This is a genomic window from Micromonospora sp. NPDC050276, assembly GCF_044459545.1.
Classification (GTDB): domain Bacteria; phylum Actinomycetota; class Actinomycetes; order Mycobacteriales; family Micromonosporaceae; genus Micromonospora.
Window position 1 is genome coordinate 1 of the sequence record NZ_JBITJA010000011.1, and the last position, 55811, is coordinate 55811.

Annotated in this window: 52 protein-coding genes, 2 tRNA genes, 2 rRNA genes and 1 other RNA gene (1 of these 57 running past the window's edge); 38 read left to right on the forward strand and 19 right to left on the reverse strand. The window is 70.9% G+C overall.

All coding sequences use genetic code 11. The features are described 5' to 3' along the window. The 3 genes from ACIBF8_RS23160 to ACIBF8_RS23170 form a co-directional block, all read left to right on the forward strand. Window positions 1–199, forward strand: a 23S ribosomal RNA gene (locus tag ACIBF8_RS23160); the annotation flags it as partial. Between the two features lie 82 nt (window positions 200–281). Then, a 5S ribosomal RNA gene (rrf, locus tag ACIBF8_RS23165) occupies window positions 282–398 on the forward strand. A 231-nt stretch (window positions 399–629) separates the two neighbouring features. Beyond that, window positions 630–1004 (forward strand): hypothetical protein, encoded by a 375-nt coding sequence (locus ACIBF8_RS23170; RefSeq protein WP_396785547.1) that lies wholly within the window; start codon window positions 630–632, stop codon window positions 1002–1004. Window positions 1005–1041: 37 nt separating this feature from the next. Here the strand turns inward: ACIBF8_RS23170 and ACIBF8_RS23175 are convergent, their stop codons facing one another. Beyond that, the gene (locus ACIBF8_RS23175; RefSeq protein ID WP_396785548.1) at window positions 1042–2862 is read right to left on the reverse strand and encodes a VanW family protein; all 1821 of its coding nucleotides are present in this window, start codon (window positions 2860–2862) and stop codon (window positions 1042–1044) included. Between the two features lie 182 nt (window positions 2863–3044). Between ACIBF8_RS23175 and nudC the strand changes: the two genes are divergently transcribed. Beyond that, a complete protein-coding gene (nudC, locus tag ACIBF8_RS23180; protein WP_396785549.1) occupies window positions 3045–3962 on the forward strand; it encodes an NAD(+) diphosphatase in 918 nt (305 codons plus the stop codon). On the opposite strand, the gene ACIBF8_RS23185 is transcribed toward nudC, so the two are convergent. Together ACIBF8_RS23185 and ACIBF8_RS23190 are read right to left on the reverse strand one after the other, a co-directional pair. Continuing rightward, window positions 3959–5215: a lipopolysaccharide biosynthesis protein gene (locus tag ACIBF8_RS23185; protein ID WP_396785550.1), complete on the reverse strand. Its 1257-nt coding sequence runs from the start codon at window positions 5213–5215 to the stop codon at window positions 3959–3961. The genes nudC and ACIBF8_RS23185 overlap by 4 nt on opposite strands. Continuing rightward, window positions 5212–9597: an alpha-(1->3)-arabinofuranosyltransferase gene (locus ACIBF8_RS23190; protein ID WP_396785551.1), complete on the reverse strand. Its 4386-nt coding sequence runs from the start codon at window positions 9595–9597 to the stop codon at window positions 5212–5214. Before ACIBF8_RS23190 ends, ACIBF8_RS23185 begins: the two co-directional genes overlap by 4 nt. A 167-nt stretch (window positions 9598–9764) precedes the next feature. Here ACIBF8_RS23190 and ACIBF8_RS23195 point away from each other — a divergent pair, with 167 nt between their 5' ends. From ACIBF8_RS23195 to ACIBF8_RS23205, 3 genes are read left to right on the forward strand one after another with little or no spacing between them, the layout of a single operon-like run. Continuing rightward, window positions 9765–11642 (forward strand): hypothetical protein, encoded by a 1878-nt coding sequence (locus ACIBF8_RS23195; RefSeq protein ID WP_396785808.1) that lies wholly within the window; start codon window positions 9765–9767, stop codon window positions 11640–11642. Then, entirely contained in the window at window positions 11643–13388 is a 1746-nt protein-coding gene (locus tag ACIBF8_RS23200; RefSeq protein ID WP_396785552.1) for a hypothetical protein, read from the forward strand. Window positions 13389–13423: 35 nt separating this feature from the next. Continuing rightward, entirely contained in the window at window positions 13424–13618 is a 195-nt protein-coding gene (locus tag ACIBF8_RS23205) for a hypothetical protein (protein WP_396785553.1), read from the forward strand. Here the strand turns inward: ACIBF8_RS23205 and ACIBF8_RS23210 are convergent. Together ACIBF8_RS23210 and ACIBF8_RS23215 are read right to left on the reverse strand one after the other, a co-directional pair. Further along, the gene (locus tag ACIBF8_RS23210) at window positions 13603–14781 is read right to left on the reverse strand and encodes a glycosyltransferase family 4 protein (protein ID WP_396785554.1); all 1179 of its coding nucleotides are present in this window, start codon (window positions 14779–14781) and stop codon (window positions 13603–13605) included. The two genes, ACIBF8_RS23205 and ACIBF8_RS23210, sit on opposite strands and share 16 nt — an antisense overlap. 109 nt (window positions 14782–14890) lie before the next feature. Continuing rightward, complete coding sequence (locus tag ACIBF8_RS23215; protein ID WP_396785555.1) at window positions 14891–16153, reverse strand: acyltransferase family protein; 1263 nt, start codon at window positions 16151–16153, stop codon at window positions 14891–14893. 111 nt (window positions 16154–16264) lie between these two features. Between ACIBF8_RS23215 and ACIBF8_RS23220 the strand changes: the two genes are divergently transcribed. The 3 genes from ACIBF8_RS23220 to ACIBF8_RS23230 all read left to right on the forward strand — a co-directional run bounded on the left by ACIBF8_RS23220 (window position 16265) and on the right by ACIBF8_RS23230 (window position 20084). Further along, window positions 16265–17464, forward strand: coding sequence for a DUF3068 domain-containing protein (locus ACIBF8_RS23220; RefSeq protein WP_396785556.1), 1200 nt, complete (start codon window positions 16265–16267; stop codon window positions 17462–17464). Between the two features lie 393 nt (window positions 17465–17857). Then, window positions 17858–18481, forward strand: a complete 624-nt coding sequence (locus tag ACIBF8_RS23225; RefSeq protein WP_396785557.1) for a DUF6230 family protein — start codon at window positions 17858–17860, stop codon at window positions 18479–18481. A 76-nt stretch (window positions 18482–18557) separates the two neighbouring features. Beyond that, window positions 18558–20084: a DUF6114 domain-containing protein gene (locus ACIBF8_RS23230; protein WP_396785559.1), complete on the forward strand. Its 1527-nt coding sequence runs from the start codon at window positions 18558–18560 to the stop codon at window positions 20082–20084. Between the two features lie 60 nt (window positions 20085–20144). On the opposite strand, the gene ACIBF8_RS23235 is transcribed toward ACIBF8_RS23230, so the two are convergent. Beyond that, entirely contained in the window at window positions 20145–21815 is a 1671-nt protein-coding gene (locus tag ACIBF8_RS23235) for a DUF885 domain-containing protein (protein ID WP_396785560.1), read from the reverse strand. Window positions 21816–21945: 130 nt separating this feature from the next. On the opposite strand from ACIBF8_RS23235, the gene ACIBF8_RS23240 reads away from it, so the two are divergent. Then, window positions 21946–22926: a DMT family transporter gene (locus ACIBF8_RS23240; RefSeq protein ID WP_396785562.1), complete on the forward strand. Its 981-nt coding sequence runs from the start codon at window positions 21946–21948 to the stop codon at window positions 22924–22926. Window positions 22927–23139: 213 nt separating this feature from the next. On the opposite strand, the gene ACIBF8_RS23245 is transcribed toward ACIBF8_RS23240, so the two are convergent. Both ACIBF8_RS23245 and ACIBF8_RS23250 read right to left on the reverse strand, forming a co-directional pair. Next, a complete protein-coding gene (locus tag ACIBF8_RS23245) occupies window positions 23140–24213 on the reverse strand; it encodes a PHP domain-containing protein (protein ID WP_396785563.1) in 1074 nt (357 codons plus the stop codon). Between the two features lies 1 nt (window position 24214). Further along, window positions 24215–24979, reverse strand: coding sequence for a M23 family metallopeptidase (locus ACIBF8_RS23250; protein ID WP_396785565.1), 765 nt, complete (start codon window positions 24977–24979; stop codon window positions 24215–24217). Window positions 24980–25044: 65 nt separating this feature from the next. On the opposite strand from ACIBF8_RS23250, the gene ACIBF8_RS23255 reads away from it, so the two are divergent. From ACIBF8_RS23255 to ACIBF8_RS23270, 4 genes are all read left to right on the forward strand, one after another. Then, complete coding sequence (locus tag ACIBF8_RS23255; protein ID WP_396785566.1) at window positions 25045–25434, forward strand: hypothetical protein; 390 nt, start codon at window positions 25045–25047, stop codon at window positions 25432–25434. A 111-nt stretch (window positions 25435–25545) separates the two neighbouring features. Continuing rightward, complete coding sequence (locus tag ACIBF8_RS23260) at window positions 25546–25713, forward strand: hypothetical protein (RefSeq protein WP_396785568.1); 168 nt, start codon at window positions 25546–25548, stop codon at window positions 25711–25713. 117 nt (window positions 25714–25830) lie between these two features. Then, entirely contained in the window at window positions 25831–26358 is a 528-nt protein-coding gene (locus ACIBF8_RS23265) for a tRNA adenosine deaminase-associated protein (protein ID WP_396785569.1), read from the forward strand. Window positions 26359–26503: 145 nt separating this feature from the next. Continuing rightward, a complete protein-coding gene (locus ACIBF8_RS23270) occupies window positions 26504–26950 on the forward strand; it encodes a nucleoside deaminase (RefSeq protein ID WP_396785809.1) in 447 nt (148 codons plus the stop codon). Window positions 26951–27008: 58 nt separating this feature from the next. Here ACIBF8_RS23270 and ACIBF8_RS23275 read toward each other — a convergent pair whose 3' ends face one another. Next, complete coding sequence (locus tag ACIBF8_RS23275) at window positions 27009–28163, reverse strand: sensor histidine kinase (RefSeq protein WP_396785571.1); 1155 nt, start codon at window positions 28161–28163, stop codon at window positions 27009–27011. Beyond that, window positions 28160–28816: a response regulator transcription factor gene (locus ACIBF8_RS23280; protein WP_396785573.1), complete on the reverse strand. Its 657-nt coding sequence runs from the start codon at window positions 28814–28816 to the stop codon at window positions 28160–28162. Before ACIBF8_RS23280 ends, ACIBF8_RS23275 begins: the two co-directional genes overlap by 4 nt. A 140-nt stretch (window positions 28817–28956) precedes the next feature. On the opposite strand from ACIBF8_RS23280, the gene ACIBF8_RS23285 reads away from it, so the two are divergent. From ACIBF8_RS23285 to ACIBF8_RS23300, 4 genes are read left to right on the forward strand one after another with little or no spacing between them, the layout of a single operon-like run. Continuing rightward, window positions 28957–29469, forward strand: a complete 513-nt coding sequence (locus ACIBF8_RS23285; RefSeq protein ID WP_396785574.1) for a hypothetical protein — start codon at window positions 28957–28959, stop codon at window positions 29467–29469. Then, window positions 29466–30557 (forward strand): peptidoglycan-binding protein, encoded by a 1092-nt coding sequence (locus ACIBF8_RS23290; RefSeq protein WP_396785575.1) that lies wholly within the window; start codon window positions 29466–29468, stop codon window positions 30555–30557. Before ACIBF8_RS23285 ends, ACIBF8_RS23290 begins: the two co-directional genes overlap by 4 nt. Window positions 30558–30565: 8 nt before the next feature. Next, window positions 30566–31249 (forward strand): ABC transporter ATP-binding protein, encoded by a 684-nt coding sequence (locus ACIBF8_RS23295; RefSeq protein ID WP_396785810.1) that lies wholly within the window; start codon window positions 30566–30568, stop codon window positions 31247–31249. Then, a complete protein-coding gene (locus tag ACIBF8_RS23300) occupies window positions 31249–32448 on the forward strand; it encodes an ABC transporter permease (RefSeq protein ID WP_396785577.1) in 1200 nt (399 codons plus the stop codon). The genes ACIBF8_RS23295 and ACIBF8_RS23300 overlap by 1 nt, the downstream gene beginning before the upstream one ends. A gap of 94 nt (window positions 32449–32542) precedes the next feature. On the opposite strand, the gene deoD is transcribed toward ACIBF8_RS23300, so the two are convergent. Beyond that, window positions 32543–33250, reverse strand: coding sequence for a purine-nucleoside phosphorylase (deoD, locus tag ACIBF8_RS23305; protein ID WP_074315244.1), 708 nt, complete (start codon window positions 33248–33250; stop codon window positions 32543–32545). A 75-nt stretch (window positions 33251–33325) separates the two neighbouring features. On the opposite strand from deoD, the gene ACIBF8_RS23310 reads away from it, so the two are divergent. After that, a tRNA-Ser gene (locus ACIBF8_RS23310) sits at window positions 33326–33412 on the forward strand. A 104-nt stretch (window positions 33413–33516) separates the two neighbouring features. Here the strand turns inward: ACIBF8_RS23310 and ACIBF8_RS23315 are convergent. After that, window positions 33517–34092, reverse strand: coding sequence for a TetR/AcrR family transcriptional regulator (locus ACIBF8_RS23315; RefSeq protein WP_396785578.1), 576 nt, complete (start codon window positions 34090–34092; stop codon window positions 33517–33519). Between the two features lie 84 nt (window positions 34093–34176). On the opposite strand from ACIBF8_RS23315, the gene ACIBF8_RS23320 reads away from it, so the two are divergent. Beyond that, a complete protein-coding gene (locus ACIBF8_RS23320) occupies window positions 34177–34359 on the forward strand; it encodes an NAD(P)H-binding protein (protein WP_396785579.1) in 183 nt (60 codons plus the stop codon). Window positions 34360–34406: 47 nt separating this feature from the next. After that, entirely contained in the window at window positions 34407–35201 is a 795-nt protein-coding gene (locus ACIBF8_RS23325) for an SGNH/GDSL hydrolase family protein (RefSeq protein ID WP_396785580.1), read from the forward strand. 145 nt (window positions 35202–35346) lie between these two features. On the opposite strand, the gene ACIBF8_RS23330 is transcribed toward ACIBF8_RS23325, so the two are convergent. From ACIBF8_RS23330 to ACIBF8_RS23345, 4 genes are all read right to left on the reverse strand, one after another. Beyond that, a complete protein-coding gene (locus ACIBF8_RS23330; protein WP_396785582.1) occupies window positions 35347–35841 on the reverse strand; it encodes a hypothetical protein in 495 nt (164 codons plus the stop codon). 92 nt (window positions 35842–35933) lie between these two features. After that, window positions 35934–36488: a hypothetical protein gene (locus ACIBF8_RS23335; RefSeq protein ID WP_396785583.1), complete on the reverse strand. Its 555-nt coding sequence runs from the start codon at window positions 36486–36488 to the stop codon at window positions 35934–35936. A 122-nt stretch (window positions 36489–36610) separates the two neighbouring features. After that, window positions 36611–36802, reverse strand: coding sequence for a DUF397 domain-containing protein (locus ACIBF8_RS23340; protein WP_396785584.1), 192 nt, complete (start codon window positions 36800–36802; stop codon window positions 36611–36613). Next, window positions 36793–37560: a Scr1 family TA system antitoxin-like transcriptional regulator gene (locus ACIBF8_RS23345; protein ID WP_396785586.1), complete on the reverse strand. Its 768-nt coding sequence runs from the start codon at window positions 37558–37560 to the stop codon at window positions 36793–36795. Before ACIBF8_RS23345 ends, ACIBF8_RS23340 begins: the two co-directional genes overlap by 10 nt. Window positions 37561–37757: 197 nt before the next feature. Between ACIBF8_RS23345 and ACIBF8_RS23350 the strand changes: the two genes are divergently transcribed. Further along, on the forward strand, window positions 37758–38000 hold the full coding sequence (locus ACIBF8_RS23350) for a flavin reductase (RefSeq protein WP_396785588.1): 243 nt from the start codon (window positions 37758–37760) through the stop codon (window positions 37998–38000). Between the two features lie 47 nt (window positions 38001–38047). On the opposite strand, the gene ACIBF8_RS23355 is transcribed toward ACIBF8_RS23350, so the two are convergent. Next, complete coding sequence (locus ACIBF8_RS23355; RefSeq protein ID WP_396785589.1) at window positions 38048–38335, reverse strand: hypothetical protein; 288 nt, start codon at window positions 38333–38335, stop codon at window positions 38048–38050. Window positions 38336–38752: 417 nt separating this feature from the next. Here ACIBF8_RS23355 and ACIBF8_RS23360 point away from each other — a divergent pair, with 417 nt between their 5' ends. Genes ACIBF8_RS23360 through ACIBF8_RS23380 form a run of 5 tightly spaced genes read left to right on the forward strand, consistent with a single transcriptional unit; the run spans window position 38753 to window position 41590 of the window. Continuing rightward, a complete protein-coding gene (locus ACIBF8_RS23360) occupies window positions 38753–39190 on the forward strand; it encodes a YbaB/EbfC family nucleoid-associated protein (RefSeq protein ID WP_396785591.1) in 438 nt (145 codons plus the stop codon). Window positions 39191–39194: 4 nt separating this feature from the next. Continuing rightward, the gene (locus ACIBF8_RS23365; RefSeq protein WP_396785592.1) at window positions 39195–39521 is read left to right on the forward strand and encodes a type VII secretion target; all 327 of its coding nucleotides are present in this window, start codon (window positions 39195–39197) and stop codon (window positions 39519–39521) included. Beyond that, on the forward strand, window positions 39518–40219 hold the full coding sequence (locus tag ACIBF8_RS23370; protein ID WP_396785593.1) for a WXG100 family type VII secretion target: 702 nt from the start codon (window positions 39518–39520) through the stop codon (window positions 40217–40219). Before ACIBF8_RS23365 ends, ACIBF8_RS23370 begins: the two co-directional genes overlap by 4 nt. A gap of 10 nt (window positions 40220–40229) precedes the next feature. Next, window positions 40230–40931 (forward strand): hypothetical protein, encoded by a 702-nt coding sequence (locus tag ACIBF8_RS23375; RefSeq protein ID WP_396785594.1) that lies wholly within the window; start codon window positions 40230–40232, stop codon window positions 40929–40931. Next, the gene (locus tag ACIBF8_RS23380; RefSeq protein ID WP_396785595.1) at window positions 40928–41590 is read left to right on the forward strand and encodes a pentapeptide repeat-containing protein; all 663 of its coding nucleotides are present in this window, start codon (window positions 40928–40930) and stop codon (window positions 41588–41590) included. Before ACIBF8_RS23375 ends, ACIBF8_RS23380 begins: the two co-directional genes overlap by 4 nt. A gap of 71 nt (window positions 41591–41661) precedes the next feature. Here the strand turns inward: ACIBF8_RS23380 and ACIBF8_RS23385 are convergent. Then, window positions 41662–41746: transfer RNA gene (locus ACIBF8_RS23385), tRNA-Ser, on the reverse strand. 82 nt (window positions 41747–41828) lie between these two features. Between ACIBF8_RS23385 and ffs the strand changes: the two genes are divergently transcribed. Next, window positions 41829–41918: signal recognition particle sRNA small type (ffs, locus tag ACIBF8_RS23390), an RNA gene on the forward strand. A gap of 182 nt (window positions 41919–42100) precedes the next feature. After that, window positions 42101–45031 carry a DNA polymerase III subunit gamma and tau gene (locus ACIBF8_RS23395; RefSeq protein ID WP_396785596.1) on the forward strand — a complete coding sequence of 977 codons (2931 nt, stop codon included), beginning with the start codon at window positions 42101–42103 and terminating at the stop codon, window positions 45029–45031. Between the two features lie 72 nt (window positions 45032–45103). Here ACIBF8_RS23395 and ACIBF8_RS23400 read toward each other — a convergent pair whose 3' ends face one another. Continuing rightward, on the reverse strand, window positions 45104–45775 hold the full coding sequence (locus ACIBF8_RS23400; protein WP_396785598.1) for a DUF998 domain-containing protein: 672 nt from the start codon (window positions 45773–45775) through the stop codon (window positions 45104–45106). A gap of 203 nt (window positions 45776–45978) precedes the next feature. Between ACIBF8_RS23400 and ACIBF8_RS23405 the strand changes: the two genes are divergently transcribed. The 8 genes from ACIBF8_RS23405 to ACIBF8_RS23440 form a co-directional block, all read left to right on the forward strand. After that, window positions 45979–46287 (forward strand): YbaB/EbfC family nucleoid-associated protein, encoded by a 309-nt coding sequence (locus tag ACIBF8_RS23405; RefSeq protein ID WP_238433593.1) that lies wholly within the window; start codon window positions 45979–45981, stop codon window positions 46285–46287. Window positions 46288–46295: 8 nt separating this feature from the next. Continuing rightward, window positions 46296–46889, forward strand: a complete 594-nt coding sequence (gene recR, locus ACIBF8_RS23410; protein WP_030328135.1) for a recombination mediator RecR — start codon at window positions 46296–46298, stop codon at window positions 46887–46889. Between the two features lie 106 nt (window positions 46890–46995). Further along, window positions 46996–51039 (forward strand): SGNH/GDSL hydrolase family protein, encoded by a 4044-nt coding sequence (locus ACIBF8_RS23415; protein WP_396785600.1) that lies wholly within the window; start codon window positions 46996–46998, stop codon window positions 51037–51039. Window positions 51040–51100: 61 nt separating this feature from the next. Next, a complete protein-coding gene (locus tag ACIBF8_RS23420; protein WP_396785602.1) occupies window positions 51101–51559 on the forward strand; it encodes a hypothetical protein in 459 nt (152 codons plus the stop codon). A 228-nt stretch (window positions 51560–51787) separates the two neighbouring features. Then, on the forward strand, window positions 51788–53461 hold the full coding sequence (locus ACIBF8_RS23425; RefSeq protein ID WP_396785604.1) for an ABC transporter substrate-binding protein: 1674 nt from the start codon (window positions 51788–51790) through the stop codon (window positions 53459–53461). Between the two features lie 97 nt (window positions 53462–53558). After that, complete coding sequence (locus ACIBF8_RS23430; RefSeq protein ID WP_396785606.1) at window positions 53559–54566, forward strand: ABC transporter permease; 1008 nt, start codon at window positions 53559–53561, stop codon at window positions 54564–54566. 65 nt (window positions 54567–54631) lie between these two features. Further along, the gene (locus ACIBF8_RS23435; RefSeq protein ID WP_396785811.1) at window positions 54632–55591 is read left to right on the forward strand and encodes an ABC transporter permease; all 960 of its coding nucleotides are present in this window, start codon (window positions 54632–54634) and stop codon (window positions 55589–55591) included. A 55-nt stretch (window positions 55592–55646) separates the two neighbouring features. Continuing rightward, window positions 55647–55811: the 5' portion of an ABC transporter ATP-binding protein gene (locus tag ACIBF8_RS23440; RefSeq protein WP_363612336.1), read on the forward strand. Its footprint extends 822 nt past the window's final position; only the first 165 of its 987 coding nucleotides appear in the window; the start codon lies at window positions 55647–55649; the stop codon falls past the right edge of the window.

Sequence of the window (55811 nt, forward strand, 5' to 3'; positions counted from 1 at the left end):
CAAGGGCACGGCTGGTTAGCTACGTTCGGAAGGGATAACCGCTGAAAGCATCTAAGCGGGAAGCCTGCTTCAAGATGAGGTATCCCACCCACCTTGGTGGGGTAAGGCCCCCAGCTAGACGACTGGGTTGATAGGCCGGAAATGTAAGCCCGGTAACGGGTTCAGTTGACCGGTACTAATAGGCCGAGGACTTGACTACTAAGCTGCTACGCGTCCACTGTGCAACTCTCGATGAACGAACAACAGACCACGTGTGGTGTTGTTTGATATGTCGATAGAGTTACGGCGGTCATGGCGGAGGGGAAACGCCCGGTTACATTCCGAACCCGGAAGCTAAGCCCTCCAGCGCCGATGGTACTGCACTCGTGAGGGTGTGGGAGAGTAGGACGCCGCCGGACAATCTTTCAGAAAGGGCCACCCCCAGCGCGGGGTGGCCCTTTCTGCATGCCCCAATACATACTGCGGTTGATCGGCTCGGTGTTCCGGAATGTTGGGGTGTTCGGGGGCGGTGGATGCACCGGGTTCCCTGACACCGAGTCGATCAAGGCGATAAGGACGGTCGCGGAGCGCGCCAGCTCGGTGCGGTGCGGTTCAGTCCTGGGCCTGGTGCCCGCGGCTACGCTGAGCGCGTGGGCGGCGTGCTGATATTTCTGGTGTTCGCGTGCTGCGTGGCGGCGGTCCTGGGAACCCTCTGGTGGCTAGCGGTCCGGGTCCGCCGTCGTGGCATCGGTGGCGAGGTCATGGGTCCGTTCGAGGAGATGTGGCACCCCGCGGCACACCGGTTCCGAGCCGAGGTCCGGGTGCAGGAGGCGCGCACGGTGCCGACGCCACCGCAGGGCGGCAAGCGCGCCAACGTGCCGCGCGCCAACGTGCCGCACGCCAACGTGCCGCGCGCCAACGTGCCGCACGCCAACGTGCCGCACGCCAACGTGCCGCACGCCAACGTGCCGCACGCCAGCGAGCCGCACGCCAGCGCCGCCGACGTGGCCGCAGAGCGGAAGTGAACCGCAGAGCGGAAGTGACCGCCGGGCGATTGGTACCTCAGGACGTCTTGGGCCCGCAGACGTAGCGGGGTTCCGCGTCGTAGCGCCAGGTGAACTTCTCCCGCTTGACCACCACGCCGCCCTTCTTGATGACCCGGAAGGCGTCCTGGGTGAAGCCGTTGATGCCGTTCGTCTCGATGCACGACGGGCCGGGCTCCAGATGGATCTGCTTCGGCGACGTGATGTTGCGGCGCGGCCCGTACTCGGTCTTCACGCTGTCGTAGATCTTCGTGCTCCAGATCGACACGGTGATCGTGCTGGAGGTGTACGACGTGTCGATGAGTACGCCGTACTCGGTGTTGTTGCGGAACTTGAAGTCCAGACTCGGCCAGAAGATGGTCGACTCGATGACCGCCGGGTACCGATCGAACCAGTACGAGTGCGGCTTGTGCTCGACGTCCTCCAGGCCGGCGTAGTAGGTCGCGTTGAACAACGTGGTGGTGAACTGCGAGGTGCCGCCGCCGACGCCCGGCACCAGCTTGCCGTCGAGGATGACCGGCGCGTCCCGGTAGCCCTGGGCGTAGCCGCGCTCGCCGGTGTGACCGTTGAGCGAGAACGTCTTTCCGGGCAGGACGACGGTGCCGTCCACCTTTCTCGCGATGGTCGCGATGTTCTGGCTGCGTGACGAGGCCATGCCCCCGGTGAACCGGGTGGTGAAGGTGGACACCCGCTCCTTGATGCCCAGGCCGGCGAGTTTTTCGCCGGTCAGCTCCGGCGCCGCCGGCTTCAACTCGCCGGTCACCTCGCGGCCGTCCGCCTTCGGCAGCACGGCCAGGAGGTCCCGGCTCAGGGCTGCCGTGTCCAGCTGCTGCCCGGACCGACCCTCGGTGGCCACGGGACGGCCACCGGAGATGGTCATCGTGGCGTCCTTCGGCGGCACCTCGATGGCAGCCAGCTTGTCGCCGAGCGCCGCCCGGAGCCGCTTGACGTCCACCGACGGGGTGAGCTTGCCGGTCTTGTCGGCGTTGAAGCGCAGGCCCTTCGCGATGGCGGCGGGTGGGATCGTCACCGAGCCCTTGTCGGTGCGCAGGGTGACCGGTGCGGCGACCGCCGGCTTCGCCAGCTCGTTGACCAGGCGGGCCAACTCCTCCGGAGTGGTCGCCGGGTGGCGCTCCACCAGGGGCACGGTGATCGGGGCGCCGGCCAGCCAACCGGCGCGGACCACCTCGGCGGAACGCTGCGGATCCAGGGCCAACCCGGGCTTGGGCTGCACGACCTTGGGGGTGGTGCCCTGATAGGTGATCGCCGGCATCGTCATCCCCTGAGCCTGGTCGCCGAGCACCTTACGGAGCGCGTCGTCCAACCGGCCCACGTCGACGGTCACCACCGGCTCCACCGTGCGGGAGCCGACCAGCCGGCTGACCGGGTGCGCCTCCGCCTCAGCCGCTGCCGCCACGGTCGCCGGCACGTCGACGGCGAGCCCCACGTCGGCCGGGTTGATCTCGGCGGACCGCCCATCGACGGTCACCTTCAGCGGTGTGGCGAGCGTTGCCGCCCGCCGGTCCAGCTCCGCCCGCAGTTCGCGGTCGGCGTCCGCGCGGCTGCGGCCACCCAACTCGGTGCCGAGCACGCTGGTGCCACGGGGAACATCACCGGCGTACGCCCAGGCGCCGGCACCCGCCACCGCGGCGAGGACGCCGCCGGTGACGCCGGCGGCGAGCAGCATCCGCATCCGACGCTGGCGGCGCGGGCCGCCGTCCGGCTCACCAGCGGCGGCTGTCGTGACCGGCTCAGATCCGTCGTCCGGCCAGGTGACCGCGGTGACCTGCACGGTGGGCCGGTCATCGGCGGGTGGACTCTTTTCGCCGTACAGCGTCACTGCAACCTCGATCGCCAGGGTGCCGCAGGAGGTCCTCCCTCCCGGAGGCACCTACGGTAACGAATGCCCGGTCGTCCTCGTGGGCTGCGCCCACCAGGCGCTGCTACCGCGTGTCGTCCGGCGTGTCGTACCAGTCCGGGGGCGGTGCCGGCGGCGGATCACGGACGTGGCACGGTGGCCGGGTGGACACTGCGGAACGGGTGTTGGCGTACGGGGGCGGTTGGCTGGACCGGGCGGGCACGTTGCGCACCGATCCGACGCGGTTGAGCGCGCTGATCACCGAGCCGACCACGGTGGTACTGCCGATGTGGCGGGACCGTTGTCTCGTCGACGGGAACGGGCCGGTTCGGCTCAGCGCGGAGCGCGCGGCTCTCGTCCGCTCCGCCGCTGGTGAGACCGTCTTCCTGGGGCTCGACGGGGACGTCGCCGTGTTCGCCGCGGACCTGTCCGCGCTCCCCGAGCGGTCCGCCGTCGAGATGGCCGGTGCGACGCGCTCCGTCGACGTGCGGGCACTGGTCGGGCGGCTGGAGCCCGGCGACGCGGCCGTCCAGGCGTACGCCAGGGGTTTGTTGCACTGGCACCGGCAGCAGCAATTCTGTGGGACCTGCGGTGCGCCGGCCGTCGCCGGCGGCGGCGGGCACCTGCGGACCTGTGCCGGTGGGGAGTGCGGACGCCTGCTGTTCCCCCGGATCGAGCCGGCGATCATCGTGTTGGTCGAGGCGCCCGGTCGACCGGGGCGCTGTCTGCTGGCCCGGCACGCGGGTGCGGCCGAGGACGCGTACTCGACGCTGGCCGGCTTCGTCGAGGTCGGCGAGAGCCTGGAGGACGCGGTCCGTCGGGAGATGGCCGAGGAGGCCGGCGTGACCGTCACCGACGTGACCTACCAGGGGTCGCAGGCGTGGCCGTTCCCCGCTGGCCTGATGGTGGGGTTCCGCGCGACCGCCACGTCCGACGAGGTACGCGTCGACGGCGAGGAGCTGTTGGAGGCGCGCTGGTTCACCCGGGCGGAGCTGCGGGAACGGGCGGCCTCGGGTCGTCCGCTCGGTCGGGTGGACGCGATCGACCACCGCCTCCTGAACGACTGGCTCGCGGAGAGCTAGGGCTCGACCACCGGTGCCCGAGCTGGCCGACGGGCCGCCACGGCCATCATCGCGGTGGTGACGATGGCCGTGCCCAGGGCCGCGAGGAGCAGCCCGGGAACGGTACGGGGACGTAGGGTCGCGGTGGCCGCCACCAGGCCCGCCAGGCCCACCCACAAAGGTGCTGCCGCCCACCGTGCACCGACCGCGAGACGGTCGTTGAGCAGCACGAACGTCACCGCGTAGAGCGCACCGACCGCTGCGAAGAGGGGCGCGTACCGGCCGAGGTGGGCGTAGTCGGGCCCACCGGCAAAACGGAAGGCGAGCCCTCCGGCGAGCGCCGAGGCGAGGACCAGCACCACGCCACATCCGCCCGTCACCGCGAGCGCGACCGTTCGGCTGCGCCGGTCACCGCGAGCCAGCCGCGGTAGGGCGAGGACGGCGGCGACCTGCGGCGCCCAGAGCGCGCCCTTGCCCAGGACAGTGCCGACCGAGTACGCGCCGGAATCCGACGGCGACAGCAGTTGCCGGGCCAACAGCAGATCGGCGTAGGAGACGACCAGCATCGCCAGAGTCGCACCGCAGCCGGCAACGACCTGCGCGGCGGTCAGCCGTGATGCGGTGGACCGTCGTCCGGGCTGGCGGGCGAGTCGGGCCAGCACCGCCGGGGCGAGCGCGGCGGTCAAGGCGCCAACCGCCAGCGCACCGGTCGGTCCGGCGCCGAGCAGCAGCCCGACGATCACACCGCCGTACCGGCCGGCGGCGAGCAGGGCCATCCCGATGGCGAGTCGCACGAAACGCTGACCGCCCTGCAACTCTCCGAGGGACCGGGAGGAGAGCACGATCGCCGCAGTGGTGACCGCCAGCAGCGCGGGCATCTCCACCGGGAGATCCAGGGCGGTGACCAGCAGTGGCGTCGCCGCGATGAGGGTTCCCGCGGACACCACGGCGGTGACTGCGGTGAGCCGGCGAGTATCGGAAGAGCCGTGCCGGGCGTGGTGCACGGCGACGGCCAGCTGCAGACCGAGCCCAGGGACACCGACGATGGCCACCAGACCGAGGGCGGCGGCGAGCGCGCTGAGGTCAGCCGGGTCGAGCCGCCGGGCGGCCAGCACCGGGACCAGGTAGGCCAGGCCGTTGACGAGGACGCCGGCCAGGGTGACGCTGACCCCCGCGGCACCGAGACCGTTGTTCCGTCGGCCCGTCCCCGCCGTCTCGGCCGCTCGAGCCGTCGGCTCTGTCGCCGTCGGACGGACGGGTTTCCGAAGCCTCACGTGATCTCCGAGAAGGTCGGAAGTTCCCCGTCGGCTAGCCCCGCCGTCGGATCCGGCCTCGCCGGCCCGGCCCCGTCCGGTTCGGCCTGCTCGGCGGTGTTCGGCTCGGCGGCGTCCGGCTTCGGTTCCTCCGCCACCAGCGCAGCCGCCGGACCGGCCGCGGTCGGCGTGGCCCGGCGTACCGGCCGTCGTCGGGCGGCGGTGGTGAGCCAGAGGGCACCCAGGGCGACGACGATCGTGAGTTGCACAAGGGCGTCGGTGTTCCGCCGCGCCGAGTCGAGGTAGAGCCACCCGGCGAGCAGGACGAGCGCGCCCGGGAGCCACGTCTCGACGGTCCGGCTGATCGTCCTGGCCCGACGTGGGTCGGCCGGCCAGGGTAGGCGGCGTGGGCCGGGTACCGCCAGCATGAACCCCGCCGCGACCAGCAGAGCGCCGATGAGGCCGCTCCACAGCACCAGCGCGGCGGCCCCGACAGCCAGCAGCGGCAACGAGCGGGTGACCCGGCGTCGGCCGCCCGGTACGGCGGCAGCCGGGGTTCGCCCGGTGGGCTGTCGGACGGGCAGCACCGCGAGCAGGACCACAACCGCGAGCAGGACGCCGCCGAGGAGCAGCCCCACCCGGTACGGCGTGTCCGGGGTGAACCGCAACAGCACCTCTCCGGAGGCGCCGGCGGGCAGGATCCAGCCCTGCTGCCACCCGTCCACCACCAGTGGCTTGAGTGTCTTCCCGCCGAGGGTCGCCTGCCAACCGGTGTTGGTGTTCTCCCGCACGGCGAGCACCCGGTCGACGGGGTGACTGGCCACCCGTACCCGGCGCTCGGTAGCTGCCCAGGATTCGATCTCGGTGGCGCTGGCGGTCGCCGAGGCCGGCGCGGGCGTCCGCGGCACCAGGGCGACCCTGGTGGGCGAGGCCAGCTGGCTCGGTGTGGCGACGATGCGGTGCTCACCGCTGCCGAGGTCAAGCTGTCGGGGCGTGTCCCGGCCGCACATCGTCACCGGCATCTCGCGCATTTCCAGCAGGTCGCGGAGGGTGCCGCGGAGCGAGGTGGTCACTCGCGACGCGCCGATCTGCAGCGTCGGACCCGATCCGCACGCCAGCGACAGAGGGGTGTCGAGGTTCGGTGCGACGGTGGGCGCTCCGGGTAGCACTGTCACCTCGCCGACCGCGACGGGCAACTGCTCCGGCAACCGCAGCCTGTACGGGTCGGTGCTGGTGGCGGACGGCTTGTCAAGGAACTGGATGGTGATCTCGTCGGTCCGCATCGGCGGGTCCAGGCGGAGCAGCCCGTCGTCGCCGAGCAGGCTGCTGCGGAAGCCGTCGTCGCCGACCACCCGCACACTGCCCAGACGGGTGGCGGCTGTCTTGTCGTCGACCGAGAAGCGGAGGCCGGTGATGGTCTGCCGCTTGAGCCACTTGAGCCGCAGGATCGGTGCCTCGTCGTCGTTCGCCGGCGACCAGCTGGTCGCCGGGTCCCCGTCGAGCGCCGCGCCGGCCCGTCCGGTCGGATCGGGCACGGCCGTCGAGGAGGCGCTGATCTGCGCCGCGAGGCGCAGCGGCTGCGCGTTGGTCACCAACTTGTCGAGGGTGTTGTCCAGGTCAGGGCCGGCTGTCGGCCGCGCCCACAGCTTGGCGTCGTACCCGCCGGCCGTCGGCAGGGTCAGGGTCCGGTCGATGGTGGACGCGTCCTCGGAGCCACGGATGGCATCGGTGGAGCAGCGTGGGTGGCCGTCGACGGAGAAGCAGGCCGGCGTGGTGGGTGCCGCCGACACGACGACGGTCGCCGGCCGGTCGGTGACCGGTGCGGCGGGAAGGACCAGGGTGCGGCTGGTCTGGATGCCCGGAATCTTGATCTCGGCGATGCCGACCGAGCCGTTTCCGAACGGGCGGAGGTCGTACGCGCCGTCGACCGAGACCCGGACCTCGCGGGTGGCGTGCACGCCGGGCAGCTCGAACACCATGTGATCGGTGAACTGTTCGACGGTGCTGCTCTCGTACCCGGCGCTGACTGTCACCGTCGTGGGCAGGGCATCGGCCTTCAGGTCGAACCACACCTCGACCCGGGTGACAGTCGTCGGGTTGGCGAGGCCCACCTCGATCCACTGACGGTCGCTGGGTGAGTACGGCGCGGACTGCCAGGAGGTCGCCGGATTGCCGTCCATCGCCGCGTACGGCTGGTGCTCGGGCCGGGCGCCGCCGGGCGAGTCTACCTGCGAGCGGGCGGTGGAGGTGCGGATCGCGCTGATGCCCTCGAAGCGGGCGACGGTGGACCGCTGTGCGCCCCACTCGGGCAGGTAGTCGTGGGCGGGCGCCGCGACCTCGAAGGTGTCGTCGGCGGTCAGTGTCTGGGAGGTGTTGTCGCGCAGTCCGCCGAACGACACGTCGCGCCGGCGGAGCCCGTCGGTCATCGCCACCGGGCCGACGACGTCGGCAGCCGACGCGTCGCCGGCCAGGACGGTGGGTGCCGAGCCGAGCTGCCCTGCCGCGGCGAGGTCGAGGAGTGATTCCGGGCCACCCACCACGGTGGTCACGTCGGCTCTGTCGTAGGCGACCACCGGCTCGACGGGCCGGTCGACCCGGTAGACCTCCAGCGCCCGGACGGGCACGTCGAGCCCATGGTCGCGGAACCCGTCGGGGGACGAGGGCCCGCCACGCAGCGGGCCGAAGGAGGTGACACGGATCAGTCCGGGTGAGCGCTCCAGCGCCTGACGGACCACCGCTGGGCGGGCCGTGTCGGAGCGGCCGTGGTCGAGGTCGGCGCGGAACAGGACGTGGCTGATCCCGGACCGGGCCAGCAGGTCCGCCAGGCCGGTCGACCCGGAGCCGGTGGCGAGCGTCGACTCGATCACGTTCAGCAGCCGGATCGTGGTCGGTGGGGTGAAGGGGATGGCGTTGCGTACCGCCCACCGGCTGTTGAGCAGCGGCTGGGTGATCTCGTCGGTGGTGTTGCCCCAGTCGTACGACGGGAAGCGCGCCCCGGGTACCACGAGCACCCGGCCGCGCCCCGTGTTGGCGTCGAGCCAGTCGGCGGCTTCGTGCCAGTAGCCGGGCACCTCCTTGACGCTGCCCGGGGTGGCGAGTCCGCCCGCGAGCGCGGGCGTGGCGACCACCGTGACGGCGACGATGGCGGTGCCGGCGGTCAGCCAGGCGCGGGCGACGGTTCGCGGACGGTGCCGCTCCGGCGCGGCGCGTGCCGCCCGGACGGCCAGCCCGATCAGGTGCGCCATGCCCAGGCACAGGGGTAGGCGGAGCAGGACGTCGAACTTGTGCACGTTGCGCAGGGGGGCGCCGACGCCGTCGAGGAACTCCCGCTGTGGCCCGGCGAGGATGTTCGGCAGGTCGCTGACGTGCCCGAGACCGACGAGCGCGACGCCGAGCACCAGACCGGTGATGAGGAACCGGCGGTGCGGCATCCCGCGTCGGGACAGCCCGAGCACACCGAGGGCGGCGACCGCGAGGGTGGCGGCGACCAGTACCGCCTCGTTGGCGAGTCGCGCACCGGACGGGATGGTCGGTCCGAACGGGGAGGCCAGGTAGGCGACCCAGTAGGAGGCGCCGCGCAGCGTGGTCACCGCGTCGGTGACGCTCGTGGTGTTGCGGGCGGTCTCGATGTAGTCCAGGAAGGGGGGGCTGTACCGGCCGAGGACCAGCAACGGAACCAACCACCACGCGGTGGCCAGGGCCACCGCGCCACACCAGGCGGCGATGGCGGTGACCCGGTGGCGTACGGGCTGGACGGTGGCGAGCCAGAGCAGGGCCAGTGGCACCACCGCGAACACGGCGGTGGCGTTGACCCCGCCGGCGCAGGCGACGGCGAGGGCCGACGCGGCGACGGCGCGTCGCAGTCGCGTGCCGGCGGTGAGACCGACGAGCGGAATGAGCACCCAGGGGGCCACGGCGCTGGGCCATGCCTCCACCGACGACCAGCCGAGCTGGGTGAGGATGCGGGGTGACAGCGCGAAGGCGACGCCGGCGATCATGCGCCCGGCGGGCGTTCCGATGCCGAGCCGGCCCGCCAGGCGTGCGGCGCCTAGGTAGGCGACGCAGAAGAGCAGTGCCCACCACAGCCGCTGCACCACCCACGGCGCGAGGCCGAGCTCCGAGCCGAGCAGGAAGAACGGGCCCATCGGCCAGAGATAGCCGTACGCCTGGTTCTGGAGTTGGCCGAACGTGCCGGTGGGGTCCCACAGGTGCAGCGAGCGGAGCAGCCATCCGGCCGGGTTGACGTTCAGGTCGACCTTGGTGTCCGGGACGACCTGGCCCGGGGCCTGCTGGAAGGCGAGGGCGGTGAGAGCGATGCAGATGACCAGGTGCCGGAACCGTCGGGCCGTGTGCCGGCTACGGCTGGACCCCGGAGCGGCGCCACCGGCCACCTCTGCACGCATTTCGGCTCCTGTCTTCACCGGCCGGACGCGCACCTGCAGCCGACGACTGTCGCGCGACGTTATCCGGACCGGGCACGGACGGGCGACCAGGGGCGCTGCGGTGGCGTTATCGGGAGAACGGCCGTCCCCACGGCGTGTAAGCGTGTGGCAGGCTGCCGACCATGTCAATGCCAGAAGCTGAGGCCGAGACGCATCCGGAACGCGTCGCGTCCGACGGCGACGGGCCGGGGCCGATCGGCCGATGGCTCCGCGCCGACCCCGTCCGCGCCGTGGCGATCTTCCTCATCGCCGTGTCCGTCGCCTGGCGTGCCGGCCTCGCCACCCGTGGCTGGTTCTCGCAGGACGAGTTCGTCATCGCCGCCCAGGTTCTCGACACCGGGCTGAACGCGGACTATCTCCTGCGCACGTTCAACAACCACCTCATGCCCGGCGGGCTGCTGGTGGCGTGGGCGATGGTGCGAGCCGCGGGCTTCGCCACCTGGCCGTGGGTGCTGCTGCTGGCTGTTGGCCAGGCGGCGACCGGGGTCGCTCTCTACCGGCTGCTACGCGATCTGCTCCGGCCCGGCTGGGGTCTGCTCATCCCGCTGTGCCTGTTCGTGTTCAGCCCGCTGACGCTTGAGGTCTCCTCGCTGTGGTTGGTCGGGCTGCTCGTACTGCCGATGCAGTTGGCCCTGGTCATGGCGGTGGCGGCCCAGGTCCGGTACGTGCGGACCGGTCGCCTGCGGCACCTCGTGGCGGTCGCGCTCTGGGTGGTGTTCGGCCTGCTCTTCGACACCAAGTCCTTGCTGATCGTGCCGTTGCTGTTCCTGCTGACCGTCTTCCTCTTCACCTCCGGTGGGGTGTGGGGCAGCCTCGTGACGGCGATCCGTCGGTACTGGCCGGCCTGGCTCGTGCTCAGCGCGCTGTCGGGGGCGTACCTGGCGTTCTACTTGACCCGTCCCTCCGGTGAACTGCGGGACCCGACCTCGGTCGGTCAGGTCCTGAACTTCCTCGGTGACCTGATCGGCAAGACCGTGGTGCCGGGCCTGCTCGGCGGCCCCTGGCGTTGGAGCTACGCCGGTGACGGTCCCCCGCTCGTCGACCCGTACGACATCGCCAAGTGGTTGTCCTGGGCGGTGCTGGCGACGCTCGTCGTGGTCACCGTCCGCCGCCGGCCGTCGGCCGGACGGGCCTGGCTGCTGCTCGCCTCCTACCTGGGGTTGGTCGCCACGCTCTTCGCCGTCACCCGGCTGGGCGGCCCGCTCGGTCCCCTGATCGGTGTCGTCCCCCGGTACGTCGCCGACGTGGTGCTGGTCGCCGCGATCTGTGTCGGTGCGGCCCTGTTGGGGATCAGGGACACCGATGAGGACGAGGTGTCGGCGTGGCCGGTGCCGACGGTCCTGCGGGAGCCGGGCGCCTTCGCGGTGGGCCTGGTCTCGATGATCGTCGTCCTGGCGACCATCGGCGTGGGCACCCTGTGGAGCACGGCCCGTTTCGGGGACAACTGGAGCACGAAGTACGGCCGGGACTATCTGGCGACGACGCAGGCCGAGCTGGCCGCCGCGCCGCCAGGCACCGTCTTCTTCGACACCGCCGTACCGGACCGGGTCGTCGCCGGTTACTTCTGGCCGGACAATCTCCAGTCGCACTTCTTCCGCCCGGCCGAGCGTCGGCCCACCTTCGTGACGGAGGCCGCCCGACCGTCGACGTTCGACGACCTCGGCCGGATCCGGCCGGTAGTGGTTCAGGGCCGGAAGATCGTGCCCGGCCCGGTGGACGGCTGTGGGCACCTGGCGCAGGGCGGTCGACCCACCCGGATCCCGTTGGACGGGTACCTGGTGGAGTGGCCGTACGTGGTGCACTTCGGCTACCTCAGCTCGGGTGACTCGACCGCGCTTTTCCGGCTCGGGGACGCCACGCGCGAGATCACCCTGCGGCGCGGGCTGAACGATGTGTTCTTCCTGCTGGAGGGTGCGGGGGACGCCGTCGAGGTCACCGTGCGGACGCCCGGGGTCGGGGTGTGCACCGAACTGATCACCGTCGGCCGGGCGGTGCCGGCGTCGTGAATGGTTGACCCGACCGACGGCGTAGCGGCCGCACCGTTTCGGCGGAGGCGGGACACGCTCCCGCTGTACGCGGTCGCGGCGGCGGTCACGGTGCTGGTGCTGGCCCCGCTGGCCGCGCCCGGCTACGCGTTGCTGTACGACATGGTGTTCGTACCCCGGCAGCCGTTGACCTGGGATCTCGTCGCCCCGGCGCAGAGTCTGCCCCGGGCGGTGCCGATGGACGCACTGGTCTCGCTGGTCACCCAGCTCGTGCCGGGCTGGGTGGTGCAGCGACTCGCGCTCGCCGGGGCGGTCTTCCTCGCCGCGGTCGGCGCCGGCCGGTTGGTGCCGACCGGCCGGCGCGCGGTCCGGCTGTTCGCCGCTGTGGCGTACGCGTGGACGCCGTACCTCGCCGAGCGGTTGCTGATCGGGCAGTGGGGGCTGCTGCTCGCGTACGCCGCGTTGCCCTGGCTGGTGCGGGCGGCGCTGGACCTGCGGGCGGGGCGCGCCGGTGCGCTCGCCCGGGTGGTGCTCGCCGCCGCTCCCGCCGCCATCACGCCGACCGGTGGGTTGATCGCGTTGGGCACGGTGCTGGTGCTGACGTCGGACCGGATGCGTGCGCGCCGGTCGCTACTGGTGTCGCAGCGGATGCATCCGCACCGGTCGCGGCAGGCGTTGGCCGCGGTCGGAGTGCTCAACGCCCCCTGGGTGGTCGCGGCCCTGGTCACCGGTGCCGGGGGTTCCTCCGACCCGGCCGGGGTGGCGGCGTTCGCGGCGCGGTCGGAGAACTGGGCCGGCCCGCTGGTGGCGCTGGCCGGCACCGGAGGCATCTGGAGCGCGCAGGCCACCCCCGCCAGTCGCGCCACGCCACTGGTCCCGGTGGCGACAGCGGTGCTGCTGATCCTGGCCGGTGTCGGTGCGGGGCTGCTGCGGCGGCGGCTGCCCCCGGGTGGGGCGGCGCGGCTGGCGGTGCTCGCCGGGGCCGGTTGTCTGCTCGCCGCGCTCGGGGTGCTCCCCGGCGGGGATGCCGCGCTGCGCTGGGCGGTGGTGCACCTGCCGGGCGCGGGGTTGCTGCGAGATGGCCAGAAGTTCCTGCCCCCGTATGCCCTGCTGCTGGTGGTCTGCGCGGCGTTGGGGGCCGAGCGGCTGGTGGCCCGGGTCGACCGGGAGGTGGCCGGGGTGATCCTGGTCGGTCTGCTGTTCCTGCCGGTGGCGGTCCTGCCGGACCTCGCCCTCGGCGGTGCCGGTCGGCTTCGTCCGGTGAGCTATCCGGCGGAGTGGCAGCGGGTGGCCGAGCACATCGAGGAGGAGCCGGGGGAGATTCTCGCGTTGCCGCTGAGCGCCTACCGCGCGTACCCGTGGAACCCTGGCCGGGTCGTCCTGGACCCGGCGCCCCGCTACCTGCCGGGGACGGTGCTGACCGACGACACGCTCCGGGTCGGCGACGTCGTGGTGGCCGGCGAGAATCCGCGCGTCCGCGAGATTCGGCGAGCGCTGGCTGAGGGGCGTCCGGTCTGGACCACGGGGGTGCGCTGGGTCCTGGTGCAGCACGAGTCCGCCGGTGAGGTGGACTCTCAGGTAGTCGGCGGCCTGGAGCGCGTCCACGACGGACCGTTCCTGACGCTGTACCGCAATCCGGCGACCGTGCGGGAGGCGGCGGGGTCCGGGCCGGCCCGACTGGCCGTGGTGGCGGCGCTCGGCGCTGCCCTTCTGGTGGTCATCGCTGCCGCCGTTTCGGCACTTCACCGGCGACCTACCGCGTGGTAACGTCCGCTCGCACGTCTCGCCATTGGAGGATTGGCATGCGTAGAGCTCTGACCCTGGTCGTGTCTGGCCTGGTGGCGGCGTTGCTGGGGATCCTGGCTCTCGGCGGGATCTCGGCCGCCGCGACCGCCACCGACGAGGAGGCCGCAAACGAGGCCAAGCTCGTCTCGGAGGCGGCCAAGCGGGCCGGGAAGAAGGACCCGTACGCCCCCGCGGTTTACGGCGACAGGTAGGACGGCTCGCCCCGCCGCCGCACTGGGCGGGGCGACTCCACACCCCTGAGGATCGCCTCGAAGCGTCCACCCGCAGCCTGCCAGGTGAAGCTGGCCGCATGCTCCCGGGCCTGGGCGCCCATCTCCCGCCGCAGCTCATCCCGGTGCAGAAGCGTGCGCACCTTCATCAGGTAGTCGTCGATGTCGTCGGCCAGCAGGCCGGTACGCCCGTCGACGACCGCTTCGGCGACTCCGCCCGCTCCCCGGAACGCAACCGTCGGGGTGCCGGCCGAACCCGCCTCCACGATGGTGAGCCCCCAGCCCTCCTTGAGTGACGGGGTCAGGGCCACCCAGGCCGAGGCGAGCAGGGCGGCCTTCTCCTCCTCGGTCACGAAGCCGCGGAAATCCACCCGCTCGGTGATGTCCAGCTCCGCGGCGAGTTCACGCAGGTGCGACTCCCACCAGCCCTGACCGGCGACGACCAGACGTAGTTGGGGCAGCTCGTCGGCGAGGGCCGCGACGGCCCGTAGCGCCACCTCGACCCGCTTGTGTGGCACCAGCCGGTTCAGGGTCACGAGCAGCGGGAACGTCGCCCGCTCGACGTCGGTGTGGGGCAGCGTCGGGGTGCCGTTGTGCACCACGGATACCTGCTCCGGTGGTACGCCGAGCAGAGCCAACTCGCGGCGGGTCGCCTCGGAGACGGTGACATACCGGCACCGCTGGTAGAGGCGTACGGCGAGCGACGATTCGATCCACCACCCGAACCGGGCCGCCCACTGTGGAAGCACGACCGGCCACTGCTCGCGGTGCACGTGGTGGATCAGCTTGACCACCGGGCGCCGGGCCCACAGTGGGGCGAGGAACGGCAACCCGTTGCAGACGTCGACCAGGACATCGGGTCGCCCGCCACGGCGGGCCGCCAGCGGGCCGATGCCCAGCGCGCCCGCGACGTAACAGAGTGCCGCCCAGAGGTAGACGCTGTGGCGGCCGCCGCGTCGTACCAGCCGTACGCCCGCTTCGTTGACCTCGTCGGCGGGGGCCTGGCTGTGGGCGGCGCAGAAGAGGGTGGCGCGGAAACCGCGCGCCACCAGCTCGGCGGCGATCCGCTCCACGTACACCTCGGAACCGCCACCCTCGGGGTTGCGGGTGTCTCGCCAGTTGAGGAACAACACGTGTCCGGGCATGCCGAAGCGACGCTCCACGCGAACCCTACTCTCAAGTAATTTAGCGACCCGCGTCACACTAGGGGCTGGTGTGCCGGCCGGCAATGCCCCGATGGGCCAGTGCCGGGCGCTACCCGCCGACCGTGGGCACCGGCGTGCCGGCGACGGTCGGCGCGGTGGTGGCCGGTGCGGCCACGTCGGCGGCCGGGGTCCCGGATGCCTGCCCAGGCCCGGTTCGGCGGTGCCGACGTTGCGAACCGAGCAGTTGCAGGGGGCGCTCGACGCCGTAGTAGCTGGCCGTGGCGTAGACCAGGCCGAAGGCCATGGTGAGGGCGAAGGTGTTGAGCAGCCCGCCGGAGAAGAGCGGTCGGTCGTCGACCAGGTAGATGAGTTCGATGACCATGGGATGCCACAGGAACAGTCCGTACGAGACCGCGCCGAGCCACCGGGCGGACGAGCTGCCGAAGATCTCCTTGGCCCGGCTCGGCCCGCCGAAGGCCACCGGGATCAGGATCAGCGCCGCGATCAGGAGATACAGGGCCAGCTTGACGCCGAACTCGGCGGCCGTCGGTTCGGCGAGGTCGCGGGGGCCGGCGACGGGTGTCGTCGCTATCGCCATCAGGCCGACGGCGGCGGCCCAGCAGGTGACCGGCGCCGAGGCCAGGTCGTCCAGGACCCGGAAGACCGCGGGCGCGGTCCCGGTGCGCAGGGCGGCGTGCGCCGCCGCCAGTGCCATGCCCGCGCCGAACCAGGCGGCGTACGAGGGAAACCACATGGTGTGCAGGGTGGTGTCGAGCCAGCCGAGCCCCATCAGGATGAGCCATCCCGCGGTCAGCAACGCACTCCCGCTGACGATCACGATGGTCCGGACAGGACGCCAGGACCGGCCCACGGTGAGTACGGCGATCAGCGGCAGGAGCAGGTAGAACACGACCTCGGTGGCGAGACTCCAGGTCTGGCTGAGCCCGGCGCGCAACTGCCCGGGCTGGTAGATCTGGGTGAAGGTGAGGTGGCGGATCCAGTCGGCGACGGACGCCTGCCCGTTCTGTGGCAGGACGATCAGGCAGACCGCGATCGCCAACCAGTAGGCGGGCAGGATGCGCAGCGCCCGCCGCCACAGGTAACGCTTGGCCCGGGGTCGGGCCCGGCCCGTCGCGGCGTTGAGGGCCCACGGCCGGAACAGCAGAAACCCGGACAGTACGAAGAAGATGGCGACGCCGACGTCCAGCCGAGCCAGCCAGCCGCCCCAGATGGTGTTCATGGTGACGGCGGTCTGGAACCCGACGTGGTGACCGACGACCGCCACCGCGCCGATTGCTCGCAGCGCGTCGAGGGCGGGAAGTCGGCCGGTTACCGAAGGCTCCGAAACTGTTGGCGCGGCGGCTGTGGACATCTGGACATCCAGGGGGTCGCTTTGAAGGTGACCGGGGAGTAACCTCCCGCCATGTTAAGGATCGGGTGCCCCGGACAACAGGTCGTAGGGCGGCAGGTTACAGGAGGATGAGTGAAGCTTCGCGTGGGCGCCGCGCTCTTCGGGCTTGGCGTCTTATTGCTGGTCTTCGCGGCCGGGCTGCCGTTTTATGTGGCCCCCGCCGTGACCAAGCTCCCCTATGATCTTGAGCCGACGACGTCTGTCGCCGAGGCGAAGAACGCCAAGTTCCTGAAGATCACCCGCGTCGGAGATTCGGCGACCATCGAGGTCCAGCAGGGCGACCTCACGTCCAATGTCGAGGTCATTCCGCAGCCTGAGGACACCAGGGACCGGCTGCCCAAGGACCTCAAGGGTGAGGCGGTGATCTGGGACGTCTACCAGACGGTCCGGCGTACCGACAGCCCGGAGGTGGTGGTCAGCCAGTACAGCACCGAGCTCGCTCTCGACCGGATCTCCGGTGCGGCCGCTTCGTGGAAGGAACAGTGGCTCAACGAGACCGGGGCGGACGGGACTCCGGTCGGCAACGTGAAGTACTCCGGCCAGATCTACAAGTTCCCGTTCGGCACCGCCAAGCGCGACTACCAGATTTTCGACCGTGATCTGAAGCGGGCCACCCCGGCGAAGTTCGTCGGCACCGAAAAGATCAAGGGCATCGAGGCGTACCGCTTCGAGCAGCGGATCGAGAACGAGGTGCTGGCCACGCCGGAGAGCAGCCTCCAGACGTTGGTCGGCAAATTCGCGCCGGGGGCTACCAGCGGTCAGATCGTGTACAGCAACATCCGGACGGTGTGGGTCGACCCGGTCACCGGCTCCTACGTGAACGTGCGGGAGCAGCAGCACAAGGAGTTGCGTCCCAACGTCGGCACCCCCACGGTGCTGCTCGACGCGGATTTCAACTACAACGACGAAACGGTCAGTCGCAGTGTCGAGACGGTCAAGGACAACCGCTTCAAGATCGGCCTGATCAGTTTCTGGGGTCCGATCGTCGCTGGTGTCCTCGGTCTGCTCGCGGTCGTCTTCGGTGTGTGGCTGGTGACCCGACCCGAGGGCGGGACGGCCCGGCACCGCGCCGAGCCGGCGGAAACCGACCCCGCGCCTACCCGGGTGGACCAGGAGCCGGTACGCGACACGGAGACCGTCGAGCAGCCCCGGCCGCAGCCGGTTGGCGGGCCGCTGACCGACGAGATCCCGCCGGCTTCGACGAACTGGAAGTCGGAGGACCCGACGGTGCCGACCCAGCGTCCGGCTCCGGGCGAGGTGGAGCAGCGCTGACGCGCGTACTGCTGGATGTGCGACCGAGGGGTGGACCGCGATGGGGTCCACCCCTCAGTCATGTGACAACCCATGCACCTGCATGCTTTACATTTGTTACTTGATTGTAATTAGTCAATGCAGTGTCACCCTGCGCTGACTTCACCTCCGCACTGTGCCCGTCTTGTCGGCATATCAGAGGTTCGTGGCGGCGAAGTTGTTGACGATCTGTGATGCCTCCCCTCCGTCGGGTCGCCCGACTGTTACCGCCCGGTAATCCGGGGGTTGTGACCTGCGCCGCAACGGGTGCACCATCAAGCCCGATGGTTACCAGCTGGTAACAGACGACGGGCCCGGTGCGGGCCGCCAGTTCGGGACCGGCCACTCGCGCGCATCGACCCCGAGGAGGAGCCCGTGCAGGATCGGTTTGACAGTCAGGGTCGTACCCGATGGCGGCGGTTCGCCGCCATGATGGTGCCCGCCACGGCGGCCGCGGGTGCCATCCTGTTTGGAATGTCGACCGGCGCCATCGCGTCCGACATCACCGTCTCCGGGCAGACGTTCAAGATTGGCGCCGACCGCCTGGAGGGCGACGGCTTCAAGCAGTACGGCGGCGTCGTCCGGGAGAAGGGCAAGGACGGGAAGTCCGGCGAGGTCCACCCGATCGCGCTCTCCGAGATCAGCAGCGCCGAGCTGTACAGCCTCTGCCAGTCCGTCCGCGCCGACCTGCCGGGCCTGCCGGTGGTGCTCACCATCAACGCTGGCGAGGGCAAGGAACCCGCCCGCGCCAAGGACTTGTTGATCGCGATGGACTCGCTGAACGGCAACGCGACCTTCACCAACATCAAGATCGGCCGGGACGCCACCGACCTGAACCCGACCGCGCAGGCCGGCTCGTTCGGCCAGAACTCCGACCACGTCACCATCACCAACCTGCGCCAGGTGTCCCGCTACACCACGGCGGCCACGTTCAACCTGGTCGGCCTTCGGCTCAAGGTCAACGTGGGTGACGACGCCAAGGGCAAGGAGTGCTTCTGAGCTGAGCCACGGCCCGCGGTGGTCAACACCGCGGGCCGGGCCCAGGTCCCCGTTTCCGCTCGGCCAGGAGGAGTACGTGACAACCGCGAACCCGTCCCACGCCCGGCCCGGTGGTCCGGCTCAGGCGTGGCGGCTCTTTCGCCGCTGGCAGCGCAGCCGGCCGTTCTGGGGTGGACTGCTCATCGTCCTGGCCGGGCTGGAGATGTTCGCCTCCACCCGGATGACCCTCAACGGCCTCAGCTTCCGCAGTGGGGCGACCGGCCTGCTCTCGCTGCTGATCCCGGTCATCCTGGTCACCTGCGGCGCGCTGCTCTGGTTCACCCCGGCGCAGCGGCTGTTCTACTCGGTCGTCGCGGCGGTCACCGCGGTGTACTCGCTGATCGGGCTCAACCTCGGCGGCTTCTTCGTCGGCCTCCTACTCGGCATCGTCGGCAGCGCGCTCGCCTTCGCCTGGACGCCAGCCCGCCCCGCACCCTCCAGCACCCAGCAGGCCGAACTGGAGCAGGACGGTGTCGACCAGGGCGACGCCGACCGGGCTGAGGTCGGCCAGGCCGACGCCGACCGGGTTGGCGTCGACCCGGACGGTGTCGAACGGGTTGAGGTCGACCGGGACGGTGCTGAGCGGTCAGGTGCCGAGTCGCCAGGCGTCGAGCGGGCCGATCATCCGGTGGTCCGGGCGTCCGACGAGGGCGCGCCGCCCGAGTGGCCGGGACGTGCCGCCGACCCGCGGGCCTTCGCCATCGCCCTCGTGGTCCTCGGCCTGGCGGCGATCGGCCTGGCCAGCCAGCCCCGAGCGGTGCAGGCCGCGCCGAACCGACCGGCCTCGACCGGCTGCCCCACCCCGCCCCGGACCGTCACCCCGTCGCCCAGCCGCAGCGCGGCCACGCCGGCGCCCACCCCGAGCCCGGAGCGGGACGGCAACGTGCTCACCGACATCCTGGACGGAATCGGCGATCTGCTCGGCGTCGGACAGGAGGACTCGGCCGCTCCTTCGGTGAGCCCGACCGTCACGCCCGGAGCGCGGCCGACCGGCACGGCGACGCCTCGCCCCGGGCCGATCGACTGTCCCCCGCAGATTCCGGGCAAGCCGGGCACGGGCCAGCCCGGCACGACGCCGCCCGGCCAGCCGGGAGCGGTGCAACCGGGCAAGCCGTTGCCGCGTATCGCCGCCGACCCGACCCTGCCCACGGTGGCGCAGACGCCGTCGAAGCTCACCGGGTCGTCGGTGCGGATGACCGGTCTGCGGTTCGAGGGGATCACGGACCTGCACACCGTGAAGGGCGACCTCAAGGTGCTGAAGTTCAGCATGCGGGAGGCGGTGACCGCCGACTTCCTGCTGCGCGCCGACGGTCCCGAAGGGCGCAACCAGCGGTACGCGACCGACCAGCTGACCGTCCGGGGTGACGTGGCCTTCTACGCGACCCGGTTCGTCGGCCGACTGCTCGGCATCAAGATCACACTGACCCCGGACCTGCCGCTGCCGGACGGCATTCCGGTCACCTCGCCCATCCCGATCACGTTCACCGATCCGGCCATCGACCTGGCGTACGTCACCAGCGACACGCTGACCGCCCGCCCGGCGTTGGCGCTCACCCTCGGCTGACGGGCGGCTGCGCGCGGCGACGGAACCGTCGTACCGCCGACGCGCGCAGCCGTGACTCGGTCAGAGCCGGGCCAGCGCCCGCCGCAGCGGGTCGAGACCCAGCGCACCCAGGTCCAACGCCTGCCGGTGGAACTCCCGCAGGTCGAAGTCCGCGCCCTTGCGGGCCTTGGCGTCCTCGCGGGCCTGGAGCCAGATCCGCTCACCCACCTTGTACGACGGCGCCTGCCCCGGCCAACCCAGGTAGCGGTTCAGCTCGAAGCGCAGATTCTCGTCCGGCACCCGGCAGTGCGCCCGCATGAACTCCCAGCCCAGCTCGGGCGTCCACCGCTCGCCCGGATGGAAACCGAAGGGGTTGTCCTTCGGGATCTCCAGCTCCAGGTGCATGCCGATGTCCACGATCACCCGGGCCGCGCGCATCGCCTGGCCGTCGAGCATGCCCAGCTTGTCGCCCGGGTCCTCCAGGTAGCCCAGCTCGTCCATCAGCCGCTCCGCGTAGAGCGCCCAGCCCTCGCCGTGCCCGGAGACCCAGCAGAGCAGCCGCTGCCAGCGGTTGAGCAGGTCGGCCCGGACGGCGGTCTGCGCCACCTGGAGGTGGTGACCGGGCACGCCCTCGTGGTAGACCGTGGTCACCTCGCGCCAGGTGGAGAAGTCGCTGATGCCCTGCGGCACCGCCCACCACATCCGACCCGGCCGGGAGAAGTCCTCACTCGGGCCGGTGTAGTAGATGGCACCGTCGCTGGTCGGGGCGAGGCAGCACTCGATGCGGCGGACCTGCTCCGGGATGTCGAAGTGGGTGCCGTGCAGCTCACTGATCGCCTTGTCGGCCAGCGCCTGCATCCAGTCCCGGAACGCCTCCTTGCCCTGGATGGTCCGGGCCGGGTCGGCGTCCAACCTTTCCACGGCCTCGTCGACGGTGGCACCGGAGCCGGCGATCCGCCCCGCCACGACGCGCATCTCCGCCTCCAGGCGGGCCAGCTCCGCGAAGCCCCAGGCGTACGTCTCGTCCAGGTCGATCTTGGCGCCGAGGAAGTACTGCGAGGCGAGCTCGTACCGCTCCCGGCCGGCGGCCTGCTTGTCGCGGCCGTGCGGGGCCAGCTCGGTACGCAGGAACTGGCCGAACTCGGCGGTCGCCGCGGTCGCCGCCGCCGCACCCCGACGCAGCTCCGAGCCGACCGTGCCCTCGGCGCCCAGCCGCTCGACCAGCCCGTGGAAGAAGTTGTCCCCGGTCGGGTCGACCCAGATGTCGCACTGCTTGGCCACCTCGACCAGCTGCACCTTCGAGCTGACCTCACCGGCGGCGAGGGCCTCACGCAGCGTGGTCTTGTAGCCCTCCAGCGCGCCGGCGAAGCCGTTGAGTCGGGCGGCGATGTTGGCCTGGTCGTCACTGGTCGCGGTCGGCATCAGGTCGAACACCATGCGGATCTCGTGCAGCCCGCTGGTGATCACGCTGACCTCGCTGGTCACCTCGCCGGCGTCGTACCGGGCGAGGTCCAGGCCGAGCCGCTCCTGCATGGCCTCCTTGGCGGTCCGTTCCAATTCGGTCTCCGGCTCGGTCACCTCCAGCTCGGCGAGCGTCCGGCGGGTGAGGTCCGCACGGGCTCGGTAGCCGTCGGGCGAGAGGTCGTCGAGCTGGTCGTCATGGCCGGCGATGCCGACGAAGGTCGCGCCGGTGGGGCTCAACGGCGCCCACTCGGCCACGTAGCGGTTGGCGAGTTCATCAATTCGTCCCACGCTGCGACCCTACGTGACCACCCCACCCCGGTGTCGCCTGCGTTTGTCGTGTTCGAGCTGCGGGTCGGGGCACAGCGCGGTGGCCGAAAGGCGCGCGACTTTGTCGTACGGTTGCGGCAGAGTGTCAGGGGTGACCACCGACACCACTCCTGACAAAGCGCCGGTCCGCGCCTGGCTGCCCGGCTTCGTCGCCCTCGCCGCGATCTGGGGTTCGAGCTTCCTCTTCATCAAGGTCGGGGTGGCCGAGCTGCACCCGGTCCAACTCACCCTCTACCGGGTCGTCGCCGGCGCGCTGACCCTGCTGGTGGTCCTCGCCATGCTGCGCGACCGGCTGCCCCGAGAGCCCCGGGTCTGGGCGCACCTGACCGTCGTCGCCGCGTTTGGCGTGGCCGTGCCGTTCACCCTCTTCGGCTACGGCGAGCAGCGGGTCGAGTCGATGCTGGCCGGCATCTGGAACGCCACCACACCGCTGATCGTGCTGCCGCTGGCGGTGCTGGTCTTCCGCACCGAGCGGCTGACCCTGCGCCGTGCGGTCGGGCTCGGGCTGGGCTTCGTCGGCGTGCTGGTGGTGCTCGGGGTGTGGGAGGGCATCGGCGGGGCGCACTTCACCGGGCAGCTCATGTGCTTCGGCGCGGCGGCCTGCTACGGCGTCGCCATCCCGTACCAGAAGCGGTTCGTCGCCGGCAGCGCGCACTCCGGGCTGTCGCTCTCTGCCGCGCAGCTGCTGCTCGCCGCCGTGCAACTGGCCATCGTCACCCCGTTCGTCGCCGGCCTGCCGCCGCTGCCCACCGAGCTGTCGCCCGGGGTGGTGGCAAGCGTTTTGACCCTCGGTGCGCTCGGCACCGGGCTCGCCTTCGTGATCAACATGCGCAACATCCGGGTGGCCGGCGCCAGCACCGCGTCCACCGTGACGTACGTGATCCCGATCTTCGCGGTGCTGATCGGCGCGGTGGCGCTCGACGAACGACTCAACTGGCACCAGCCGGTCGGCGCGTTGATCGTGCTGATCGGGGTCGCGGTCTCGCAGGGAGTGTTCGGCCGCCGCCGGAGCAGCCCGGTCGTCGGTGTCGGCGCTCCCGCCGCTCCCGCCGCCGAACCCGCCCGCCGCTGACAGACCAGCTGATCGACTCGGCTTCCTGAAAATCGGGGTGTCCGACGGACCGGGACGCCCCGATATCAAGAAACGCGAGTGGATCAGCGCCGAGGGGCCGGCGAGTGGATCAGCGCCGCGGGGCCGGCGAGTGGATCAGCGCCGCGGGGCCGCCGAGTGGACCAGCGCCGCGGGGCCGCCGAGGGGCCGCCGGAGGGGCTGGGTTTGGGCTGGTCAGCGGCGGTCGTGCGTCCAGGCCACCAGTTGCTCTGCGGACCAGGTGTTGATCACACGGTCGGCGGGGACGCCACAGAGCGCGGCGCGTTCGCAGCCGAAGCGTTGCCAGTCGAGTTGGCCGGGCGCGTGCGCGTCGGTGTTGATGGCGAACCGGCAGCCAGCCTCCAGTGCGCGGCGGATCAGGCGCTTCGGGGGGTCCTGCCGCTCCGGCCGAGAGTTGATCTCAACGGCGGTGTCGTGCTCGGCGCAGGCGGCGAAGACCGCGTCCGCGTCGAAGTCACTCTCCGCCCGGGTACGCGCGCGGTGCCCCCGGTCGCCCGGACCGGTCACGCCGGCCGGGCGGGACGACACCATCCGGCCGGTGACGTGGCCGAGGATGTCCAGATGCGGGTTGGCGACGGCAGTCAGCATCCGCCGCGTCATCTTCGACCGCTCGTCCTTCAGACCGCTGTGCACCGACCCGACCACCACATCGAGCCGCGCCAGCAGGTCGTCGTCCTGGTCCAGCGAGCCGTCGGCGTTGATGTCCACCTCGATGCCGGTGAGGATCCGGAAACCCTCGGGCAGCGCCGCGTTGAGCTGCGCCACGTGGTCGAGCTGCCGGCGCAGCCGGTCCGCGGTCAGACCCCGGGCCACCGTCAGCCGGGGCGAGTGGTCGGTCAGCACTAGATACTCGTGGCCCAACTCCACCGCGGCCAGCGCCATCTCCTCGATGGGTGAGCCGCCGTCGGACCAGTCCGAGTGGGTGTGACAGTCGCCGCGCAGGGCGGCGCGCAGCGCCGTGGCCTCGGCGTCCAGGTCGCTGCCCTCGGTCGCCACCAGCCGGCGGAGGTAGACCGGCTCCTCACCGGCGAGGGACTCCGCCACGCAGCGGGCCGTGACGTCACCGACCCCGGCCAACTCGGTGAGCGTGCCGTTGCCGGCCCGTTCGGTCAGCTCGGCCGCAGACAGGCCGGCCAGCGCCTTCGCCGCCGACCGGAACGCCCGCACCCGGTAGGTGGCCTCGTTGGCCCGCTCCAGGAGGAACGCGATCCGGCGCAGGTCGGCGATGGGATCTCTCGCGCGAGCCATGTCAGGGCGCCTTCGGGCAGCCGTGTCGGCGTTGCCACGCGGTGACCTCGGCGGCCGGTTCCTCGTTGCCGCCACGCCGCCAGGAGTCCAGGTAACGCGCCGGCCAGATCACCCCGCGCCGGATCCACCAGCCGTCCTTACCGGTGCACGCCGGCGAGATACCGAAGTGCACATGGCAGACGTTGTTCGCGTTGCCGGTGCGGCCCACCTTGCCGAGCTGCTGCCCGGCGCGGACCCGCGCCCCGGCGTCGATGCCGCTGGACACGACACTCAGGTGCGAACCGTAGTAGCGCACCCCGTCGTCGCCGAGCAACGAGACCGACAGGCCGCCGTTGTCCGGCCCCTGTGGCCCACGCTTGCGGTACCGGTCGACGCGGCTCACCTCCAGCACCGTCCCCTCGGTCACCGCCACGAACGGCTCACCGCAGTCGGCGAACAGGTCCGTCGCCGGGTACGCCCCGTGCGTCGGGTGGTAGTCGACGTCGTCGGCGGGTACCGGAAAGACATGCCGCAGCCCGGTGCGGGGTGCCGTCGCCGACGGCCTGGCCGACGACGGCGCCGGGCGGCTCGGGTCGGTCGCCGTCGGCGTGGGCGACTGCGACGCCGGCTGGTCGGCGGTCGCCCAGACCGCCGGTGGCGTCGGCGCGGCGCCGTCGGGCGGCACCCCCGGCCGGGTGGTCGCGCAGCCGGCGGCCAGCACCGGGGCGAGCAGCAGCAGAATCGGGTACGCCGGACGAGCGCGGCGGCTGATCGTCGGCGAGGACATCCGGTCATCCTGACAGAGCCGGTACCGTGGGCACGAGCGGCACGCGTGAGGGGAGGGCAGCGACGGTGACCTTTGTCCGACCCGAGCCCGGCCCCGATCTCGGTGCGGCCCGCCCGGTGCCGCATACGCCGTCGGGTCTCTTCCCCTCCGGACCGCCGGCCCGGCCCACCTACCGCGAACCGCACCCGATCACCGGTGGTGGCGTCGCCGCCGGTGGCGGCGCGGCGGCCGGTTGGCTGCTGCTGTTCGGCCTGCTCGGCACCGATGTGGCCAGCTACGCGTGGTGGACGGTGGTCGCCGGTCTGCTGGCCTGGGTCACCGCCCTGGTGTTGGTCCGTTACGGGGACCGGGGGGTGGCCACCGGGGTCGCCATCGTCACGGCGGGTGGTTGGAGCATCGCCGCCGCCGTGGTGGCGGTCCGCTGGGCCACCAGTGGTGACTGGCCGCTGTGGTGACCGGCACGGACAGGCCTCGAAACGGCCGCCGATGACTGCACGGTGTGCCCGGTTGGCTGCGTAGCGAACGCCGTCTTGACGTGGCCGCCGAGACTCGGCACGCTCAGGACTATGGCCTGGACCACTCCGCGGCAGGATTCCGATCGCAGCCGCCGCCGCCTGCAGTTGCTGGCCGAGTTGGCGGGCGCCCGGGCGGTCCGCCAGCGCAGCCGACCGCAGCGGCAGCGCACCGAGCGTCTGCGCCAGCTCATCGCCACCCGCCGTCGGGTCGCCGGCTGATCCGACTTTGTCAGGAATGACCCGCCCTTCGGGGCGTTGACGGGTCGCCCGACGACCCGACCGGCTAACGTGCACGCGTAACGAGTCGACGCTGTGTCGAGGGCTATTGGGGGGACCGTGTCGTACTTCGCTGCGGCCGTGGTGCGCGACGACAGTGGCTGGACCGCCGCCGAGGTCAGCCTGCGTGGCGCCACCGACATCGACGAGGTTGCTGACCGGCTGCGGGACGTCGACCAGGAGGCCGACGTGTCGCTGCTCTTCGTCGAGGCCGACGACGCGTACCTGGTGATCCTGCGCCTCGACGAGGGAGAGGACCTACGGGTGTTCGGTTCGGACTCCGCGTACGCCGAGGAGTCGCAGCTGGGGTCGCTGCTGGTCGGTGACCTGAAGACCTCGGTCACCGGGCTCGACGGTGACGACGAGCCACGCCCGGTGACCACCGGTGACGACGAGAGCGAGCAGCCCGTCGTCGATCCCGAGGCCGACCCGGTCGGTGTCGCCGACCTGCTGGCCAACCTGGGCATCTCCGCGCAGAGGCTGCTGACCCTCTGCACCCACGAGGGGATGATGCCGGCGGACGTCACCGCCGAGATCTGCCAGGTGCTCGGCTGCGCCGACGAGGTCGAGGAGCTGCGTGAGGTCTGAGCCGGCCGACGCCACCGATCCGTCGCTGGAGTCGATCCGGCCGGGCCAGCCCACCCCCGGTGTGGTGGGCCGCGCCGGCCCCGGTGCCCACGAGGGCCTGGCCGACCCGGGCGAGGTCGGCCGACGGCAGCGGCACGAGCTGTGGATGCGCCGCGCGCTGGAGATCGCCGTCGCCGGCCCGCCGGTCGACGACGCGGTCAGCACCGACGTCGACGACGTGCCGGTGGGTGCGGTGCTCTACGGGCCGGACGGCACCGAGCTGGCCACCGGCCGCAACGAGCGGGAGCTGACCGGCGACCCCACCGCCCACGCCGAGGTGCTGGCCCTGCGCCGCGGTGCCGACCGCACCGGCCGGTGGCGGCTGGACGGCTGCACCCTGGTGGTCACCCTCGAACCCTGCACCATGTGCGCCGGGGCGCTGGTGCTGGCCCGGGTCTCCACCGTCGTGTTCGGCGCGTGGGAGCCCAAGACCGGTGCGGCCGGATCGCTCTGGGACGTGCTGCGGGATCGTCGGCTCAACCACCGCCCCGAGGTCTACGGCGGCGTGCTGGAGGCCGAGACCGCCACCGTCCTGCGCGCGTTCTTCCGCTGAGGCCCGGCACCGGTCGGCCCGCCGGCAGGGTGACCGTGAGCTGCGGCCGGGCCGCCGATCAGGCCGGCGGCAGGGTGACCGTGACGATCAGGCCGCCGGCCGGACGGGGCTGCGCCTCAGCGGTGCCGCCGTGGGCCCGGGCCACCGCGCGGACGATGGACAGCCCCAGCCCGAAACCCCGCGCGCCGGCGACCCGCTCCCGCGACAGCCGACGGAACGGCTGGAACATCGTCTCGACGTCGTAGCCCGGGATGACCGGGCCGGTGTTGGTCACGGTGAGGGTGGGCCGGCCGTCGACCAGCCCGGTGCGCACCTCCACCCAGCCGTCGGCGGGAAGGTTGTGGCGCAGCGCGTTCTCCACCAGGTTGAAGGTGAGCCGCTCCAACAGCACCGGGTCACCGCTGGTCGGCGCCGGGGCCAGGGCCCGCCGAACCCGCACGTCGGGTGCCTGCTTCCCGGCCTGATCGGTGGTGTGCGCGCAGACCTCGGCCAGGTCGACCGGCGTACGCTCGGTCAGCTCGTTCTCCGAGTCGGCCAGGGTCAGCAGGCCGTCGATCAGCCGCTCGTGGCGTTCGTTGACCGCCAGCAGTGACTCGCCCAGCCGCCGGGTCTCCGCCGAGACGTCCGGGCGGGTGACCGCCAGCTCCACCAGGGCGCGGTTGAGCGCCAGCGGCGTACGCAGCTCGTGCGAGGCGTTCGCCACGAACCGGCGCTGCCCGTCGAAGGAGCGGTCCAACCGTTCCAGCATCTCGTCGAACGTGTCGGCGAGTTCGCGTACCTCGTCGGGAGGGCCGGTGAGTGCGATCCGTTCGTGCAGACCACGCCCGGCGGTGTCCGCGCCGGCGATCCGTCGGGCCGTGGCGGTGATCTGGTGCAGCGGCTGCAACGCCCGGCCGGCGAGCAGCCAGCCGAACGCGATCGCCACCGCCGACACCACGATCAACGCGATGCCGCCCTGGGTGAGCAGCGACTCCAACGCGTTGCGCTTCGCCTCGTCCTGCACCTCCTGGACCAGGGCGCGCAGATTGTCGATGGTCTGCCCGCTGGGGGTCGTGGTGGGGGTCTTCGGCAGGTCCCGCAGTTTCACCCCGAACGGCTGCGGCATCCGCTGATCCACCAGCACGTACGTGACGGCGAGCAGGACCACCCCGGCCAGCAGGAAGAGCCCCCCGTAGATGAGGGTGAGCCGGGCGCGGATCGTCAGGCGTTTCATCGGATCTGGTACCCCGACCCGGGGACCGTCTCGATCACCGGCGGGTCGCCGAGTTTGCGGCGCAGCTTCATGACCGTCACCCGGACCACGTTGGTGAACGGGTCGATGTGCTCGTCCCAGGCGCGTTCCAGCAGCTCCTCGGCGGAGACCACCGCGCCGTCGGCGCGGAGCAGTTCGGCCAGCACCGCGAACTCCTTGCGGGACAGCGCCACGTGCCGGTCGTCCCGGCGTACCTCGTGTCGGGCCGGGTCGAGCTGGATGCCGGCGCGACGCAGCGTTGGCGGGGCCGCCGGACGGGCCCGGCGGGTCAGCGCGTGCACCCGAGCCGAGAGCTCGACCAGGGCGAACGGCTTCGTCAGGTAGTCGTCGGCACCGAGCGCCAACCCCGCCACCCGCTCCCGGACGGCCGCCGACGCGGTCAGCATCAGCACCCGGGTCTCCCCGCCCGCGTCCACGATTGCCCGGCACACGTCGTCGCCGTGCACCACCGGGAGGTCCCGGTCCAGGACCACCACGGCGTACTCGTTGACGCCGAGCCGTTCCAACGCGGCGTCCCCGTCGTACGCCACGTCCACCGCGAACGACTCCCGGCGCAGCCACTCGGCGATGGCGTCCGCCAGCACGTTCTCGTCCTCGACCACCAGCACTCTCACCCCTCCATGGTGCTCGGGGTGCGGTAACGGCGGCATAACCGCCGACGGTAACGCCGGGGATACGTCCGCTGCCGTGCACTTGTGCCATGTTCGGCGAACCGCGCCGGACCTGAGCGGAAGCGGACACCATGCGACGACACATGCTCGCGATCCCCGTCCTGCTCGCCCTGGCGCTGGCCGGGTGCGGCGCGGGAGGCGACGACGGCGGCGGGGTCGCGACCGCCGGTGGGGCGAAGGCCGGTGCCACGGCCAACGGCACACCGGTCAGCGACTCGGACCGGCAACTGGCCTTCGCCCGGTGCATGCGGGAGAACGGGGTGGACCTGCCCGACCCGGAGCCGGGCAGCCGCCCCGGCTTCCGGTTCGGCGCGAACGTGGATCAGCAGAAGGTCCAGGCGGCCATGGAGAAGTGCCAGGACAAGCTGCCCAACGGCGGGCAGGGGCCGCAGCTCAACCCCGAGCAGGCCGAGCAGATGCGCACGTTGGCCAAGTGCATGCGGGAGAACGGCGTGCCGGACTTCCCGGACCCGGACGCCGACGGACGGGTCCGGATCGGGGCGGCGGACAACGCGATCAACATCGGCGACCCGGCCATGAAGGCCGCGCTGGAGAAGTGCCGGCAGCACGCGCCGCAGTTCGGGGGTGGCCGGTGACCAGCACCATCCGACGCTCGCGGCTGCGCGCCGCCGTCACCGGCGGTGTCGTGCTGCTGGTCGCCGCCGTGGGCGTGGTCGCCGCGGTGGGCTTCGGCGGCGGTGCCGACGGAAGCCGCGCCGAGGCCGGCGGCGCGCCACCGGCCACCGCCACTGTCACCCGGCAGACCCTCGCCGACTCGGAGACCGCCGACGGTGAGCTGGGGTACGGCACGACGCGTACCGCCACGGCGAAGCTCAGCGGCACCGTCACCGGGTTGGCCGCGACCGGGTCGACGGTACGTCGGGGCAAGCCGCTCTACCTGGTCGACAACGAGGAGGTGGTGCTCCTCTACGGCGGGCTGCCCGCGTACCGGACGCTGGCCCCCGGCGTGGAGGGTGCCGACGTCACGCAGTTCGAGCGGAACCTCGAAGCGTTGGGCTACACCGGCTTCACCGTCGACGACGAGTACACCGGTGCCACCGCGGACGCCGTCCGGGAGTGGCAGGAGGACCTGGGGCTGGCCGAGACCGGTCGGGTCGAGCCGGGGCGGATCGTCTACGCCGACCGGGAGGTCCGGGTGGAGAGCCACCAGGCCGACGTCGGCGACCTCACCCAGCCCGGCCAGGCGGTGCTGACCTACACCGGCACCAGCCGGGTGGTCACCGTCGAGCTGGACGTGGACGACCAGCGGTTGGCCAAGCGTGACGCGAAGGTCACCGTGCGGCTGCCGGACGGTCGCGCGGTGGGGGGCACGATCAGCACCGTCGAGACGGTCGTCCAGGCCGGCGCGGCCGGCGCCAATGGGCAGTCCGGCGAGGCCGAGACGAAGATCGAGGTGACCGTCGCGGTGACCGACCCGAAGGCCCTCACCGGCTTCGACCAGGCCAGCGCGGACGTCACCTTCACCGTCTCGGAACGCCGCGACGTGCTCACCGTGCCGGTGGCGGCGCTGTTGGCGCTCGCCGAGGGCGGCTACGGCGTCCAGGCCGCCGAGGGCGACGGGAGCCGGATCCTCGCGGTGACCACCGGGCTGTTCGCCGACGGCCGGGTGGAGATCAGCGGCACGGGCATCACCGAGGGCACGACGGTGGTGGTGCCGAGGTGAGCGGCGAGGTGATCGTGCTGGACCGGGTCAGCAAGCGGTACGCCGGCGACGTCGTCGCGTTGGACGACGTGTCGCTGCGGATCGGCTACGGCGAGTTGGTCGGGATCGTGGGTCCGTCCGGCTCGGGTAAGTCGACCATGCTGCACCTGATCGGCACCCTGGACCGGCCGTCGTCGGGCAGCGTGCTCATCGACGGGTACGACGTGGCGAAGCTGACCGACCGGGAGCTGTCCGCGCTGCGGGCCACCCGGATCGGTTTCGTCTTCCAGCAGTTCCACCTGGCTCCGGGAGTTCCGGTCGTGGACAACGTGGCCGACGGGTTGCTCTACTCCGGCGTACCGCTGCGGCGGCGGCGCGACCGTGCGGAGGCCGCGCTGGTGCGGGTTGGCCTGGGCCACCGGTTGGGGCACCGACCGCACGAGCTGTCCGGCGGTGAACGGCAGCGGGTGGCCGTGGCCCGCGCGGTGATCGGTGAGCCGGCGGTGCTCCTCGCCGACGAGCCGACCGGCAACCTCGACTCGCACTCCGGTGCCGGCGTGCTGGAGTTGCTGCACGATCTGCACCGGGCCGGCACCACCGTCGTGGTGATCACCCACGACCGGGAGATCGCGGAGAGTCTGCCCCGCCAGGTGCGGATGCGCGACGGCGCGGTGCGGCACGACTCGGCCTTCGCGTCGGGCGGGGTCGGCTGATGGCGGCACTGACGCCGGCCCGGCTGGGACCGGCGGACGTCCTGCGCGTCGGCGCAGTGGGGCTGCGGACCCGTCCGCTGCGGGCGTTCCTCTCCGCGTTGGGCATCGCGATCGGCATCGCCGCGATGATCGCGGTCGTCGGCATCTCCTCGTCGTCGCGGGCCGAACTGGACCGGGCGCTCGACGCGCTCGGCACCAACCTGCTCACCGTCGAGCCGGGCAACACCCTGTTCGGCGAGGACGCACAACTGCCCGAGGAGTCGATCGCGATGATCGGCCGGATCGGCCCGGTGACCGAGGTGACCGCGACCGGGCAGGTCTCCGACGCCAAGGTGTACCGCTCGGACCGGATCCCGGCGGCGGAGACCGGTGGCATCGCCACCCAGGCGGCCCGGCTGGACCTGCTCGGCACCGTCGGGGCCGAGGTGGCCACGGGTACCTGGCTCAACGAGGCGACCGCCCGTTATCCGGCGGTCGTGCTCGGCGCCACCGCGGCGCAGCGGCTCGGGATCACCGCGGCGGACCCGCAGGTGCAGGTGTGGCTGGGCGGGCGGCCGTTCACCGTGATCGGCACCCTCGCCGCCGCGCCACTCGCCCCGGAACTGGACACCTCGGCGCTGGTCGGCTGGCCGGCGGCGACCGACTACCTGGGCTTCGACGGCCACCCGACCACCGTCTACACCCGGGCGCAGGAGTCGCAGGTCGAGGCGGTCCGGTCGGTGCTCGGCGCGACCACCAACCCGGAGGCGCCGAACGAGGTCGAGGTGTCCCGGCCCTCGGACGCGCTGGCCGCCGCCGAGGCGACCGACGACGCGTTCACCGGCCTGCTGCTGGGCTTGGGCGCGGTCGCCCTGCTGGTCGGTGGGGTCGGCGTGGCGAACACCATGGTGATCTCGGTGCTGGAACGGCGGGCCGAGATCGGTCTGCGCCGGTCGCTCGGCGCAACCCGGGGTCAGGTACGCACCCAGTTCCTCGCCGAGTCGCTGCTGCTCTCCGCGTTCGGCGGGGTCGGTGGGGTGGTGCTGGGCATCCTGGTCACCTCGGGCTACGCGCTGTCGCAGCACTGGCCAACCGTGGTGCCGGCCTGGGCGATGCTCGGCGGGGTGGGCGCGACCCTGGTGATCGGCGGCTTCGCGGGCCTCTACCCGGCGGTGCGCGCCGCCCGCCTCGCGCCGACCGAGGCGCTGGCGGCCGTCTGACCTCTACGGCTTGTTGTGCAAGAGCGTGATGACTGTCCGGCATATCTATGCCACACAGTCATCACGCTCTTCGCGGTGCTGCCGCCCGAACAGGTCAGGCGATGATCGTGTCGAGGGCGATCTCGACCATCTGGCTGAAGGTCTGCTCCCGCTCCTCCGAGGTGGTCTTCTCGCCGGTCTTGATGTGGTCGCTGACGGTCAACACGGTCAGCGCGCGGGCCTTGAACCGAGCGGCGATCGTGTAGAGCGCCGCCGACTCCATCTCCACCGCCAGCACCCCGTAGTCGGCGAGGGTGTCGTAGAGGTCCGGCCGGTCGGTGTAGAAGGCGTCCGCCGCCAGGATCGGCCCGACGTGCATGGTGATGCCGCGCCGCTCCGCCACCTCGACCGAGGTACGCAGCAGCCCGAAGTCGGCCACCGGGGCGTAGTCGATCAACCCGTCGAAGCGCATCCGGTTCATGTTCGAGTCGGTGGACGACCCGATCGCCGCCACCACGTCCCGCAACTGCAGGTCGGTGCTGAGGGCGCCACACGAGCCGACCCGGATCAGCGTCTTCACGCCGTACTCGTTGATCAGCTCGTGGGCGTAGATGGAGGCCGACGGCATGCCCATGCCGGAGCCCTGGACGGAAACCTCGACGCCGTTCCAGCGGCCGGTGAAGCCCAGCATGCCCCGAACCGTCGAGTAGCAGGTGGCGCCCTCGAGGTAGGTCTCCGCGATCCACTTGGCCCGCAGGGGGTCGCCCGGCATCAGGACCCGCTCGGCGATCTCGCCCGGCTTCGCGCCGATGTGCGTACTCATGGCAAAGATCCTGCCAGGCCGGCCCGGGCGATACCGGTTCGGCGTCCGAACCGGCGGTCCTGTACCCTCGTCGGCGGTGGCGTGTCCGAGCGGCCTAAGGAGCACGCCTCGAAAGCGTGTGAGGGTTAACGCCCTCCGAGGGTTCAAATCCCTCCGCCACCGCTCTGAAATGCGAGAACGCCCGGCAGATCCGTGAGGATCGGCCGGGCGTTCCGTCGTTTCGAGATCGCTGGTCTCATCGCTCTCGGGCTGCGGCCGGCGCAGGATCAGGTCAGTGGGCGGACAACCGCCTGGGCCAGCACCTCGGCGAACGTGCGGGGGGCCGCGACCGCGTCCGGCCCTTTGGCGTAGTAGCGCAGGAACGCCTCGTGGAAGCACGCGCCGATCAGTAGAGACGCGGCCGCGTCCGGGTCCGCGTCCGCGTTGATACGCCCGATGGCCTGCTCGGCCCGAAGGTAGGTGGCGAAGATGGCGACCGCCTTGTCAGGGCCGCCGCCGTGCCGGCTCATCGCCACCCGGTGCGCCGCCATTCGCTGCGGGTCGGCGAGAAGCGCCCCCAGCATCGGGATCGACTGCTGGTAGAAGTCCAGGACCGCGTGCGCGAGTTCGGCGAGGTTGTCCTCGACGTCGCCTGCACCGGGGAGGACCGAGACCCGGGACAGGCCGGGCAGCCTCTCCTGGAGGACGGAGAGCAGCAGTCGCTCCTTGTCTTCGAAGTACTTGTAGAGCGTGGGCTCCGAGACCTTCGACGCCTGCGCGATCTCTTTGGTCGTGGCCAGCGCCACTCCCCGTGTTCGCAGAATCTGCGCAGCCGCGTCAAGGATCCGTTCCCGGGTGCTCATGCCGCCCCATCTCGCTGATTGACAGGTTAGTGATTACTAGCCCAGTATGGGGGTTAGTAATCACTAACCCCCCGGAGGGTATGTATGCGCGTCACCGTCTTCGGCGCGACCGGCGGCACCGGACAACACCTCATGCGTCAGGCACTCGCCGTCGGCCATCACGTCACCGCTGTCGTCCGGGACCCGGCCCGCCTGCACCACGCGGACCACCCCCGACTCGAACCCGACCCGACCACCGTCGGCCACACCATCAGCCTGGGGTACTGATCATGAAGAAACTGGTACTCACCGCCCTGTGCCTCCTGCTGGTCGGCGTGCTCGGCGCCGGGGGTGCCGTCGGGTTCCTCACGTTCGTTCGGGCGCCCGTCAACCCGCCGGCTGAAGCCTGTGCCGATGAGCACACGTCAGACTCGCGGCCCGTCGTTGTGGCGGCCGGCGCCAGCATGACCCAGGGCACGCTCGGCGCGGACTGGGTGGGCGCACTCCGCGCCCGGCCCGAACTTCACGGATATGAGTTCGTCAACGCGGGCGTCAACGGCAGCACCAGCGCCGACCTTCGGCAGCGGGTCGATACCGACATCCTGGCGTGCCACCCGAACGCGGTCACGATCCTCGTCGGCACCAACGACGTGCGCGATGGCGTCTCACTGAATCAATACCGGGACAATCTCAACGCGATCGTGGACCTCATCAAATCCCGTGCCACCGCCCGAATCGCGTTGATGTCCCTGCCCCCGCTCGGGGAGGACCTGGACACCGCGATCAATCGAAAGCTCACTGCATACAACACCGCGATCAAAGAGGCCGCCGCCCGCGCCCAGGCCGACTACCTGCCCGTGTACGAGCAGATGGTGGAGTTCCTCCAGCAGCGCGGCAGCGACCCGGCGCCGTACGACTTCAGCTTTGCACTGGCGTTCGGTGCCGCGACCCAGCACTACCTGTTCGGACATAGCTGGGACGACGTCGCCCGCAACGGTGGACGTGAACTGCTCGTCGACCACATCCATCTGAACGACCGGGGCGGTGCGATCATCACCGATCTCGCCGCCCAGTGGCTGTCCGAGACTCAGTTGCGGCCCTCTGGCTCGTTCGCACCTTCCGGCGGGTGATTCACAACAGGCCGCGCGGGTGACGACGACGCTGTTGTCACGACGACGCTGTTGTCACGACGACGCTGTTGTCACGACGGCGTTGCTTGACGCGTCGAGCGGGTCGGTCCACTCCCGACCGACCCGCTCGGCGCACGGTTCAGGTTCAGCACGGGCCGGCGCCCTCGTCGAAGAGGCGGCGGGCCCAGTCGGCGTACCCGGCGATGGTTTTTCGGACCGTGCGCCCGTCGTGCAGGAACAGGTACGCGCGGTCGCCGCTGCGGGCGAGGAGCCCGTCGAGGCGGTGTGTCCCCTGTGGAGCGCGAAGGCGGCTGACCTCGGGGTAGCGGTCCCAGACCTCGTCGATGGGTGAGCCCGCCGTGATGCCCTCCGGTGTCCGCATCGGGTCGCCGACCCAGAGCAGGACGAGTTTGTCCTCCACGAAGACCGGGCTGACCGTGTCGTGGCCGGCGAGCACCGGCCCGCAGGCATCCAGGCTGGTACGCAGGATGCCGCGTCGGGTCAGCTCGTCCTCGGTGGCACCGAACTCGATGTTGCGCAGGCCGTTCAGGTCGATGATCTCCACGCTGCCGGCGGGCCGGCCGTCCGGAATCGGCCCGGTTGGCGGTACGCCGCTGCCAGCGATCGAGGCAGCCGTCATCAGCGTGGCGATAAACGCAAATTGTCGCAATTTCATGGAATCCCCCAGTCCCCAACGGAGTGGGAGCGTTCAGGTTGCTGCCGGTAGCCGGATTACTGATTTTCCCACTGCTCGACCAGTTCGTCCCAGTAGTCGGCGCTGAGTCGACGCCGCCCGTGCGCCAGCCAGCCGTCGGTGTTCCGCTCCAGGTGCAACCCCAGTTCGGCGAACGGGTCGATCCAGGTGCCGGGCTCGACGCCGAGTCGGGTCAGCGCCCCGTTGATCGGCCACTGCTCGCGCGGTGCGTTCAACTCGTCGTCGAAGCGTGGACCCCAGGACAGCACGCCGCCCAACCACACCGCCGCCGACTGGTAGCCGACGCCACCACCGAACTCCGCCTCCAGATACGCCACCGGCCCCGACTGTGACCAGCGGCTCAGCAACTCGACAAGCGCTGGCGACAGCACCAGGCCGAACGGGCGCTCGGCGCTCCGGTCGTCCGTCGCGAAATCCGGCAGCGATCCGGTCAGCTCCACCACCAACTGCGGGGTGATCGGCAGCAACGCGAAGTCCTGGCGCAGCTCACCGAGGACCGCGTGATCCAGCTCGGCGGTCTGGTCGCGAAGCAGTTCGGCGTCCGCGACCACCGCGCTGAGCTGGTAACCCATCGAACCCTCCGCCACCCACAGCCTGTGGATAGAACATGTGTACGACGGATCCCGGTGGCCGTCGGCCCTCGAACGCTACCGGTCGCTTCCCGGCGACCAAGATCTCGACGGAGTGGGACCGGTCAGGCCCGCCGGGCGAGCTGAGTGACGAACGCGCGCCAGGCCGCGGGCGCGAAGGCGAGCGCCGGGCCGGTTGGGTCCTTGGAATCCCGTACGCCCACGACGCCGGGCAGGTTGTCGGCGACCTCGACACAGGCGCCGCCGTTGCCGCTGCTGCGGCTGCTCTTGCGCCACCGGGCGCCGTTCAGCTCCATGACTCCGCCACTTCCTGGATGAGGTCGACCGACTGCCAGTGGGACAACGCCTCCCCGCGCACGTTCTCCCATGCCGCCATCATGGCCGCGATGTCCTCGGGGTCGCTAGCGACTTGTCCCTGGAGTTGGTTGTCGAGGTAGCCGGCGACCCGGTGGTCGTGGCCGTGCGCGATCACGAACGGCCCGTTGAGGCCGGCATAGGCGCCGACCGTGCTGGGCACGACGTGCACCCGGATGTGCGGCTCGGCGCACGCCGCCGCCACGGCCAACAGTTGCTCGCGCATCGTCGCCCGACCGCCCACCGGGCGGCGGATGACCGCCTCGTCGACGACCGCCGTGAACTGCGGCGGGTCATCCCGCTTGAGCACGCCCTGCCGGCCCAGTCGGACGGTGAGATGCCGGTCGATCTCACCCCGGGGGATCAGGCCCGCACCGCCCAGCACCGCACGGGCGTACGCCTCGGTCTGGAGCAACCCCGGCAGGACTGTCGACTCGAACCAACGAAGCGACACCGCCTCGCGCTCGATCTCCTGCCACGGACGAAACCAGATGGGGTCACGACGTCTTGAAGTGTCCGGCCAGATGTCCGACACGTCCTTGTGCAGCGCCTCCGCCGCCGCCAACCGGTGCCGCGGATGCGGGATGCGGTCCTCCGTCAGCCAGCGCCCCACGGTCTTCGGGTCGACGCCGACGGTCTCGGCGAGGGATTCGGTGGTGTGCCCGGTGTCGCTGAGCGCCACCCGAAGCGCGTCGTTCACGGCTCCTCCATCGGATGTCTTGGATATCTGGAGACCATATCGCTACGCGGTGTATCTGTCTCGTAACTCTCCCAAGGGTGGTCCATAGAAGACGGCGCGATCGGTGGAGGTGCAAGAGCCCGGCGGTCCGCGTCAGTCCGGGGTCGCCCCGACGGGGAGGCGGGGCGACCCCGCCCACCGCGAAGGAGGTCCGCCCCATGCCCCGCCGCCGCTATCGGAACCACCTGCCGACCCGGCCCACCTGGCGCTGTGCCGCCTGCGGCATCGCCTGGCCCTGCTCGGCGGCGAAGCTGCGGCTGCTCGGCGAATACCGGCACGACCGGCTCGCGTTGACCGTCTACCTGGCGACGCTGCGAACAGAGGCCGCCGAGCAGCTCGCCGACGTCGAGCCGGCCCGACTGACCGACCGCTTTCTCTCCTGGGCCCGCGCCCGCGCCTGACCGAGCTTGGGCCCCCGGGGCCCGGCTGCCCCGCAGATGGGGCAGCTCTACAGGTGAGCATCCGGGGCATACCCCCGGTGCGCCCCCGAGCGTCGGGGCCGCCAGATCGCCACGTCGATGTCGCGCCGCCGTTCGGCGAAGCGGCCGTGCCGTGCCGCCGTCATCAAAAGTTGGCGCAGGTCTGCCTCGAAGGCCGAAAGTCGGTCGGCGAACAGGTGCGGTGCCGCACTGGACAGCGAGAACACCGCCGAGACGACCTCATCCACCGAGCGTTCCACCACCATCCCCTGTTCGACAGTGAAGCGGGTGGGGCCGGCGAAGCCCGCCGCCCGCATGATCTCCGCCTCGCCGGAGGGGGTGCCCGTCGATAGCAGCCCCTGCCCGGCCCGGCGAGCATGTCCCGGTCCGCGTCGACCCCCACCGCCGCCTCGAAAAGGGGCGCGAGCAGGAGCGTCACCGATCCGGGGCCGCAGCCGACGTCGAGGAGCCGGCCGGTGCCGTCGAGGTCGAGTGCCGCGCCGATCGCCTCGGCGAGGCTGGGCGGATAGGGCATCCGGCCCACGCTGTAGTGGCTGGCGCTGCCCGCGTACAGGGTCTCGTCCCACTCCCACGTCGCAGCAGCCATGACGTCGATGAGACCACAGGGCGGACCGTACGGGTGGCCACCGCGTCCCAGGTGGACGGTCGTGCCGACCTTCTCATGTTAATCTCCCTCAGCTAAGCATGATCACCTTGAGCGACCGAGGGGACACATGACGGCCGAGGTTCCACCTGCGGGGGGACTGCTGGATCCGGGCGGCGCCATGGATCGGCTCGCCGAGTGGAAGGGTCGCCTGGACCAGCTGGCGACCGCCACCGACGCGATGAGCGACCGCATCCAGGAACTACGAGTGACGGCCGCCGACGACAACGGGCTGGTGGAGGTCACGGTCGACTCCGTGGGCGCGCTCGTCGATCTGCGACTGGGCCAGCGGGTGCAACGGGTCGCCCCCGATGTCGTCGCCCGGACGATCATGGCCACGATCGCCGCGGCCAAGCGGCAACTCGCCGACCGCGCTCAGGAGATCATCGGCGACACGCTGGGCACCGATTCGCCCGCCGCGCGGGCCATCGCCGAACGCGTCGGGCAGCAACTGCGCGATGCCGAGCCCTCGGTCGGTGGCCAGGACGAGCAGCACGGCCGGTGGTGAGGCGGTGACCGGCGGATTCGAGGTCGACGCCGAGCAGATCCGCCAGCACGCGCGCAACATCGAGGCGCTGCGGGCGCGCTTCGGCGCGGTCAAGAACGCCAGCGCGCACATCACCCAGGACGACGCGGCGTACGGGCTGCTGTGTGGGTGGATCTCCGGGATCCTGGAGAGCCGGCACAGTCGGCAGGACGAGCTGATCGCGTACGCCGAGGAGAACCTGTCCCTGGTCGTGCAGGGCCTGCGCACCACCGCCGACAACTACGCCAACGCGGATGTGGACTCCCACAACACGATCCGCCAGGTCGGCAGCCAACTGGACCCGGCGTCATGACCGACGCCTCGCTCATCGCCGACGTAGTGTCGACCCGTAAGCCCTGGACCGGCGCGGCCGCGGCGGACAGCTTCCAGGGTCTGGTCGACGCCATCCACAGCGAGGGTTGGGTCGACGACCTCCTGGCCGGCGCGGCGTTCGGCGTCGAAGCCGTCGCGACGGTGCTGGACCCGTTCAGCGCTCTGCTCGCCAACGGGCTGGGCTGGGCGATGGAGTACTTCGAGCCGCTGCGCGAGATCCTCGACCAACTCACCGGCATGCCCGACGTGGTCACCTCACACGCGGCGACCTGGAACAACATGGCCGCCGAGCTGGAGAGCATGGCCACCGACCTGAAGACACACCTCGGGGCGGACATGCCCGGCTGGCAGGGGCAGGCCGCCACGGCGTACCAGGCGCTGATGGCGCACAACGTCACCGGGATCGACGCGCTGAGCGGCATCTCCGCCGCGATGGCCGCCGCGACCCAGGCCGCCGGGAACCTGGTGGCGTTCACCCGCGACATCGTCCGCGACCTCATCGCCGACCTGGTGGCCCGCGTGATCGTGTGGGCCATCGAGGCGATCTTCGTGGTCACCATCCCGGCGATCGCCGCGTCGATCGTGGCGGCTGTGGTCAAGTGGGCCGGACGCATCCTCACCTACGTCGGGGCGCTGATCTCCAGCCTCACCAACCTGTCCAAGCTGCTGAACGGCTAGGGCGCAGACGATGGCGAAGCCCAAGACGCCTCCCGGCGGGAACGGTGACGGTGGCACTCCGTCGCGTCCCGGTGACGGCGACGGTGACATCCCGGGACAGCGGCACCGCACCTCCAGCGAGGTGCCCGAAACCGTCACCGGCGGGCAGGACTTCGCCACCGAGGAGTTCAAGCTCGGTCGGCCGGGCGGCGACTCCGGCGACCCGCCGGGCCGCCCGTCCGGCGGGGACGACGGATACCAGACCCCCAAGCCCGGCACGCCCGAGTACGAGCGGCGGTTGGAGGAACTCGCCGCCGACCCGGCCCACAACGGCAACATCAGCGCCAAGTCCCGGATCGAGGCCGAGGTCGGGCTCGCGGCCGAGGCGGACGGGAAGATCCCGGGGCCGATCCGGCGGGCCGAACTCGACAACTCGGATCCCGCATTCCAGAAGGACCAGGGTGAGTTCTTCGATTCCAACGGGCAGAACTGGGACGTCAAGTCTCCCAATGATTTGTTCCCCGCTGGGCGGCGGGCCGGTGAGCCGATGCCCGAGGGTATGAAGGGGCGCTACGATGGCGAGGAGTTCGAGCAGAAACTCGCCGACGAGGTCGCCGGTGGCCAGAACGTCATTCTCAACACCCGGAGCCTGTCGCCGAGTGCGTTGGCCGATCTCAAGGCGCGGGTCGCTGGTCGACCGGAATGGGACGGCAAGGTGGTGTTCGACAAATGAGCAGATATAAGCGTGCCAGCGGTGACGTGATCCGCTGGCCAGACAGCCCGGACGCGCGAGAAGCGCTTGAGGAGTGGTTCGCCGACCCGGCGCCGGCGGCGTACCTCTCCGGGGATTTTCTTGATTTTCGCGGGGCGGACCTCAGCCGTCTCGACCTGGCCGGCGCCTATCTCGCCAATTCCCACCTGGTCGGCGTCCGATTCGAGGAGGCCAACCTCGGCGACGCCAACCTGACCAACGCCGAGTTGCAGGGCGCGGATTTCTCCTTCGCCGACCTGGCCAAGGCGGAAATGGTGGGTTGCTCGGCCGGTAAAGCGCTGTTCCGCTCGGCTCGGCTGTTCGCTGTGCAACTCGACGACGCCGTTCTGGAGGGGGCGGATCTCCGGCACGCCATTCTCAATTCCGCCAAGCTCTACAAGACCGATCTGCGCGGCGCCAATCTTGAGTTGGCCAGCCTGCGCTGGTGCACGCTGGGCGGCACGAGCATGCCGACGGTGTTGACCGGCGCGAGGATGTTCGGCTGCCAGCTCGAGGGCGCGAAGGGTGCCGTCGTCGGCCCGGTCCTCGTCGACGAGGAGGCGACCCGGTCCGTCGGCGGCGCCGAGTTGGAGGCGTGGCTCTCGGGGCAGGGCGCGGAGCACGTCCAGGTGGTGGGCTGACGCCACCGCACAGACGACTCAGGGCCGGTCCCCGTTGGGGCCGGCCCTGTCGTTCGTGCTGCTCAGGCGAGCGGAGGATACGAGATTCGAACTCGTGAGGGTGTAAACCCAACACGCTTTCCAAGCGTGCGCCCTAGGCCTCTAGGCGAATCCTCCGCGAGCCAGGATACAGGCCGCTGTCGGCCGGGCCACCCCACCACCCCCTGAAGATCGACGGGCGGTCGGGTAGGCTTGGCGTCACCTCCCGTGCGGCGGTATCTCGTGAACCTCCCCAGGGCCGGAAGGCAGCAAGGATAAGCGAGCTCTGCCGGGTGCACGGGAGGCCTTTTTCGTCTGTGGGCCGGTTGATCCACTCGACATCCGTGATGTCGCGGTGTCCCGGGCACACCGACACCCCGATTTTCAGGAAGCCGAGTCGATCAAGCCTGAAGGCCCAGGCGCCCCGGGGTGGTGGGTGGTCACCCGCGCCCGACCGGCGCAGAATGGCTCGGTCGAGAGGAGGCGGGACGAGTGACGTTGGCGCTCTACCGCAAGTACCGGCCGCGTACCTTCGCTGAGGTAATCGGTCAGGAGCACGTGACCGAGCCACTGTCGCAGGCGCTGCGCAGCGGACGGCTCAACCACGCCTACCTCTTCTCCGGCCCGCGCGGCTGCGGCAAGACCTCCAGCGCCCGGATCCTGGCCCGCTCGCTCAACTGTGAGCAGGGCCCCACTCCCGAGCCGTGCGGCAAGTGTGAGTCCTGCCGCTCACTGGCCACCGACGGCGCCGGCTCGATCGACGTGATCGAGATCGACGCGGCCAGCCACGGTGGTGTCGACGACGCCCGAGAGCTGCGCGAGCGCGCCTTCTTCGCGCCGGCCAGCAGCCGCTTCAAGATCTACGTCATCGACGAGGCGCACATGGTCTCGACCCAGGGCTTCAACGCCCTGCTCAAGCTGGTCGAGGAGCCTCCCGAGTACGTCAAGTTCATCTTCGCCACCACCGAGCCGGAGAAGGTCCTCGGCACGATCCGGTCGAGGACCCACCACTACCCGTTCCGGCTGATCCCACCGAAGGTGCTCCGCCCGTACCTGGAGCAGCTCACCCAGGCCGAGGGCGTCGCCGTCGAGCCGGCGGTCTTCCCGCTGGTGGTCCGCGCCGGCGGCGGCAGCGCCCGGGACAGCCTCTCCGTGCTCGACCAGCTCATCGCCGGTGCCGGCCCGGAGGGCGTCACCTATGCCCGGGCCGCCGCGCTGCTCGGCGTCACCGACGCGGCGCTGATCGACGAGATGTGCGACGCGCTGGCCGCCGGGGACGGCGCCGCCGCGTACGCCACCGTCGACCGGGTGGCCGAGGCCGGGCACGACGCCCGCCGGTTCGCGTCGGATCTGCTGGAGCGGCTGCGCGACCTGATCGTGCTCCAGCAGGTACCGGACGCCGCCGCGAAGGGCCTGATCGACGGCCCGGCCGACCAGATCGAGCGGATGGCCGCCCAGGCTTCGCAACTCGGCCCGGCCACGCTCTCCCGGTGCGCCGACATCGTGCACGACGGTCTGGTGGAGATGCGCGGCACCACCGCGCCCCGGCTGCTGTTGGAGCTGATCTGCGCCCGGATGCTGCTGCCCGGCGTGGACGACTCCACCGGCGGCCTGCTCCAGCGCCTGGAGCGGATGGAACGCCGACTCACCCTGGGCGGCACCGACGCGCCGTCGGCCGCCGCCGGCTCCGCGCCCGCCACCCACCCAGGGGTACGCCCACAGCCCGCCACCCCGGTCCCGGCTGCCGCCACCCCGGCACCGGTGAACGCCCCGACGTCCGCACCGCCGTGGACGGTCGACCCTGCGGCGTCACCGACCCGGAGCGTTGCCGCCTCGGGCGCTGCCGCCTCGGGCGCTCCCGCCTCGGGCGTTGCCGCCTCGGGCGCTGCCGCCTCGGGCGCTCCCGCCTCGGCTGCTCCTGCCTCGGCTGCTTCGGTCTCCGGGGCGCCGGCCTCGTACGTCTCGGCGGCCGACTCGCCGATCCCGGCGTCCCCTGGTGTGTCGACCGGTTCGGCCCCCGCCGACCAGGCCGCACCCGTCGCGCCCGCCGGGCCGGCCCCGCGTCGCGTGGTGCCACCGTCGGCGGTGCTTCCCGACCCGGCCACACCCGCGCCGCCCCGGCCGGGTGCGCCGGCCGCCGCGTTGGACGCGGTCGCGGTCCGCCGCGTCTGGCCCGACGTGGTCGGCAAGGTCAACCGGACCAACAAGCGGATCGCCGCCCTGATGCGCGACGCGGTGGTCCGTGAACTCGACGGCGACATGCTGGTCCTGACGGTGAAGTCCACCGTGCTGGCCAAGATGATGGCCGACCACGCGGCGGTGCTCACCGACGCGCTCTACGAGGAGTTGGGCGGGCGCTGGCAGATCCGATGCGAGGTGGCCGGCGAGCGCGGGGGCGTGTCGTTATCCGGCCCGTCGCGCTCGCAACCCACCGCACCGGCCCGACCCGCCGCGCCGCCAACCACGCCGGACACGCGGCCCGCCGGGCCTCCGCCTGCCGCCGCCGCCCCGACGAGCACACCGCCCACCGCAGCGAACTCGAACGCCGCGCCTGCTTCTAGTGCCGCGCCAGCTCCGAACGCCGCGCATGGTTCGAACGCCGCGCATGGTTCGAACGCCGCGCTGCCTACCGCGGCGAACCCGACCGGTGCTGCCGGCCCAGCTTCGCGTGGCGGTGTCGGCGCGGGTCCCGGCGGTCACGGTGCCGGTGGGCAGGGCGCGGTGCCGTCCGCCCCGGCGACGGACGACGAGGACGACTGGCCGGAGGCGGCCCGCCCCGGCGGCAGCGCCCCGGCCGCCGAGGCGACTGATGACGAAGACTGGCCAGAGGCCGCCCGACCCGGCGGCGCGTCGGCCGAGTCGGGCCCCGGCGGCTCCCACTCCGCACCGACGTCGACCGGCGCGAACGGCGGCGGCGTAAACGGCAGCGCCGCGAACGGCGGCGGCATCAGCGGTGGCACCACCACCAGCGGTGGCGCGAACGGCACCGGACCAGGCGGTTCGGGCGGCCCCGGCGCAGCGGCCGGCGCCGGCAAGCCGGGCGGGCGGGGTAACCCGGCACCGGCGGCCCGGCAGCCGGCGACAGCCGGTGGTGCACCGGTGAGCAGCGCCATCGCCGCGGCTCGCGCGGCGGCGGCGGGGCGCGGTGCGCGTACCGGAGCGGCAGCCCGACCCATCGCGGACGCCGAATGGGCCGGCGAGCCGCCCTACGACCCGGACTTCGACGGCCCGGCGCGGGGTGGCCGGCCGGGCGGCGCGGCACCGGCGGCGACCCCGGCCTACGAGGGGTTCGACCCGGGCGACGAGCCGTTGGACGAGATCATCGACGAGAAGACAGCGCGGGAGTCGAGCGAGGAACAGGCGGTACGACTGCTCCGGGAAACCTTCGGCGCCGAAAAGATCAACGAAACCGACGCCCGCTAAACCCCCACCCCACCCCGCCCCTCGTGTCGGCGATCTTGCGGTTTCGGTCGCCGTCTTGCGCAGAATGCCCTCTTATGTCGGGGCAGAAAGTGCAAGATCGCGCAGGGGTGGGGGCTCGGCTAGGAGGACTCCCAGGACGCAGGCCCAGAGGGGGAAGGGTAGGACGGCGACGCGTTCCAAGCCGCCTACGCCGATACCGACACCCTGCTGGGCGAAGAACAGCGCTGTGCCGGCCAGGGCGATGAGCCCGGCGGTGAGGGTGAGCCGTCGCCGCCGGCCCAGCGTGGTGGTGCCCGGCGCGAAGCCGGCGAGGAGCAGGCCGACGTTGCCCACCCCCATGATCAGGAATGCGCCGAGGACGTGCAGGTTCTCGTCGACGTCGGCCGGGTACGCGGCTGCCAGGGCGTATCCACCGCTGGCCAGCAGCAGGAGCGTCTGGGCCGAGCGCACCACTGGGCCGCGACCGAGGACCCGCCAGGTCAGCAGTAGTCCGGTGGCGAGCAGTACGGCGGTGGTCAGGGTCGCGGCGTTCATCAGGGGGTGCCACGGCGAGCAGACGTAGCGGGGGCGGGTGGTGTCCCAGCCGCCGCAGTGGGTGTTGCCGAGGTCGCTGATGTTGTGGATGGCCCAGTTGTAGGTCGGTTCGCGCCACCGCAGCCCGGTGATCAGGCTGGCGACGAGGAAGATGGGTGCGGCCGCGACCCAGGACAACGCGCCGACCCGGCCGATGCGGTTGAGGTTCATGCCACGAGCAGACCAGCGTGGCGGGTCGCGGCGCACTACCAGCAGATGGCCGGTTCGAGGTAGGGGTAGCCGTACCCGGAAGGGCCCGGCGTGGGCGGACGCACCGGGCGGGGCGAGGTCGGTCCCAGCGGATAGGCTGAGCGGCGGTCGAGCAGACGAGTGCGAGAAGGAGCCATCCCGTGCGCCCAGGTGGACAGCCGAACATGCAGCAGATGCTGAAGCAGGCGCAGAAGATGCAGCAGCAGATCGCCGCCGCCCAGGCCGAGTTGGCCGAGGCCGAGCTGACCGGCACCGCCGGTGGCGGGCTGGTCACCGCGACCGTCTCCGGCGCCGGTGAGCTCAAGGCCATCAAGATCGACCCGAAGGCCGTCGACCCGGACGACGTGGAGACGCTGGAGGATCTGGTCGTCGCGGCCGTGCACAACGCCGCCGAGGCGGCCCGGGAGCTGACCGAGCGCAAGATGGGTCCGGTCGCCGGCGGCATGGGCGGCCTCGGCCTGCCCGGTTTCTGAGCCGGCAGATGTACGAAGGTGCCATCCAGGATCTGATCGACGAGCTGGGTCGTCTGCCGGGCGTGGGCCCGAAGAGTGCTCAGCGGATCGCGTTCCACGTCCTCTCGGCGGATCCGGCCGACGTCAACCGGCTGGCCGGCGCGCTGCGCAAGGTCAAGGAGCTGGTCCGGTTCTGCACGACCTGCTACAACGTGGCCGAGTCCGAGCAGTGCCGGATCTGCCGCGACCCGCGTCGCACCGACGAGGTGCTGTGCGTGGTGGAGGAGCCCAAGGACGTGGTGGCCATCGAGCGGACGGGTGAGTTCCGTGGTCGCTACCACGTGCTGGGCGGCGCGATCAATCCGTTGGAGGGGATCGGCCCGGACAATCTGCGCATCCGGGAGCTGATGATCCGGCTCGGTGGCGGCGGCGTACGGGAGTTGATCCTGGCCACGGATCCGAACACCGAGGGCGAGGCGACCGCCACCTACCTGGCGTTGATGGTGAAGCCGATGGGCATCTCGGTGACCCGGCTGGCCAGCGGGTTGCCGGTCGGCGGCGATCTGGAGTACGCCGACGAGATCACCCTCGGTCGGGCCTTCGAGGGCCGCCGGGCCGTCTGACCGCCATCGCGATGATGGCTGGACGGTGAGCCGGTGATGGCACTCAGGTGACCTCCGTCGGGAGGATGTGGACTCTTCTCTCCCGCATTCCGCGACGGAGGTCGCCGTGCGCCGGTTCCTGGCTCCCCTACTCGGACTCGCGGTGTTGACGCCGCTGGTTCCGTCCCCACAGGCGGCCTCGGCCGCCTCCGTCGTCCCCTCCACGTCGACCACCGTTGGCCGACCGGCTGACCCGACCCGACCGGCTGACCCGACTCGACCGGCTGGCCCGACCCGACCGGCTGGCCCGACCCGACCGGCCGACCCGGACCGGGTCATCGATCCCGACCGGCGGCTCGGCACCACCTGGCGGCGTTCCGCCGACCGGGTGGTCACCACCTCGTCCGACGAAACCGGTCTGCACGTGCTGGTGGCGGACGGCAAGGAGGCGTACCGCTGGCGGACGGCCGCCACGCTCGGTGAGCCCGGCCTGCCGACGGACCAGTGGATCGGGCAGGTCTGCCTGACCGGCTCCGGTCGACGCGCGGTGGCGGTCTACGCGCCGCGTGAATTCACGAACCGGGAGAACCTGCTCAACGCGGGAGCCTTCGCGGCGGTTATCGATCTGGACACGGGCGCTGTCACCAAGCTGCCTGAGCGCTACTCCCTGGCCTATCACAATCCCGGCTGTGGGGCGGGAGAGGCCGCGGTGCTGTCCCGCCTGGAGCTGCCGGCATCCAAGCGGGCCGGAACGGCGGCGCGGACCACGCTGGCCAGAGTGGACACCCGCAAGCCGGCCGCCGCCCAGAAGATGGTGTCGCCTGGTCAGCTCACCTCGGCCATCCCCGTCGGTGACGAGATCGTCGCGGCCAAGGGCGACGCTCTGCTCACCCTCGACCGCCGAGGGGCGGTCCGGGCGACCCTCCGGACCGGCGGGTCGCCGTTCCGGTTGATGGCGGACGGTCGCCGGGACGTGGCCCTCCAGGTGGCCCGGGGGGACGAGGTCGATCTCACGCGGATGTCCGGCGGCAAGCTGGCTTCGGTGGCGACTGTCCCGACGGGCACGGTCAAGCTGCGTGCCGGTGGCGACGGTCGAGTCTTCGCCGTGGGCGGCCAGGCCGCAGGCCGGCTCGTCGGCAAGCGCCTGCCCGCCGGGTGGAGCACGATCGACGCGCTGCCTGACAGCGACGTCTCCCGCACCGGTGACCTGGTGGTGAGCAGGGCCGTCACCGGTCGGGAGGCCGCCGGGTCGATCGGGGGTGCGCCGAGCGACGGGCGGACGGACCGGGTCGACATCACAGCCCGGCTGCGTTCGGGCGGTGAGGTCGCCTTCACGGTGCTGCCGAGTGGGAGCACCGGGCGGGCGGCTCCGGCGGCGGGCGCGGGCAGGACGGGCAACGCGACCACCTTCGCCGACCCCAGTCCGGAGACCGTGGCGTACGACCTCGACGGCTCCTGCGCGGTGCGCCGCAACGATCCGGCCATCCAGGTGTACCAACCGACCCGTGAGCAGGTGGAGTGGGCGGCCGACCTGGCGGTACGCGGGCAGTTGACCTTCCAGCGGGCGGCCAACTGGGCCAACAACGGCCTGCCGGCGTACTCGCCGCAGGGGATGTTCCCGTCGATGACGCTCACCGGCGGCGGCAACGTGCCGGCGCAGGTGTTCCTGGGGATCCTGGCGCAGGAGTCGAACCTGTGGCAGGCCAGTTTCCACGTCGTGGACGGTCTGGCCGGGAACCCGCTGACCAGCCTGGGCTACTACGGGCTGGATCTGATGAGCCCGGACTACACCAAGATTGACTGGACGAAGACCGACTGTGGCTATGGCGTCGGTCAGGTGACGTCGGGGATGAAGAAGAGTGACACCGACCAGTGGCTGGCGGGCGTGCAGTGGGACGCGACGAAGCAGAAGGCGGTGGCACTGGACTACACCGTCAACGTTGCAGCCGGCCTGCGGATCCTGCAGGACAAGTGGAACCAGACCCGGAACGCCGGGCTGATCGCGAACAACGGCGACCCGAGGTACATCGAGAACTGGTGGTTCGCCATCTGGGCGTACAACACCGGTTTCTACAGCCAGATCCCACAGAGCCCCACCTTGCCCTGGGGGGTGGGCTGGGCCAACAACCCCTCCAACCCCAACTACCCGGCTGATCGGAAGATGTTCCTGACCCAGCCGCTGGACGTGCCGGGCGCCACCCCGCCCGTCGACGACCAGGTCGGTTACGACAATGCCAAGCACCCGAACCACTGGTCGTATCCGGAGCGGGTGATGGGCTTCGCCTACACCTCGCTGCGCCGCTACAACTACGAGACCGGCAACTACAGCGCGACGTACGCCACCGCGCAGGAGCGCAACAAGCTTGTCGCCCAGCCGGAGCGGTTCACCTTCTGCGTGCCGGCTCAGAACGCCTGTGACCCGAACGTGTCGGAGGTGCCGGGCGACTATCCGACGGAGAAGCCGGGCCCGTGCACCCGGGACGACCTCAAGTGCTGGTGGCACTCGCCGGTCACCTGGACGGACTGCTCGGTCAACTGTGGTCTGGAGAACCGGCGATACACAAGCGTCGAGCCCCGCCCGTACGGCTCCAGCATCTACGACTCGCAGTGCAGCCGAGACGGACTGCCGAGCAACGCGCTGATCATCGACGACATCGACAGTGCCTCCCCGCTCGGGCCGCAGGGCTGCCAACGGGACTACACGCCGGGGGGCAAGTTCTCGTTCAACTACCCGTCCCGGGTCGGGCCGAACAACGTGACCATCTACCCCGGCAAGGTGGACACCCACCAGATCGGCGGCGGCTTCGGCGGTCACTTCTGGTTCACGCACACCCAAAAGGCCGACACGGCGCCGGAGAAGGTCACCGGGCGATGGACGCCCACCACCCGACTCAACGGCTGGGCCAAGGTCATGGTGCACATACCCGACCATGGAGCGCACACCCAGCAGGCGAAGTACGTGATCAACACGGGGTCGGGGCAGAAGACCCGGTACATCCCCACGCGGACCGAGGCGCACCGCTGGGTGACCCTCGGGACGTATCAGTTCTCCAACACGGGTGCCCAGTCGGTGGAGCTGAACAACATCAGCGAGGACGGCAACGGCACCGAGGACGTGGCCTGGGACGCCCTCGCGTTCGTCCCCCTGAGCGCCAAACCCCGACACTTCGTGGTGGCCATGGGTGACTCGTACGGCTCTGGCGAGGGCGTGGGCAGCTACTACTACGAGACGGACAACAACTACGGCAGCCGGGCCTGGAACGCCTGCCGCCGGAGCACCAAGGCGTGGCCGCTGTTGACCCGTCTTCCCGGTTCGTCGAGTTCGATCTCCAGTCGGCTTGCCAGCCACGACCAGAGCCTGGACTTCCAGTTCGTCAGCTGCTCGGGGGCGACGGCGGACCAGATGCAAAGCACGGGTACGCCGAGCTACTGGCAGAACCCACCCAGTGCCATCGGTGACTACGGATACGAGGCGGAGGGGCAGTTCCGGGAGATGTCCCAGATCGAGTCCGGCGTGCTGGACGGCAACACGACATTGGTGTTGCTGTCGGCTGGCGGCAACGACGCCAACTTCCCCGGCACCATGACCAAGTGCGCGGAGGAGGCCTGTGACACCGCCAGCTACGAGACGTTGGTGCAGCAGCGGATCGACAGCGCGCAGTTCGAGGTGCGTCAGTTGATCGACGCGGTGGCCGCGAAGGCGTCCAACGCCACGATCATGCTGGTTGGCTATCCGCGGATCTTTGCCAGCTACTACCAGGACTCGTGTGTCTTCGGCCGGTACACGGCAGGTGAGATGGGGATGATCAACAGGTTGGCGATCTACATGCGGGACGCGCAGCGGACCATGGTCGACACGGCGCGTGCGGCCGGGCGGAAGGTGCAGTTCACCGACATGGTTGAGGGCATGCTCGACCACGGGACGTGCCGCAAGTACGACCTCGGCCACGACATTCTCGTACCTGACGACATCAACGGGGTGGTCGCCGGTCCCGAGGGTGAGGGCGACTTCCGGATGGTTGCCAATGACGACTACGCGACCTGCGTCGGCTGGATCACGGCCGGCTTGAACGTCTGCATCAGCCGGGCTTCCTTCCACCCGAAGGACACCGGCGCGGTGACATACTCCAACGCCGTGACGTCACGATTGTCGGCGGTGGGCTACAACTGAGTGGTTCGGTGGGTCCGCGTGACGAGCGCGGACCCACCGGCGTGCCTCTGGGAGGTGGCGTGTGACGACACGGCGGCCGGTCGGGCGGTCCCGGCCTCCGGTGGTGCTGATGGTCGTGCTGGCCCTGGCCATCGTCGGCGTCGCCGTGGCGATCGAGGTGGGGACCGGGCGACTGGCCGCGGACAGCCGCGCGAAGGAGGCTCGGGCGGAAGCCGACGTGACCCGTGACGCGCAGGCGTACGCGGCCGCGGTGGTCGCCGCCGGCGAACCGGCACCTAACGACGACCGGTTGGCGGCGGTCGCGGAGGGCACTGGGGTGCAGATCCGGGAGGTCCGCCGGCAGCCCGATCTGTTGGTGATCGTGTACGGTTCGGCCCGCTTCGGCACATTGTTCGGCGCGGGCAGCTTTGCGGCCTGCCACCGCGTGACCTTCCACGACCTGGGCACGGCCGCGGCGGGTTCCGTCGTCGAGCGGCTGGCCGACTGCCCACCGCCCGCGCCCGAGCCGACGCCCTCCTGAGCGTCCCGACGTTCGTCAGCGCGCGGTTCGACGGCTGGCTTCGTGGCGCCCGGGTTTGTGTCGCTCGATGTATTCGCCGAACCGTCGACTGTCAGACCCGCGGCGCAAGGTGTCGGCTTGATAGCGATTGCCTAACGCCCGTTCCGCTTCCCGTGTGACATGTCATAGCCTCCCGCACACGGACCGAGCCACAACTCGGTGTGGTCATCCGCATGACAGAGGTGAGAGATGCAGGCGAGAAGGCTAAAAACGGCTGTGGCCATCGCGGCCGTTGCCGCACTGGCGGTCGGCGCGGCCGGCTGCGCGGAGAGCGATCGCGACGGTGACAGTGGCGAGGCCAAGACTGGCGGCACCTTCATCTTCGCGGGTGCCGGTGACCCGAAGAACTTCGATCCGATCTTCAACGATGACGGTGAGTCGTTCCGGCCGGTCCGGCAGATGTTCGACACCCTGGTGAGTCACAAGCCGGGCACCGCCGAGCTGCAGGGCGGCCTGGCCGAGAGCTGGGAGCACGACCCCGAGGGCAAGGTCTGGACGTTCAAGCTCCGCCAGGGCGTGAAGTTCCACGACGGTACGCCGTTCAACGCCGCTGCGGTCTGCTTCAACTTCGACCGCTGGTACAACATGAAGGGCGCTGCCGCCCAGTCCCAGATGATCTACTACATGGACGTCTTCGGCGGCTTCGCGAAGAACGAGAACGAGGACGCCGGCAAGCCGATCTACAACAAGTGCGAGGCGAAGGACGACGGCACCGCCATCGTCACCCTCAACCAGTACAAGGGCGCCTTCCCGGGTGCCTTCGCGCTGACCTCGCTCTCGATCGCCAGCCCGGACGCCCTGAAGAAGTACGACGCCGACACGGTGAAGCAGAACGGCGACTCGTTCGAGTACAGCGCCTTCGCCACCACCAACCCGGTCGGCACCGGCCCGTTCACCTTCGGTGGCTGGGACAAGGCCAAGAACGAGATCACCCTGAACCGCAACCCGGACTACTTTGGCGAGAAGGCCAAGGTGGACAAGATGATCATCAAGGTCATCAAGGACGAGAGCACCCGTAAGCAGGAGCTCCGTGCCGGCACCGTGCAGGGCATCGACTTCCCGGCCCCGGCCGACCGCAAGGCGCTCGAGGGTGAGGGCTTCCAGGTCATCAACCGCCCGGCGTTCAACATCCTCTACCTGGGCCTCAACCAGAAGAACCCGAAGCTGAAGGACCTGCGGGTGCGCCAGGCGATCGCCTACGCGCTCAACCGCCAGCAGCTGGTGCAGACCAAGGGCCCGGGTGGCGCGAAGGTCGCCGACGAGTTCCTGCCGGACACCGTGCTCGGCTACGCCCCGGACGTGCAGAAGTACGAGTACAACCCGGACAAGGCCAAGCAGCTCCTCAAGGAGGCCGGCGCCGAGGGTCTGACGCTGAACTTCTACTACCCGCCGGACGTCTCCCGGCCGTACATGCCGAACCCGCAGGAGATCTTCACCGTCCTGGCCAACGACCTGCAGGCCGTGGGCATCAAGGTCAACGGTGTGCCTCGCCCGTGGAACGGTGGCTTCAAGGACGACGTGCAGCAGTTCGGCAAGCAGGACCTGCACATCCTCGGCTGGACCGGTGACTACAACGACCCGGGCAACTTCGTCGGCACGTTCTTCGGCCGGGCCAAGGCCGAGTTCGGCGACCAGGCGATGACTGAGATGTTCGACGCCATCGCCAAGGCCGACGCCACCGTCGACGACGCCGGCAAGAAGGCGGCCTGGGAGCAGGTCAACCGGGACATCGCCGCCAAGTGGCTGCCGGCCGTGCCGGTCTGGCATGCCCCGCCGGCGATCGTCGTCACGAAGGATGTCAAGGGTCTGGTTGCCAGCCCGCTGACCGACGAGCGGTTCAACACGGTCAGCGTCAGCAAGTGACGTTTTCCGGCTGACGCCGTAGGCGTGATCGGCCCGGGTCCGGGGTTCTCCCGGCCCGGGCCGATCGTGCGACCATCGAGAGTCTGGTGTGTGAGAGATGTTGCGAGTCATAGTCCGCCGGCTACTCCAGCTGGTGGTGACCCTGATAGCGCTGTCGGCGCTGATCTTCATCTGGCTGCGGAATCTGCCCGGTGGCACGGTCGAGGCGCTGCTCGGCGAACGGGCCACCCCCGAGCGCCGCGCCCTGCTGACCAAGGCGCTCGGCTACGACCAGCCGATCCTGGTGCAGTACGGCAAGTTCATGCAGCGGGTGGTGACAGGCGACTTCGGCAACTCGATCCGGACCGGTGACCCGGTCACCGAGGTCATCAGCCGCGCCTTCCCGGCCACCATCGAGCTGGCCCTCGCCGCGATGATCATCGCCGTTGGTCTCGGCGTTCCGCTGGGGTATCTCGCGGCACGCTGGCGGGGACGCTGGCCGGACAACCTCACCATCGCCGGCACGCTGCTCGGCATCTCGATCCCGATCTTCTTCCTGGGCTACCTGCTCAAGGACGTGTTCACCCAGAACATCCACTGGTTCCCGCCGTCGGGGCGGCTCACCACCGGTCTGGACAACACGAACGTCACCGGATTCTTCGTGCTTGACGGCCTGCTCACCCGTGAGTTCGATGCCAGCGCGGACGCGTTGTGGCACCTCGTCCTGCCCGCGATCACGTTGGCCACCATCCCGCTGGCGGTGATCGTCCGGATCACCCGGGCCAGCGTGCTCGACGTGCTCAACGAGGACTACGTACGGACCGCCGAGGCCAAGGGCCTGCGGCACCGCACCATCCGCGGCCGGCACATCCTGCGCAACGCGTTGCTGCCGGTGGTCACCACCATCGGGTTGCAGACCGGCGCGCTCCTCTCCGGCGCGGTACTCACCGAGAAGGTCTACAACTGGGGCGGCATCGGCACGCTGATCACCGACTCGATCAGCGGTGGCCGGGACTACCCGGTGCTCCAGGCGATCATTCTGCTCGCCGCGCTGGTCTTCGTGGTGGTCAACCTGCTGGTCGACCTCTCCTACGCCTTCATCGACCCGAGGGTGCGTGTGCGATGAGTGACCCGACCACCCAGGCCGGCACGCCGGCCCCTCGCAGCGGGGACGACAAGCCGCGCCCCGGCATGAGCGAGCGCAGCATCGGCCTGCTCGGTGACCGCAAGAAGGCACGGCTCGACGAGCTGGCCCGGGCGAGTGCCGCCGACCGGGGCGGAATCAGCCTCGTCCGGGACGCCGTGCGCAGGCTTCGGCGCAACCCGGTCGCCATCGTCGGTGCCACCATCGTCGGGCTGTTCGTCCTGATGGCGGTCTTCGCTCCGCTGATCGCGCCGCACGATCCGGTGCAGCGCTTCGACGAGCTGACGAAGAACCTCACCGTGGACACCATCCCCGGTGCCAGCGGCGACTTCCCGCTCGGCTCCGACCCGCTCGGCCGGGACTTCCTGTCCCGGATGATCTACGGCGCCCGGCAGACGCTCTTCGTCGGCGTGCTCGCCACCCTCATCGGTCTCGCGCTCGGGGTGCTCATCGGCGCGATCGCCGGCGCCTTCGGCGGCTGGGTCGACGTGGTGCTGATGCGACTCACCGACGTGATGCTGGCCCTGCCGAGCCTGCTGCTGGCGATCACCCTGGTCGCGATGGCCAGCCGATCGAGCCAGTGGACGGTCATCTTCGCGGTGGCCATCGTGAGTGTGCCGATCTTCGCTCGGTTGCTGCGCGGTTCGATGCTGGCCCAGCGGGAGAGCGACCACGTGCTCGCCGCCCGCGCACTCGGCGTCAAGGAGCGCAACATCGTGCTGCGGCACATGCTGCCCAACTCGCTGACCGCGGTGATCGTGCAGGCCACGTTGACCTTCGCGGTGGCCATTCTGGATGCCGCTGCGCTCTCCTTCCTGGGCCTCGGCGACCCGGACATCAACCGGGCCGAGTGGGGCCTGATGCTCGGCGTGGACGGTCAGCGCTACTTCGAGGTCCGCCCGGAGTTGGCGTACTACCCGGCGCTCGCGATCATCGTGGTCGCGCTCGGCTTCACCCTGTTGGGCGAGGCGATGCGCGAGGCGATCGACCCGAAGAACCGGCGGTGACAGCGGTGCGTGCAACAAGCCCGGCCGGCGCCTGCCGGCGAGAGGAAGTGACTCGATGAGCCTGCTCGACGTCCGTGACCTGAGCGTCGTGTTCCAGCGACGCGGCGAGCGGCCCTTCACCGCCGTCGACAAGGTCAGCTTCTCGGTGGAGCCGGGGCAGACCGTCGGCCTGGTCGGCGAGTCCGGCTGCGGCAAGAGTGTGACCAGCCTGGCCATCATG

What these genes read in the sequence shown, in the direction of transcription:
- ACIBF8_RS23215 (WP_396785555.1), bottom strand. Translation starts at nt 16,153, where the DNA reads ATGTCCACAGCCGCCGCGCCAACAGTTTCGGAGCCTTCGGTAACCGGC.
- ACIBF8_RS23270 (WP_396785809.1), top strand. Translation starts at nt 26,504, where the DNA reads ATGCGCCGCGCGCTGGAGATCGCCGTCGCCGGCCCGCCGGTCGACGAC.
- ACIBF8_RS23355 (WP_396785589.1), bottom strand. Translation starts at nt 38,335, where the DNA reads ATGCGGGCGGCGGGCTTCGCCGGCCCCACCCGCTTCACTGTCGAACAG.
- deoD (WP_074315244.1), bottom strand. Translation starts at nt 33,250, where the DNA reads ATGAGTACGCACATCGGCGCGAAGCCGGGCGAGATCGCCGAGCGGGTC.
- ACIBF8_RS23370 (WP_396785593.1), top strand. Translation starts at nt 39,518, where the DNA reads ATGACCGACGCCTCGCTCATCGCCGACGTAGTGTCGACCCGTAAGCCC.
- ACIBF8_RS23320 (WP_396785579.1), top strand. Translation starts at nt 34,177, where the DNA reads ATGCGCGTCACCGTCTTCGGCGCGACCGGCGGCACCGGACAACACCTC.
- ACIBF8_RS23435 (WP_396785811.1), top strand. Translation starts at nt 54,632, where the DNA reads ATGAGCGAGCGCAGCATCGGCCTGCTCGGTGACCGCAAGAAGGCACGG.
- ACIBF8_RS23340 (WP_396785584.1), bottom strand. Translation starts at nt 36,802, where the DNA reads ATGGAGCTGAACGGCGCCCGGTGGCGCAAGAGCAGCCGCAGCAGCGGC.
- ACIBF8_RS23380 (WP_396785595.1), top strand. Translation starts at nt 40,928, where the DNA reads ATGAGCAGATATAAGCGTGCCAGCGGTGACGTGATCCGCTGGCCAGAC.
- ACIBF8_RS23300 (WP_396785577.1), top strand. Translation starts at nt 31,249, where the DNA reads ATGGCGGCACTGACGCCGGCCCGGCTGGGACCGGCGGACGTCCTGCGC.
- ACIBF8_RS23425 (WP_396785604.1), top strand. Translation starts at nt 51,788, where the DNA reads ATGCAGGCGAGAAGGCTAAAAACGGCTGTGGCCATCGCGGCCGTTGCC.
- ACIBF8_RS23245 (WP_396785563.1), bottom strand. Translation starts at nt 24,213, where the DNA reads ATGGCTCGCGCGAGAGATCCCATCGCCGACCTGCGCCGGATCGCGTTC.
- ACIBF8_RS23330 (WP_396785582.1), bottom strand. Translation starts at nt 35,841, where the DNA reads ATGACGGCTGCCTCGATCGCTGGCAGCGGCGTACCGCCAACCGGGCCG.
- ACIBF8_RS23360 (WP_396785591.1), top strand. Translation starts at nt 38,753, where the DNA reads ATGACGGCCGAGGTTCCACCTGCGGGGGGACTGCTGGATCCGGGCGGC.
- ACIBF8_RS23275 (WP_396785571.1), bottom strand. Translation starts at nt 28,163, where the DNA reads ATGAAACGCCTGACGATCCGCGCCCGGCTCACCCTCATCTACGGGGGG.
- ACIBF8_RS23195 (WP_396785808.1), top strand. Translation starts at nt 9,765, where the DNA reads ATGCCAGAAGCTGAGGCCGAGACGCATCCGGAACGCGTCGCGTCCGAC.
- ACIBF8_RS23200 (WP_396785552.1), top strand. Translation starts at nt 11,643, where the DNA reads ATGGTTGACCCGACCGACGGCGTAGCGGCCGCACCGTTTCGGCGGAGG.
- ACIBF8_RS23400 (WP_396785598.1), bottom strand. Translation starts at nt 45,775, where the DNA reads ATGAACCTCAACCGCATCGGCCGGGTCGGCGCGTTGTCCTGGGTCGCG.
- ACIBF8_RS23190 (WP_396785551.1), bottom strand. Translation starts at nt 9,597, where the DNA reads ATGCGTGCAGAGGTGGCCGGTGGCGCCGCTCCGGGGTCCAGCCGTAGC.
- ACIBF8_RS23375 (WP_396785594.1), top strand. Translation starts at nt 40,230, where the DNA reads ATGGCGAAGCCCAAGACGCCTCCCGGCGGGAACGGTGACGGTGGCACT.
- ACIBF8_RS23205 (WP_396785553.1), top strand. Translation starts at nt 13,424, where the DNA reads ATGCGTAGAGCTCTGACCCTGGTCGTGTCTGGCCTGGTGGCGGCGTTG.
- ACIBF8_RS23350 (WP_396785588.1), top strand. Translation starts at nt 37,758, where the DNA reads ATGCCCCGCCGCCGCTATCGGAACCACCTGCCGACCCGGCCCACCTGG.
- ACIBF8_RS23430 (WP_396785606.1), top strand. Translation starts at nt 53,559, where the DNA reads ATGTTGCGAGTCATAGTCCGCCGGCTACTCCAGCTGGTGGTGACCCTG.
- ACIBF8_RS23285 (WP_396785574.1), top strand. Translation starts at nt 28,957, where the DNA reads ATGCTCGCGATCCCCGTCCTGCTCGCCCTGGCGCTGGCCGGGTGCGGC.
- ACIBF8_RS23335 (WP_396785583.1), bottom strand. Translation starts at nt 36,488, where the DNA reads ATGGGTTACCAGCTCAGCGCGGTGGTCGCGGACGCCGAACTGCTTCGC.
- ACIBF8_RS23260 (WP_396785568.1), top strand. Translation starts at nt 25,546, where the DNA reads ATGGCCTGGACCACTCCGCGGCAGGATTCCGATCGCAGCCGCCGCCGC.
- ACIBF8_RS23315 (WP_396785578.1), bottom strand. Translation starts at nt 34,092, where the DNA reads ATGAGCACCCGGGAACGGATCCTTGACGCGGCTGCGCAGATTCTGCGA.
- ACIBF8_RS23210 (WP_396785554.1), bottom strand. Translation starts at nt 14,781, where the DNA reads ATGCCCGGACACGTGTTGTTCCTCAACTGGCGAGACACCCGCAACCCC.
- ACIBF8_RS23405 (WP_238433593.1), top strand. Translation starts at nt 45,979, where the DNA reads ATGCAGCAGATGCTGAAGCAGGCGCAGAAGATGCAGCAGCAGATCGCC.
- ACIBF8_RS23250 (WP_396785565.1), bottom strand. Translation starts at nt 24,979, where the DNA reads ATGTCCTCGCCGACGATCAGCCGCCGCGCTCGTCCGGCGTACCCGATT.
- recR (WP_030328135.1), top strand. Translation starts at nt 46,296, where the DNA reads ATGTACGAAGGTGCCATCCAGGATCTGATCGACGAGCTGGGTCGTCTG.